The following is a 57450-nucleotide window of genomic DNA, read 5'->3' on the forward strand; positions in this document are numbered from 1 at the left end:
GCCAGCTTCATCCCCATCGTCGGCATCTTCTTCGCCGGCACCGTCGCCACCCTGGTCACGCTGGGCGCCAAGGGGCTCGTCTACGCGTTGATCTTCCTCGGCATCCTCATCGTGGAGCAGCAGCTGGAAAACCACGTCCTGCAGCCGCTGATCGTGGGCCGGGCGCTGCACTTCCACCCGCTGGCGATCATCCTCGTGCTGTCCGTGGGCGGCGTCCTGGCCGGCATCGCGGGCGCCGCCGTTGCGGTCCCGGTCGCGGCCGTCATCTACCGCGCCCTGCCCGAGCTCCGCCACAAACCGCCGGAGCTACCCCCGGGTCACGACGACCCCACGGCCCCACCAGGCTCGCGCCCACCCGACGACACCCCGGGCCGCCAGGGTGACGGCGGAGGCCGTATCGGCGACGACGACGGCCGGGGCGGCGCCGGTGGCGATGGGGGTCGTCTCGGCGATGACGGCGACGCTTGGAGCCGCTCCGGTGGCGAAGGGGGTCGCTTCGGGGACGACGGCGACGCCTGGGGCCGCCCTGATGACGGTGGCTATGGCGGTCGTGATCGTCACCGCGACGGGGACGGCGCTCGCGGTGGTGGCGACGCTCGTGGCGAGCATCGTGACGGCGGCGATGGCGACGACGGTCGCAGTCCCTGGGGTGACGGGGGCGGTGCTCGTGATGGTGGCGGCGACGCTCGCGACGGCCGTAATGAGGGCAGCCACGCTCAAAACGGCGGCCACGCTCGGGACGGTGGCCGGGCCGGAGATGGCGGGCCTGCTCGAGACGACGGTGGCGCCCAAGACGGTGGCCGGGCCCGAGGCGCAGCCCGCGCACGGGGCGACAACGCTTCGTCCTACGGCGACGACCGCAGCGAAGCAGGACACGACAGTGACCCTGCGCAGGCCGCTGGTGTTGTGCGGGCGGGCGGCCCTGTGTAGGTCGGCCCTGTGTAGGTCGGCCCTGTGTAGGTCGGCGCTGTTGTGCGGGTGGGCGGCCGTGCCCGAGACGCAGCCCGCGCACGGGGCGACAACGCTTCGTCCTACGGCGACGACCGCAGCGACGGTGACCAGGGGTGTGTGGGCTGCCGTGTGTGGTCACCCGTGGGTGGTGAGCGGGGGCTCGGGCGTGGGTGGGCCGGTCGCGTGGTTCGGGTGGTGGCGGTACGGAGTAACCTCATCACCCGTGACGCGTTCCTCCCTCACCACTCCGCCGCCCGGCGCCGAACGCCCGGAGGCGCCGCCGGGGGCGCCCGCGCCGGGCACCGTCCTGGGCTCCCACTACGGCCAGTGTTTCGGATGCGGCAGCGAGCACCCGACGGGCCTGCACCTGAAGGCCAGGACGCCGGACGGCGCGACCGTCGAGGCCGAGTTCACGGTGGGGGAGGCGCATCAGGGCGCGCCGAAGCTGGCGCACGGCGGTGTGCTGGCGGCCGCGATGGACGAGGTCATCGGTATGTCCGTCTACCTGTTCCGCAAGCCTTATGTGACGGGACGGCTGGAGACCGACTACCTCCTCCCCGTTCCCGTGGGCACGACACTCCACCTGCGTGCCTGGTGCAACGGCATCGTGGGCAGGAAGGCGTACCTTGAGGCTGAGGGGCGCATCGGCGCTCCAGACGGACCGGTCGCCGTCCGCGCGGCAGCGCTGTTCATCGAGGTGAACATGGAGCACTTCGCCAAGCACGGCGATCTGGCCGCCATCGAGGTCGAACATCCGGACTACGAGGTGAATCCTTGAGCAGCAGAGTAGAGGTCCTCATCCAGCGGCTCGACAGCGAGCTGCCGTTGCCGTCGTACGCGCACGCGGGCGACGCCGGCGCCGACCTCTACGCGGCCGAGGACGTGGAGCTGAAGCCCGGCGAGCGCGCCGTGGTCGGCACGGGCGTGGCGATCGCGCTGCCCGACGGCTATGCGGCGTTCGTCCATCCGCGGTCCGGCCTGGCGGCCAAGCACGGGGTCACGCTCGTCAACGCGCCCGGCACGGTCGACGCCGGCTACCGGGGCGAGATCAAGGTGACGTTGATCAACACTGACGCCAAGGAGCCGTTCCGGCTGCGCCGGGGCGACCGGGTGGCGCAGCTCGTCGTGCAGCGCGTGGAGCGGGCCGCCTTCTACGAGGTGGAGCGCCTGCCGGGGTCCGTGCGCGGCGCGAACGGGTTCGGGTCCACGGGGCGTTGACCGGTGCGCGCCCGGTGAAGGTCGTCAGACGTACAACGGGCCGTCCGGCCCGATGAACAGGGAGAGTGAGGAACGTGTTCCGACGTCGTCGTCGACGTGAGCAGCCGGAGCCGGTGGTCGAGCAGGAGCCCGCGCCGCCGATGCGCGAGTCCGGCCCGTGGGACGCCGACGAGCCACATCCGGACAACGACCGCATCGACCTGGGCGGTCTGCGGCTGCCGCACAACCCTGACTTCGACGTACGCCTGGCCTCCGTGGGGGACCAGCACGTCGGCGTGGTCGTCCTGTACGACGAGAGCTCGCTGCAGCTGCAGGCGCTGGCCGCGCCGCGCAGCATGACCCTGTGGGACGAGATCAGGATGAAGATCGCCGGCCAGGCGGGCCATCTGCAGGAGCAGGAGGGCCCGTTCGGCACGGAGCTGAGCGGCGAGATGCGGGTCGACGGCGGCAGCAGGCCGGCCCGCTACATCGGCATCGACGGGCCCCGCTGGTTCCTGCTCGCGGTCATCTCGGGCAAGGCGGCGGTCGATGACACGACCGCTGAGGCGTTCCACCAGTTCATCAAGGACGTGGTGGTGGTCAGAGGCGACGAGCCGATGGCGCGGGAGGAGCCGATCCCGCTGCGCCGCCCCAACGACCCGGTCCGGAAGGAGACGGCCGAGCCTTCGAGGTTCAACCCGTACAAGCGCGGGCCGGAAATCAGCGAGATTCGCTAGCGGCGGACCATCACATAGGCTGAGGCATCATGGGTACGGCAGAGCCCCCCAAACGCGGGGGATTGCGCGGGTTCTTCAGCCGGCTGGCCTCCCCCCAGTCAGAGATCGAGGCCCGCGAGCTGCGGGAGGACGCCGACGAGGTCGGCGCCACTCCGATCGTCTCGTGTGGCGGCCGCCGCCGCTTCTGCGTGGCGGGTACGCTACGTACGGTGACACTGCGTCCGAGAGGCGGTGCTCCTGCTCTCGAGGCCGAGCTCTACGACGGGTCCGACGTCATCGACCTGGTCTGGCTCGGCCGCCGCAAGATCGCGGGCATCGAGCCGGGCCGCACGGTCAAGGCCGAGGGCCTGGTCAGCATGCAGGACGGGCGCAAGGTGATGTTCAATCCGCGTTACGAGCTGCGGCCAGGGAGTTGATCAGGTGAGTGCCGAGGCGGAAGAGGTCGCCCACGACACGGTGGAAGCGGCGGTCCGAGCACAGCTGGCGAAGGCGCTCGGCGGTGTCCGGGGCATCGTGGAGGCGGCGGTGCCGACGATCGCGTTCACGCTGTCGTGGATCTTCAGCGAGGATCTGAAGCTGTCGCTGATCGTCAGCATCTCGCTGTCGGTGTTGTTGCTGCTCGTACGGGTGCTGCAGCGGTCCACGCCGCAGTTCGTGATCAACAGTTTGATCGGCATCGCGATCGGCGCGTTCTTCGCCAGCCGTACGGGTGACGCGAAGGACTACTTCCTGCCCGGCATCCTCTACAACGCCGGTTACGCCGTGGCGATGCTGATCTCCATCGTCACCCGCTGGCCGGTCGTGGGCTTCCTCATCGGCTCGGTCACGGGCGATCCGACGGGCTGGCACAAGGACCCGGGCATCGTGAAGCTGTGCACGCGGCTGACCTGGCTGCTGATGCTGCCGTGCGCGGTCCGGGTGGCCGTGCAGGGGCCGGTCTACCTGTTCGGCGGCGGTGACCAGGCGGTCGCCGCGCTCGGCTTCGCCAAGATCATCATGGGGTGGCCGTTGCAGGTGGCGGCGCTGGCGGCCATGGTGTGGGTGCTCGGCCGCGGCCGCACCCCGGTCAAGCCTCCGGTCGCCCCTGCCTGAACTCGCTTGAACTCGCCTGAACCCGTCAGAACTCGCCGGAACCGGGCTGCATCCGTTCGCGCCCGCCCGGTTCCGCCTGCGGCTGACGAGTGCGGCCCGTATCCCGCCCGAGTGGAGGACCGGCGGGGTGCGGGCCGCGCCCGTGCGTGCGGGGATGTGCCTGGGGTGGCTGGAGCGTGGCGAGGTCTCGTCGTCATCGGTGGCCGGCACGTTGCAGCGCGTGCCTCCGCCCCGCCCGCTCACAGGTAAAGATCTCCGGGCGGAACGCTGAACCAGTCGATCCACACGCAGGGGTACAAGCCTGGCGAACAATCACCTCTTACTTGTCGGGGGACCGCCATGTACAGATGCCTCATCGCCGCCGTCACCATGACCGCGACCGCGCTGCTCCTCTCCGCCACGCCCGCGATCGCGGACGGCTTCTGGGGACCGAGCCGCGTGTGCGGGAAGGAGGTCACGGGCGTTCTCGATCTGAAGCCGCTCACGATCTGGAGCACTGACGGCGGGTGCGCGAAGGTGGTGTTCAAGCGCAAGCACCACCACCACAAGCACTTCCGCCTGTTCTGAGCGGCGGGCCCTGATCGAGGGCCCGCGCGGCTCAGTGCTGCGACAGGAGGTGGGCCAGCTCCTGCTCCACCTCCTGGTTGGCGACGAACAGCAGCTCGTCTCCCGCCTCCAGCGGGTCGTCGGCGGTCGGCACCAGCACGCGGCCCTCGCGCAGGATCGCCACCAGCGCCGAGTCGGCGGGCCACGGCACCGCGCCCGCCCGCTGCCCCACCACCGGCGCGTCCTCGGCCAGCGTGAGCTCGACCAGGTTGGCCTGCCCCTGGCGGAACGTCATCAGCCGCACCAGGTCGCCGACGCTCACCGCCTCCTCCACCAGGGCGCTGAGCAGGCGCGGCGTCGAGACCGCGACGTCGACGCCCCACGACTCGTTGAACAGCCACTCGTTGTTGGGGTGGTTGATGCGGGCGACCACCCGCGGCACGCCGTACTCGGTCTTGGCCAGCAGCGACACCACGAGGTTGACCTTGTCGTCACCGGAGGCGGCCACCACGACGTGGCAGTTGTTGAGCCCCGCCTCGTCGAGCGAGGCGATCTCGCAGGCGTCGGCGAGCAGCCACTCCGCCCGCGGCACGCTGTCGATCTTGATGGCGTGGGGGTCGCTGTCGATGAGCAGCACCTCGTGGCCGTTCTCCAGCAGCTCGGCCGCGATGGAGCGGCCCACGGCGCCGGCTCCGGCGATGGCGACGCGCATCACTCATCCCCTTCCGGTGCGGCGGCGAGCACCTTGTTGATGCGATCCATGTCCGACTCGGCGGCGATCACGTGGAGCACGTCGCCCTCCTGCACCACGGTCTCGGGGGAGATGGTCACGGCCTCGCCCATGCGGTTGATGAACGCGGCGCGGGTGCGGGCGCGCTCCTCCAGGTCGGTGACGCGGGTGCCGATCCACGCGGGGTTGACGACGACCTCGGCCAGGACGACGGTGCCGGTCGGGTCGCGCCACAGCGGCTCGGCGCCCTCGGGCAGGATGCGGCGCATGATCTGGTCGGCCGTCCAGCGGACGGTGGCCACGGTCGGGATGCCGAGCCGCTGGTAGACCTCGGCGCGACGGGGGTCGTAGATGCGGGCCACGACGTTGTCGACGCCGAAGGTCTCGCGGGCGACACGCGCGGAGATGATGTTGGAGTTGTCTCCGCTGGAGACCGCGACGTACGCGGCGGCGGACTCGATGCCGGCCTCGGTGAGCACGCCGCGATCGAACCCGATGCCGGTCACCCGGCGCCCGCGGAACCCGGCACGCAGCCGCCGGAACGCCTGCGGGTCGCGATCGATGATGGCCACGGAATGCCCGCTGTCTTCGAGGATGTGGGCAAGGGTCGATCCGACCCGGCCACACCCCATGATCACAATATGCATGTCCCCCCGCATCTACGCGGTCGGCCGGTTGCTCGACACCAGTATGGCCCTCGGGGGGAGCACCTCGGGCCGGGCACCTGCCTAGGGCTAGCATCTCGTTACGTGGCGAAGGTAACGGATCTTGTCAAACGCTTGCTCGTGGGGCGCGCCCTGCGCAGCGGGCAGCTCCACGAGCAACTTCTCCCGAAACGGATCGCGCTACCCGTCTTCGCGAGCGACGCCCTTTCGTCGGTCGCCTACGCGCCACAAGAGATTCTCGTCATCCTCTCCCTGGCGGGGGTCTCGTTCTATTCCTACAGCCCGTGGGTCGCCGCCGCGGTCGTGGTCGTGATGATCACGGTGGTGGCGTCGTACCGGCAGAACGTCCACGCCTACCCCAGCGGCGGCGGCGACTACGAGGTGGCCACCACGAACCTCGGCAGGAACGCCGGGCTCACCGTGGCCAGCGCCCTCATGGTCGACTACGTGCTGACCGTCGCGGTGTCCGTCGCCAACGGCGTCGACTACGTCGGCGCGACCCTGCCGTTCGTGGCCCAGCACAAGCCCGCCGTCGCCATCGCCATCGTCGTCCTGCTCACCATGGTCAACCTGCGCGGCGTCCGCGAGTCCGGCGCCGCCTTCGCCATCCCCACGTACGCGTTCATGGCCGCCATCCTGCTCCTGCTCGTCTGGGGCGGGTTCCGCACGCTGCTGCTGCACGAGCAGCTCGAGGCTCCGAGCGCGCACTTCACGGTACGGCCCGAGCAGACCGAGCTGACCGCCTTCGCCGCCGCGTTCCTGGTGCTGCGCGCGTTCTCGACCGGATGCGCGGCGCTGACCGGCGTCGAGGCCATCAGCAACGGCGTGCCCGCCTTCCGCAAGCCCAAGAGCAAGAACGCGGCCTCCACGCTGCTGATGATGGGCCTCATCGCGATCACCATGTTCAGCGGCATCGTCGCGCTCGGCCTGGCCTCGGGGGTGAAGTTCGCCGAGCCGTCGGTCGTGGCCGAGGACCTGCTCAAGCCGGACGGCACGCCGGTCGGCCCCGGCTACCACCAGCAGCCGATCATCGCCCAGGTGGCCGACGCGGTGTTCGGCGGCGGGTCGCTGCCGTTCGTGGTGATCTCGGCGGTGACGGCGCTGATCCTGTTCTTCGCCGCCAACACCGCGTTCAACGGCTTCCCGGTGCTCGGCTCGATCCTGGCCCAGGATCGCTTCCTGCCGCGCCAGCTGCACACCCGCGGCGACCGGCTGGCCTTCTCCAACGGCATCATCATCCTGGCGCTGGGCGCCTGCCTGCTGCTGTGGGGTTTCCAGGCCGACGTCAGCCGGCTGCTGAACCTCTACATCGTCGGCGTGTTCGTCTCGTTCACGCTCAGCCAGACCGGCATGGTCGTCCACTGGACCCGCCATCTGAAGACCGAGACCGATCCGGGCGTCCGCCATCAGATGCACCGCTCGCGGGTGATCAACTTCGTCGGCGCGGTCATGACCGGCCTCGTGCTGATCGTCGTGCTGCTGACGAAGTTCCTGGTCGGCGCGTGGATCGTGGTGATCGCGATGCCGGTGCTCTTCCTCATGATGAAGGGCATCAGGCGCCACTACGACAACGTGGCGGCCGAGCTGGAGATCACCGAGGACTACGACGCGTCCATGCTGCCCGCGCGCAACCACGCGATCGTCCTCGTCTCCAAGATCCACAAGCCGACCATGCGCGCGCTCGCCTACGCCCGCGCCACCCGGCCGTCCACGCTGGAGGCGGTCACGGTCGGCGTCGAGGGGGAGGAGGCGCGCAAGCTGCAGGAGGAGTGGGAGCGGCGCGGCATCCCGGTGCCGCTGAAGATGCTCGACTCGCCGTACCGGGAGATCACCCAGCCCGTCCTCGACTACGTCAAGACTCTGCGCAGGCGCTCGCCGCGCGACGTGGTGACGGTCTTCATCCCCGAGTACGTCGTCGGCCACTGGTGGGAGCACCTGCTGCACAACCAGAGCGCGCTGCGGCTGAAGGCGCGCCTGCTGTTCAAGCCCGGCGTCATGGTGACCAGCGTGCCCTGGCAGCTCCACTCCTCCGACCGGCTCATCGGCAGGCCGGAGCAGTACGCGCCGGGCGCGGTGCGGCGGCCGGGGAGCAGGACGCGGGGGGACCGGGAGAAGAGCCCTAGCTGAGCAGGGCGCGCAGCCGCCGGGTGTCGCCCGCGTCCCAGCCGGGCGGCGGGGCGACGGCGGCCCAGGCGTCCGCGATGTTCGCGCCGTAGCGGTGGCCGTGGCCCGCGGGCACCTCGAGCGCGGTCGTCATGTCCACCAGCACCTGCCAGAACGTCACCAGCGGAAACCAGTTCATCTCCGGGTTGACGCCGGGACCGCGCCTGCCCTCCAGCCAGGCGGGACGGTCGTAGATGAGCTCCGGCGACCACCACACGACCGGGTCGGTGGCGTTCTGCAGGTAGACCACGCGCGGGTGGCGCCACGGGGCCGCCGGCGTGGACAGGTCGCCGGGCTGCTGGGCGAACCTGGCCGTCTCGCCGTCGTCGTAGACCGGCCGCCACACGGGGCTCCCCGGCTCGCGCTCGCTCGTCAGGCGGTGCCAGATGCGGTTGGCGTTGGGCGGGCCCACGAACATCGCGCCGTCCGCCTTCGCCACGAGGTCGTCCAGGTCGCGGAAGCTCTCCTCCATCTGGTACGAGCCCAGGCTCTCGCCCGACAGCAGCAGCTTGGGCCGCTTGCCCGCGGGCAGCAGCGCCCACCGCGCGCGCACCGCGTCGAACAGCGCCCGCCCCGCGGCCGCCGCCCGATCCCGGTCGAGCAGGAACGACGCCCAGCTCGGCAGGTACGAGTACTGCATCGCGACCATGGCCGAGCTGCCGTTGTACATGTACTCCAGCGCGTCGGGGATGCGCGGATCGACCCATCCGGTGCCGGTGGTGCCCAGCACGGCCAGCACCCTGCGGCCGAACGCGCCCGTGCGCTCCAGCTCGCGCACCGCCAGGTCCGCCTGCGCGGTCAGCGACGAGGCGCTCTCCAGGCCGACGTACACCCTGATCGGCTGGACGGCGGGCTTGCCCGAGAAGGCCGACAGCTGCGACGGGGTGGCGGCCGATGCGGTGAAGCGGCGTCCCTCGCGGCCCAGCGACTCCCACGAGACGAGCGAGCCGGGGCCGCCGGAGACGTAGGCGGAGGTGGGCCTGCGCACGCCCGGGTGGGTGCCCTCGTTCGCCACGGAGGAGATGTCGTTGATCCGCGCCACGAACGCGTTGAACAGCACGTCGTTGGCGAACAAGGTGACCGCGAGGCCGATCGCGATCGCGCCGGCGACGTGGCCGAGGTAGGGCGGGACGAAGCGGTCGAGCCAGGCGTTGAGCTTCCGCCCGGCCAGCCGGACGAGCCTGGCCAGCAGCAGGGCGAGGAGGAAGAGCACGACCGTGAGCGCGAAGATCACCGGCGGGAACCAGGTGATGCGGGTGTCCATGCCCATGAGCGCCCGCAGGTCGCGCTGCCAGTCGTAGCTGTACCAGAGCGTCACCGCCGACAGCGCGGCGCAGCCCGCCAGCATGACCCGCCAGATGATGCGCCGCGCCCGCTCGGGCGGCCGGTAGCGGATCAGCGCCCGGCCGAGCGCCCCCAGCGCGGCGCCCACGGCGTAGCCGAGTATCGCGGTGACCGCGCCCATCACGCCTTGGTAGAACCACGGCCTGGGCAGCAGTGACGGCGTCAGCGATGCGCAGGCGAACAGCGTGCCCAGCAGAGTGCCGCCGAAGCCGAGCCTCCGCCGTACCACTCTGTCCATGAGCATCTACAGTAGGCGCTCGCACCAGGTCGGGACGCTGCGGGCCTGGGCATAGGCTGTCCCCTGTGGAACAGGCAACTCTCGAGCTGACGGTAGGTCCGGTCGCCCACGGCGGCTGGTGTGTGGCGCGCCATGAGGGGCGCGTCGTGTTCGTACGGCACGCGCTGCCGGGCGAGCGGGTGATCGCCGCCGTCACCGAGGAGACCTCCCGCTTCCTGCGGGCCGACGCGATCGAGGTCATCGAGGCCTCGCCCGATCGCGTGGTGCCGCCCTGCCCCTACGCGGGTCCCGGGCGCTGCGGCGGCTGCGACTGGCAGCACGCCACCCTCGACGCGCAGCGCAGGCTCAAGGCCCAGGTCGTGGCCGAGCAGCTGCGCCGGCTCGCGGGCATCGAGCGCGAGGTCGTCGTCGAGGAGGTGCCGGGGGCCAAGGACGGGCTCGGCTGGCGCACGCGCGTGCAGTTCGCCGCCACCCCGTCCGGCGAGCTGGGCTTCCGCAAGCACCGCTCACACGACATCCAGGTGGTCGACGCCTGCCTGATCGCCCACCCCGAGGTGGAGGCCGTGGGCGCGCAGGACCACCGGTGGCCGGGCGCCGCCGTGGTCGAGGTCATCGCCTCGTCGGGCGGCCAGCGCGCCGTCGTGGTCGCGCCCAGGCCGCGCCGCAGCGTGCCCGTGCCCGAGCTCGACGCGCCCGCCTCCATCCTGCTCGACCAGGGCAGGGGCCGCACGGTCGCGCGGCGCGGCTCGGGGGTGCTGCACGAGCAGGTGGGCGACCGCGAGTTCCGGGTGGCGGGCAGCGGCTTCTGGCAGGTGCACCCGGGGGCGGCCGAGACGCTGCTCGACGCGGTGCTCGCCTACGCCGCGCCGGAGCCGGGGGAGTGGGCGCTCGACCTCTACTGCGGGGTGGGACTGTTCGCCGCGGGTCTCGCCGAGGCCGTGGGCCCCGAGGGCGCGGTGTTCGGGCTGGAGTCGGAGGCGGCCGCCGTCCGCGACGCCCGCGCCAACCTGCGCGACCTGCCGCAGGCGCGCGTCGAGCGCGGCCGGGTCGAGGAGGCGCTCGACCGTTTCCAGATCGAGCGGGCCGACGTCGTCGTGGTGGACCCGCCGCGCGCCGGGCTCGGCCGCGAGGTGGTCGAGCGGGTCAGCGCGCTGGAGCCCTCGCGCATCGTGTACGTCTCCTGCGACCCCGCCACGCTCGCCCGCGACCTGGCCTGGTTCCGCGACCGCGGCTATCCCCTGTCCGACCTGCGGGCCTTCGACGCCTTTCCGATGACCCACCACGTGGAGTGCGTGGCGCTGCTCGTGCGCGAGAGCTGATCGTTGGTACGAAGAGCGCCGCGTCGATGTGACGCAGATCTCAATGCACGATCTCACGGCCCTCGCGCCTTCTGGCGCGAGGGTCGATTCGTCCGTGCCCATAGGGGATTCGGTACGGCCGGATGGACCTGTACAGACGCCTCACGGTTCACTTTGGTTTACCGGTTTTCGTGCCGAATGTCTCCGTTCGGATGACAAATCGGTATCGGTCCCGACAGAATGCGGTGCCATCCAGCGTCTACCGCAACTGGAGGAAACCCCCTATGCGTAGACCCCTTGGGGTACTCGCCGCAGCCGTCAGCCTGGCAGCGATCGCCACGCCACTCAGCGCGGCGTCGGCTTCCGCGGCCACGGAGGCGGCACGGTGCCGCGTGAGCGTGGCCAAACCGCGCGTCACCGAGGCACTGAAGATCCAGTCCCGGGCGGTCCGCAGCGGCTGCTCCGACGACGCGCTCCTGCGCATCCGCATCAAGCGGGCCGTTCCCGGCCGTGACCCGGTCGTCAAGAGCGGCGCCACCAGGACCGGCCGCATCACGCTCGCGCTGCCCTGCAAGGCGGGTACGTATTACGCGGTCGCCACCGACTACCGGGGGCGCACCGCGAAGTCCAAGGCGGTCAAGCTCACCTGCACCCCCGCCACCGGCACCCCGGCTCCCGCGCCCACCAAGCCCGGCACCCCGCCGGCGAACCCCGGCACGCCGCCGCCCGCCAACGGCAGCGGCACCGTCGGCACCGCCGAGGAGAACGAGGTCGTCCGCCTGGTCAACGCCGAGCGCGCCAAGGGCGGCTGCAAGCCGCTCAAGCACGACGCGCAGCTCCACGCCGCCGCGTACGGCCACTCCGCCGACATGGCCGCGAAGAACTACTTCGACCACACCTCCAAGGACGGCCGCTCGTTCATGGACCGTATCCGGGCGGCCGGCTTCACCGGCGGCAACGCCTGGGCCGAGAACATCGCCATGGGCCAGCGCACGCCCGCCGAGGTGATGAAGTCCTGGATGAACAGCTCCGGGCACCGCGCCAACATCATGAACTGCCGGTACACGCTCATCGGCGTCGGCGCGGCCAAGAACTCCAAGGGCCAGATCTACTGGACCCAGGACTTCGCCGCCCGCTGATCCCCCGCACCACGGCCTCGCCAGGAGGGCCGGCGGCGCTCGTGGCGGGGAAGGGGAGGCCGCGCCTCCACCCTTCCCCGCCACGACGCGAAGCCCTCCGCCGGTCGGAGCGGGGCGCCCGTCCTGCGGGGAGGGCGCGGCTCAGCCCATCTCTTCGAGCTTGCGTCCCTTGGTCTCCTTGACCCACTTGCCGACGAACAGGAACGACAGGGCCGCGAACAGCGCGTACATGGCGTACGTGAGCGGCAGGTTCCACTCGGCGAGCGCCGGGAACGTCACCGTGATCGCCCAGTTGGCGATCCACTGGGCCGCGGCGGCGACGCCCAGGGCGGCGGCGCGGATGCGGTTCGGGAACATCTCGCCGAGCAGCACCCAGACCACGACACCCCACGACAGCGCGAAGAACAGCACGAACACGTTGGCCGCGACGAGCGCGATCGCACCCTGCGGATCCGGCAGCGAGACCGACTCGCCCTCGCCCTGCGCGAAGCTGAACGCCCACGCGGCCGTGGCCAGCGAGATCGCCATGCCGGCCGAGCCGATCAGCAGCAGCGGCTTGCGCCCGATCTTGTCCACCAGCGAGATCGCGATGAACGTGCCGATGATGTTGATGATCGAGCTGGAGAAGCTGATCAGCAGCGAGTCGCTCTGGTTGATGCCGACCGACTGCCACAGCACGGACGAGTAGTAGAAGATCACGTTGATGCCGACGAACTGCTGGAAGACGGAGAGCGCGATGCCGATCCAGACGATCGGCAGCAGTCCCAGCGCCTTGCCGCGCAGGTCCTTCAGCCCGGGAACGCGTTCTGTGCGCAGCACGTGCTGGATCTCCGCGATGCGCTCGTCGAGGTCGGTGTCCTCACTTTCGATCTCGGCCAGTACCTGGCGGGCCCGGGCCGTACGTCCCGACATGACGAGATAGCGCGGCGACTCGGGGATGGTCGAGGCGAACAGCAGGAACAGCAGCGCCGGCACCAGGCAGGCGCCCAGCATCCACTGCCATGCCTGCAGCATCCAGATGTGGTTGTTCACATCGTCGCCCGCCACCCGCGCGAACACGTAGTTGACCAGCTGCGAGACCGCGATGCCGAGCACGATGGCGAGCTGCTGGAACGAGCCCAGCCTGCCCCGGTAGGCGGGCGGGGCCACCTCCGCGATGTACGCGGGCCCCAGCACCGACGCCATGCCGATCGCAAAGCCCGCGACCACCCGCCAGAACGCCAGGTCGTACACCGAGAACGGCAGCATCTGCCCGATCGAGCTGACCGAGAACAGCAGCGCCGCGACCTGCATGGACCGCGTACGCCCCCACCTGTCGGCCAGCCCGCCGCCCGCCCAGGCGCCCATGGCGGACCCCAGCAGCGCGATCGCCACCACGAAGCCGATCTCGACCGGACCCACCTGGAAGTAGCGCTGGATCCCGACGACCGCGCCGTTGATGACGGAACTGTCGTAACCGAAGAGGAACCCACCGATGGCCGCCGCCGCGGTGATGAAGACCACGTGCCCCAAGTGCTCATGATGGGTGTATCGAGTAGCCATGCAGGTCCTTCCCCCTGAATGGTCCCGAACTACCCTCTGATCACCGACGTATTCGGAGCGCGATCAGAACGGGCCCGCGGCGGCGCGCGGCAGGGCCGGAGATGCCGTGCACGCCGGGCGGGCGGCCGCGCGGAAACGGACGCGTGCGTGCCCTGAGAGCGGAAGGACGCGGGGGCGGCTCCCGCACCCGCTCGGGGACGCGCGCGGGAGTGACACCACACCATGACGAGCGCCGGCGGCGCGCTCACGGGCACGGAAGACCGCCACGGGCAGCGGATCGATCACCGGGCACGTGAGGGGCGCCGGGCACGGGGAATCCGGCCGCCGGCCGTTACGAGACGTGCGGCAGCACCTCGGCGGCGATCAGCTCCAGGTGCTCCAGGTCATGCAGGTCGAGAATCTGCAGGTAGAGCCGCTCGGCACCCAGCTCGGCGAACGTGCCGATCTTCTCCAGCACCTCGCCAGGGGTGCCGCCGAGCCCGGCTTCACGCAGCTTGTCGGGGTTCTCGCCGATGGCCGCGCACCGGCGCTCGTACTCGGCCTTGTCGGCGCCGACGACGGTGGTCTGCGCCGCGGACAGCCGCACGCTGCGCCCGGTCGCCTCGCACGCCTTCCGCACGCGGTCGAACGCCTCGCCGGTCTCGGCCGGCGAGCGGAACGGCACGTTGTACTCGTCGGCGTACGCGGCCACCAGCCGCGGCGTGCGCTTGGCCCCGGTGCCGCCGATGATCACCGGCGGGCGCGGGCGCTGGGCCGGCTTGGGCAGCGCGGGAGAGTCGGCCAGGCGGTAGTAGCTCCCCTCGAAGGAGTACGACTTCTCCGCCGTCCACAGACCGGTGATGATCTCCAGCTGCTCCTCGAAGCGGCCGAACCGCTCGTTGACGGGCGGGAACGGGATGCCGTACGCCGAGTGCTCCTGGTCGTACCAGCCGGTGCCGAAGCCCAGCTCGACCCGGCCGCCGCTCATCTGATCGACCTGCGCCACGCTGATGGCGAGCGGGCCGGGCAGCCGGAACGTGGCCGGCGAGACCAGCGTGCCCAGCCGGATGGTGGAGGTCTCGCGGGCCAGGCCGGCAAGGGTGATCCAGGCGTCGGTGGAGCCGGGACCCGGGTCGCCGGGACCGATGCGCTGGTAATGGTCGGACCGGAAGAACGCGTCGAAGCCCAGCCGCTCGCTGGTCTGGGCCACGGAGAGCAGGTCGTCATAGGTGGCGCCCTGCTGGGGCTCGGTGAAGATCCGCAGCTTCATGACCACATTATCCGCACACAACGGACGTGAACCGGAAAAGGGCCGCGCCACGCCGTACGTGCTTGCTAACGTTCAGCGGCAGCGACGAATCGTAGCCGAACGACCACACGGGGTTGCCCATGTCTCGGCACAGGAGGGAGCCGGGCACGCTCCCGCGCCCGCTCGCCGTTCTCGGGGCGATCGCCCTGGCCGCCGGCACCGCCGCGGCGATCCGCATGCTCCCGGCGGACGCGGAGCCGCGGCCCGCCCGCCCGCCGGCCGCCAAGCCGGTCGCCACCCAGGTCGAGCGGCAGCCCCGGAAGGAGCCGTTCACGGGGTTCGTGGCCTTCGCCGACGCCGCCCGCTCGCCCGCGCTCGACCTGGCGGCCGGCTCCCGCCGCACCGGCGTCCGCTACTACGCGCTCGGCCACGTCGTGGCGGCCACCGGCGCCTGCGCCCCCGCCTGGGCGCCCGCTCCCACCGGCTCCGGCGCCACCCTGCCCCCGATCGCCATCCCGGACGCGCCGCGCGAGGCCGCCGGCTCGGCGGCGACTCCCGGCGGCGAGCCGGATGCGGCCTCCGGCGGCGCATCGCGGGCGGACTCCGGCGGGACGGCGGCGACCCCGACCGGGCGGGCCGGCGTGCCGGAGAGCGGCCGCACCGGGCGTCAGGGGAAGGGCTCGGGCGGCCTGGCGGAGCGCGTGCGCAGGCTGCGCGCGGCGGGCGGGGACGCGATGCCGGTGTTCGGCGGCCCGCGCGGCGTGGACCTGGCCGCCTCCTGCACACGGCCGGGCGCGCTCGCCGCCGCCTACCGCCGCGTCCTGCGGGCGTTCGACGCCACCGCCGCCGACTTCGAGATCCGCGACAGCGCCGACCGCGCCGCCGTGCTGCGCAGGGCCCGCGCCATCGCGGCCGTGCAGCGCGAGCGGCCGCTGCGGGTCAGCTTCACGCTCCCGCTGGGCCGCGACGGCCTGTCGGCGCAGGACGTCGCCATGCTGCGGGCCACCCGCAAGGCGGGCGCGCAGGTGAGCACGGTCAACCTGCTGGCCCCCATCGAGCCGCGCGCCACGTCGCCGGGCGGCCGGCTGGACCTGGTGGCGGTGCGGGTGCACAAGGCGGCGGGCCGGCTCGCCCAGGTCCACGGCCTGCCGGGCGCGGACGAGGCGTACCCGCTCCTCGCGCTCACCCCGTTGCCGGCGAGCGCGGACGACCTCACCGTCCAGGACGCGTGGCGGCTGGTCGCGTACGCCACCCGCCACCGCCTGGCCTGGCTGTCGGTGCGTGGAACCCCCCTGAAACCGGGCGTAGCGCGCGTTCTTTGGCATACACCGTCTAATAGATAAGATTTCGCTGACCTGGGAGGTTCCCGGGGGACTGTCGGGCAGCAGGGGAGGGACGTGATGAGCGCACGTCCCGAGACCGCGAAGAAGATCCTGCTGTACTGGATGGACGGCAGCATCGTGCTGCTCTGCCTGGCCTTCGCCGTTTCCACGGCGGCCGCCATGGCCGAAGGCTCGCTCGACGTCCTGCGCGGGGCGGCGACCTTGGTGCTCCTGGTGCCGTACGCCGTGCTCTTCGCCCTCGTCCTGCACGACGGCTTCGACGAGCCACGCAAGCCCACCCTCAAGCTGATGGTGTCGGCCCTGCTGGGCGTCGCGCTGCTCGTGCTCATCCCCCGCGAGGCCGTGAGCGGCGGCATGTGGGTGGACACCGCGACGCTCTGGCTGTCGCTGGCGGCGCTCTACCTCCGGCCGCGCAACACGTTCCTGCTGGCGGCGGTGGTCGTCGCGGCGATCACCGGCTACGTGGTGCTGGTCACCGGCAGTGCGTGGCCCGGCGTGCTGCTCGGCACGGCGCTGGCGGCCGCGGCGGTGATCGCGGCCATGCTGGTGTGGCGGTGGCTGTGGTGGGTGATCAGGGACGCCCACCGGGGCAGGGAGGCCAGGGCCAGGCTCGCGGTGGCCGAGGAGCGGCTGCGCTTCGCCCGCGACCTGCACGACCTGCTCGGCCACAGCCTGTCGGTCATCACGCTGAAGAGCGAGCTGGCCGCCAAACTCGCCACCAAGGACCCCGGCAGGGCCGAGACCGAGATGGCGGAGGTGCGCGCGCTCGCCGTCGATTCGCTGTTCGAGGTGCAGCAGGCCGTGCACGGCTACCAGACGCTCGACCTGGACGAGGAGCTGGCGGGCGTGCGGGCGGCGCTGGAGGCGGCCGGCGCCACCTGCGTGATCGAGGCCAGGACCGACAACCTGTCGCCGGCCGCGCGGACGCTGCTGGCCTGGGCCGTGCGCGAGGGCGGCACGAACGTCCTCAAGCACAGCGCGGCCACGCGCTGCGTGATCAAGATCGACGCGGGTGTGCTGGAGATGGTGAACGACGGAGTGACGGCATCTCCGGCGCAGGCCGGCAGCGGCCTGCGCGGCCTGTCGGAGCGGCTGGTCGCGGCGGGCGGCTCGTTCACCGCCCGGCCCACCCCTGACGGCGGGTTCGTGCTGCGGGCGGTGGTGCCGGCGTGAACGCCATCGGCCGCATCACGAACGTCATCGACCGCGTGAAGAACGCGGACCGGCTGACCAAGGTCCGCTGGCTGATCGTCTACTGCACCGACATCATCCTGATCATCCCCTGCATCGGCTACGTCGTCTTCTACCTGCTCCTGGACGAGGGCATGTGGTGGCCGCCGGTCGTGCTCGGCGCGGTGGCGCTGACGGTCTTCATCGCGCTCGGCACCCGGCCGTACCGGATCGCCGTCAGCGGCGGGCCGCGGCCCACCGCCATCCTGGTGGTGACCGGGGTGATCGCGGCCGGGCTGGCGCTGGGCTTCGTGCACGTGTGGGTCCTGGCCACGTGGCTGGCACTGATGACGCCGTTCGTCCGCAGGCGCACGCTGCTGATGTTGATCGCGGCGTCACTGGTGGCGATCCCCGCGTATGCCTGGCTGCGCGGCGTGGACGTGGGCACCGCGCTGCCGCTGATCCTGACGCAGATCCTCTTCACCGGGGTCTCGGTGGGCGGGGTGTGGGCCAACCTCTGGCTGTGGCGGCTCACCGAGGAGGCGTACGACGGGCAGGAGGCGATGGCCAGGCTGGCGGTTTCGGAGGAGCGGCTGCGCTTCGCCCGCGACCTCAACGACCTGCTCGGGCAGAGCCTCACCGACGTGGCCCGCAGGACCGAGCACGCCCAGCGGACGCTGCAGACGGACAAGGAGGCGGCGGCGGCCGAGATGTTCGAGGTGCGCGACCTGGCCAGGCGCTCGCTGCGCGAGGTGCGCACGGTCGTGCAGAACTACCGGGCCGTCGATCTCGACGAGGTGCTGGCCAGCGTGCGCGCGGTACTGGAGGCGGCCGACGTGCGCTGCACGGTGCGCGCCGACACCGCGAACCTGACGCCCGAGGCCCGCACGCTGCTCGCCAACGTCGTCCGCGAGGGCGCCACGAACGTGCTCAAGCACAGCAAAGCCGAACGTTGCACGATCACGATCCAGGATGGGGTGCTGGAGATGTCCAACGACGGGGTGACGGGGCCGGTCGGCGAGCACGCGCCGAACGGCCTGGCCGGGCTGGCGCAGCGGCTGCGCGCGGCGGGCGGCACCCTGGAGGCCGCGCCCGACCAGGGCGGCCGTTACCTGCTGCGGGCGGCGGTGCCGGCATGACCACGCGCGTGCTGCTCGCCGACGACGAGCATCTGATCCGCGGCGCCATCGCGGCCCTGCTCGACCTGGAGGACGGCATCGAGGTGGTGGCGCAGGTCGGCCGGGGCGACGAAGTGGTGGCGGCGGTCGAGAAGCACCGCCCCGACGTGGCGGTGCTCGACATCGAGATGCCCGGTATGGACGGTCTCACCGCGGCCGAGCAGATCAGCTCCCAGTGCAAGATCGTCATTCTGACCAGCCTGGGCAGGCCCGGCTACCTGCGCCGGGCGATGGCCGCGGGGGTGAGCGGCTTCCTCGGCAAGGACGCCTCGGCGGAGGAGCTGGCGATGGCCATCCGCAAGGTGCAGTCGGGCGGCCGCTACCTGGACGCCGAGCTGGCCGCCGCCGCGATGGCCGCGGGCGACAGCCCGCTGACCGAGCGGGAGCGGGACGCGCTGCGGCTGGCGGCCGACGGCGCCACGATCGCGCGTATCGCCGCCGAGCTGCACCTCACCGAGGGCACCGTGCGCAACTACCTGTCGAGCGCGATGACGAAGCTGAACGCCCAGAACCGGCTGGAGGCCATCCGCACCGCCCAGCGCATGGGCTGGCTCTGACGCCTCCATCGGGGAAGGCCGGCCGCGCCGGTGGGGAAGACCCGGCGCGGCTCAGCGGCCGGCGGGGCTCAGCAATCGACGGAGGCGGACCTGCTGTCGGCCCGGTAGGAGCAGGAGTCGATCTGCCGGCCCTTCCTGTCGAGCAGGTAGGCGGTGTCCTCGTCGTTGTTCCACACGTAGTGCTTGCGGTTCCAGTAGACGACGGCGGCGCCGTCGTCGCCCGGCCCGGTGCGCAGGGTGACGCGCTTCTTAGCGCGTAAGACGACCTTGCCGAAGGTGTACGTCGAGCCGCTCTTGTCGCGTACCTTCCACCCCTTGAGGTTGACGGCACGCCTGCCGGTGTTGAGCAGCGTGATGTACTCGGCGTTCAGCGACTCCTTGGTGCGCAGGTCGGGGCCGGGGGAGTCGTAGAAGATCTTCAGGATCCGTACGGGGCGCGGGGCGGTCTGCGCGGCGGCCGGCGGGGCGGCGCCGGCGGCCAGCGTGACGGCGGAGACGAGCGCGGCGACAGCGGGGGCGACTCTCACCAAACAGGTCCTCTCATCGTTGATCAGGATGAAGCGGCCGAGAGAGGACGGCGGAGCGGCGCCGGTGGTTGGCACGCTCGCGAGATTCGGTCGGCCCGACGGTATTGAACCGGTCAACCGGAAGGGGTCGTTCACACCTGATCCGGCGGCGTCTCCGGCGATGAGAGCGTTTGCGTCGGCACATCTCGAAACCGTCACGGCTATTGACGGAGCGGACACGCGGATTTTACGTTCGCGGTACTTATCCGGTTCAGCAGCCCCCTCCGGGGCCGCTTCTACTGAAGAGTGCACCGCTCCCGGGCTGTCCGACGGGAGCGATCTTTAGCACCCGGATGGGAGCGCTCCCAGACAGCGTTTCCTGACGGGCGACTCGGGGTCTCTGACAGGACGTGCATACCTTCGCGCCGCCGCGCGGAGTAAGGAGAGAGACGATGCGTAACCGGGCTCGGATGATGATCCCGCTCGTCGCGGCGGGACTGCTCGCCGCGGCCTGCACCGGAGGCGGAGGCACGCCCGCCCCCTCCGTCCCCCAGGAGCAGAGCCAGGGAGCGGTGGCCGACGCCAACCCCGACCAGCTCCCGCGCAACGAGACCCTCTACACCACGGGCACGCAGTGGGGACCGCCGGCCAACTACAACCCGATCAGGGAGTGGGACTCCGCGGTCGGCACCAAGGGCCTGGTCTACGAAACGCTCTTCCACTACGACACCAACGCCGCCAAGCTCGTCCCCTGGCTGGCCGAGAGCGGCTCGTGGACCGACGACACCACCTACGAGCTGAAGGTCCGCCAGGGCGTCAAGTGGTCCGACGGGCAGCCGTTCACCGCCAAGGACGTCGTCTTCTCCTTCGAGCTCGGCAAGATGGAGACGATCCCCTACCACCAGCTCTGGGACTGGCTGAAGTCGGCCGAGGCGGTGGACGACCAGACGGTGAAGTTCACCTTCTCCAAGGCCAACTACCAGCAGTGGGACTACATGCTCTACAGCCGGTCCATGGTCCCCGAGCACATCTGGAAGGACCGCTCCGAGGAGGAGGTGCTCGACGGCACCAACGACAACCCGGTCGCCACGGGCGCCTACACGTTCCTGAGCAAGGACCAGGACCGCGTGGTGCTGCAGCGGCGCGACGACTGGTGGGGCAAGACGGCGCTCAACATGGAGCCCAAGCCGCGCTACATCGTCGACATCGCCACCCCGAGCAACGAGGTCGCGATGGGCATGCTGCTGCAGAAGGGCCTCGACCTCAGCAACAACTTCCTGCCCGGCGTGGCCAACCTGGTCAAGGGCGACTTCGGGCTGACGACGTACTACAACGAGCCGCCGTACATGCTGTCGGCCAACACCGCCTGGCTGGTGCCCAACACCACCAAGAAGCCGATGGACGACCCCGCCTTCCGCAAAGCGCTGGCCACCTCCATCGACGTCGGCAAGATCGTCGAGAGCGTCTACGGCAACCTCGTCAACGCCGCCGATCCCACCGGCCTGCTGCCGCAGTGGGAGCAGTTCATCGACAAGGACGTGGTGGCGAAGTCGGGCTTCAGCTTCGACACCGGCAAGGCCAAGCAGCTCCTCGCCGACGCCGGATACAAGGACACCGACGGCGACGGCTTCGTGGAGAACAAGGACGGCTCCAAGATCGACCTGACCATCATCGTGCCGTCCGGCTGGACCGACTGGATGGAGGCGGCCCGGTCGATCTCCGCCAGCGCCAAGAGCGCGGGCATCCAGATCACGCCGGAGTTCCCCGACTTCAACGCGCTGGTCGAGCAGCGCGCCAAGGGCGACTTCGACCTGCTCATCAACAACGAGCGGGGGCTGTCCAACAGCCCGTACACCTACTACGAGTACATCTTCCAGCTCCCCATCAGGAAGCAGCAGAACACCGTCAACTTCGCCCGGTACGAGAACAAGAAGGCCTGGGACCTCGTCCAGCAGCTCGACCACGTGAAGACCGACGACATCCCCGGCATGCAGAAGATCATCTCCCAGCTCCAGCAGATCCACCTGGACGACCTGCCGGTGATCCCGCTCTGGTACAACGGCCTGTGGGCGCAGCACAGCACCGCCGTGTGGAAGAACTGGCCGTCGTCGGCCGAAGGCGCGCCCAAGACCGGCGCCGTGCTCTGGCGCAACTGGCTGGAGCTCGGCGGCTTCGAGACGCTCACCCAGCTCCAGCCCGCCGGCTCGTGACGAGCTGACCGACAGAACCTCCCCTGCTCCTCCGCCTCCGCCCCCTCCTCGCGGCGGCGGAGGGGCCGCTCTGGAGACACATACCTGTGCGTCGTTACTTCGGCAGGAAACTGCTCATCTACGGACTGACCTTCTTCGTCGCCGTCACGGTCAACTGGATGATCCCGCGCTTCATGCCGGGCGACCCGGTCGCGAGCATGGTCGCGCGGGCCAACGTCACCAAGCCCGAGGCCGTCGAGGCCATGCGGGCCTACTACACGAACCTCTTCGGTCTCGACCAGCCGCTCTGGCAGCAGTACGTCAACTTCTGGGGCACGCTGCTGCGCGGCGACTTCGGGGTGAGCATCTGGCTGTTCCCCACCCCGGTCGCCGACGTCATCACCCAGGCGGTGCCGTACACGCTGGGACTGATCGTCCCGTCGGTGCTGCTCAGCTGGGTGGCAGGCAACCGGTTCGGCGCGTACGCCGCCCGCCGCAAGCTGCTCGACAACACCGTGCTCCCCGTCGGCTACGTGCTGACCGCCATGCCCTACATGTGGCTGGCGGTGCTGCTGGCCTGGGGCTTCGGCGTGCTGCTCGGCTGGTTCCCGGTGGCCGGCGGCTACAGCTTCTCGATGCGGCCCACCTGGTCGTGGGCGTTCGTGGTCGATCTGCTGCACCACTGGGCGCTGCCGTTCCTGTCGCTGTTCCTGGTGGCGCTGGGCGGCTGGGCCATCGGCATGCGCAACATGATCATCTACGAACTCGAATCCGACTACTCCAACTACCTCGCGGCGCTCGGCGCGCCCAGCAGGCTCATCCGCCGCTACGCCTTCCGCAACGCGGTGCTGCCCCAGGTCACCGGCCTGGCCCTGCAGCTCGGCACGCTGGTGGCGGGCGCGCTCGTCACCGAGATCGTCTTCGCGTATCCGGGGCTCGGCAGCCTCATTCTCAAGGCGATCCAGAACAAGGACTTCTTCCTGCTGCAGGGCACGTTCCTGTTCATCGTGCTCGGCGTGCTGATCGCCAACTTCATCATCGACATCGTCTACGTCGTGGTCGATCCGCGGACCAGGGCGGGAATGGCGGGTGCCCAGGCATGAGCGTGATCCAGGACGTCGCGCCGCACGAACCGGCCGGCGTGCGGCGCGAGGCGCTGCACTTCGCGGTGCGCAACGCCAAGCTCGTGGCCGGCTTCGGCATCGTGGCCGCGCTGCTGCTGCTCGGCCTGCTGGGGCCGCTGCTGGTGAGCGGCAATCCCAACGACTACGGCCCGCAGCCGATGAGCCCGCCGAGCGGCGAGCACTGGCTCGGCACCACCACGTTCGGGCAGGACGTGTTCCTGCAGTTCGTGCACGGTCTGCGGGCCACCTTCGTGGTGGGGGTGATCGGCGGCGGCATCGCCGCGGTCATCGGCATGGCCGTCGGGTTCGCGGCCGGCTACCGCGGCGGCGTCATCGACGAGGTCCTCAACATGCTGACCAACGTCGTGCTGGTCATCCCCACCCTCGCCGTGCTGCTCATCATCAACGCCTACCTGGGCATCCGCAGCGTGGCCGTGCAGGGCCTGTTCATCGGGCTCACGCAGTGGCCGTGGGCGGCGCGGGCGATCAGGGCGCAGACGTTCTCGCTGCGCACCAGGGAGTTCGTGGATCTGGCCAGGATGAGCGGCGCGGGCACCTGGCGGATCATCGCCAGGGAGATCGCGCCGAACATGAGCTCCTACCTGTTCATGACGTTCATCCTGCTGTTCGGCGGCTCGGTGCTGATCGGCTCCTCGCTCGACTTCATCGGGCTCGGCCCCACGGAGGGCGTCTCGCTCGGGCTGATGCTGCAGAACGCCCACCAATGGAGCGCGCTGCAACTCGGCATGTGGTGGTGGTTCGTGCCGCCGGGAGCGGCCATCACCGCCATCGTGGGCGCCCTGTACGTGGCCAACGTCGGCCTCGACGAGGTCTTCAACCCGAAGCTGAGGGAGACATGAGCCTGCAGGTCAGCGAGCTGAAGGTGTACTACAGGACGCTCAGGGGCGACGTGCGCGCGCTCGACGGCATGACCTTCGAGCTGCGCGACGGCGAGATCCTCGGCCTGGTCGGCGAGTCCGGCTGCGGCAAGAGCACGCTCGGCAAGTCGCTCATCCGCATGGACGGCCGCATGCGCCGCGTCGGCGGCACGGTCGTGCTCGACGGCCGCGAGCTGCCCATCGACGACGACCGCAGGATGAACGAGTTCCGCTTCCACGAGGTCTCGCTCATCCCGCAGTACGCCATGAGCGCGCTCAACCCCACCCGCAAGATCCGCAAGATGGTCACCGAGCTGCTCGCCTCGCGCGGCGTCACCCTCGACCTGGCCGAGCTGGAACGCCGCATGGACCAGGTGGGGCTGCCCCGCGAGGTGCTCGACCGCTACCCGATCGAGCTGTCGGGCGGCATGAAGCAGCGCATGGTGATGGTCATCTCGACGCTGCTGGACCCGTCCCTGCTGATCGCCGACGAGGTCACCTCCGCGCTCGACGTCTCCACGCAGAAGGCCGTCACGCGCGCCCTGCTCGGCTTCCGGGACAGCGGCTACGTCAAGAGCATGATCTTCGTCACGCACGACCTCGCGCTCACCCACCACCTCGCCGACACGATCATGGTCATGTACGCCGGCCGCCTGGCCGAGAAGGCGCCGTCCGACGTGATCGTGAAGTCGCCGCGGCACCCGTACACGAAGCTGCTGCTCGAATCGCTGCCCGAGGTCGGCGTGCGCTACGCCGACCGGCGGCTGGAAGGCATCGCCGGCGCACCGCCGTCGCTGCTCGATCCGCCCGCGGGCTGCCGGTTCCGCGACCGGTGCCCGATCGCGGGCGAGGAGTGCGCCGAGGATCCGCCGGTGGCCGAGCTCGCCCCGAACCACCACGTAGCCTGCTGGAAGGCCTGATGCTGACACTGCGCGAGGTCACCAAGGAGTACAAGGTCGGCGCGTTCGGCGGTAAGACCGTCGCGGCCGTCAAGGGCGTGAGCTTCGACGTCGTGCCCGGCGAGGTCGTCTCCCTGATCGGGGAGAGCGGCAGCGGCAAGAGCACGATCGGCCGGATGATCCTCGGGCTCCACCCCGTCACCAGCGGCACGATCACCTTCGACGGGCGGCCGGTGCGGGCGGGCAAGGATTACTACCGGCACGTGCAGGGGATCTTCCAGGACCCGTTCAGCTCGTTCAACCCGGTGTTCAAGGCGGACCGGGTGTTCGCGATGATCAAGGAGGCGTACTACCCGGACGTGCCCGCCGCCGAGTGGGCCGAGCGGGTCGAGACGTCGCTGCGCGACGTGCGGCTCAACCCCGCCCAGGTGCTGGGGAAGTACCCGCACCAGCTCAGCGGCGGGCAGCTGCAGCGGCTGCTCATCGCCCGCGCGCTGCTGCTCGACATCAAGCTGCTGGTCGCCGACGAGATCACCAGCATGCTCGACGCCTCCACCCGCATCGACGTGCTCAACCTGCTGGCCGAGCTCAAGACCAGGGGACTCGGCGTGCTCTACATCACCCACGACCTGTCGCTCGGCACTTATCTGGCCGAGCGGACGGTGGTGCTGCGCCGGGGCCGGGTGGCCGAGATGGGGCCGACCGACGAGGTGTTCGGCGACCCGCTGCATCCGTACACGCGCGAGCTGCTGTCGGCGGTGCCGCGCCTGCACGAGTCGTGGGACGACGCGGCGCCGGTCGAGTCCTGCCTTTACCACGACAAGGGCGGCACGGGCGGCCTGCTTGAGGCCGCGCCGGGGCACTTCGTGGCCTGCTCCGCCCTTCCGTCCTGCCCCTCCGGGGAGGTGTAGGCGGGCCTCCCGCCGGCGGGGCCGTGTCAGCCGCGGTGGTGGAAGCGCCGGTGCGCCAGGCTGAAGACCAGCGCGCCCAGCCAGATCACGAGCAGCACCTTGAAGACGCCGAAGCCGCCGAAGATCAGGCTGAGGAACAGCAGCACGGTCAGCATCGGCACCAGCGGGTGCGGCCCGCGCCGGTGGCGGCGCATGTGCCCGTGCCAGCCCCGCATGTGGTGGCGCATGTCCCGGTGGGCGTGGCGCATGGCCTCCATCTGCCGCCGGTGCGCGTGCATGGCGGCCTGCCAGTCGCCCATCGCGTACGGGCTCGGCTCCTGGTAGGCGGGCTCGTGGGCCGACGGCCGGCCGCCTGGCAGGTCGGCCGTCACCTCGGCGAGCTCGCGGGCGGTCTTGGCGGCCAGTGTGCGGTCGAGGCGCTCGTCGAGCTCCTCGCGGGTGAGCCTGCCCTGCGCGAAGTGCTCGCGCAGGTCGGCCATGGTCCGCTCGCGTTCGGCGTCGCCGATGCGGAGATCTCTGGGGTCCATGACGGTTGCCTCGCTCTCTCCGTACCGGCTGTCCTGCGCGGCGCCGGCCATCGTTCTCACTCCTCGCCCGGGTCGTCCGCCAGGATCTGGTAGAGCTTGCGCCGGGTCTCAACCAGAGTCTTACGCGCTTCCCGGATTTGTGCGTCGTTTCCGGTCTGGAGAATCTGCATCATCGCGAACGCCGACTGCCGGGCGATGTGCCACAGATCGGCGGTGTTGTCGTCGATGTCGGGGCGCATTTCGTCCCACGGCGCGCGGACCTCGTCGGCGTGCGCCTCGATGTAGTCGCGCCCTTCCTGGGTGAGCCGGAAGGTCTTGCGGCCCTCGTTCTCCTCCGAGATCACCAGGCCCTCGTCGGTGAGCTGCTGCAGCGCCGGGTAGACGGCGCCGGGGCTGGGCTTCCAGCCGCCCTCGCTGCGCTCGGCGATCTCCTGGATGATCTGGTAGCCGTTGCGCGGCTCTTCGGCGAGCAGGGCCAGGATCGCGGCGCGCACGTCGCCCCGCTTGGCCTTGCGGCCGCGGCCGCCGCTCCAGCCGCGCCCGCCCCACGGGGGTCCGCCCCAGGGGCCGCGCCCGAAGTCGAACGGGAACGGGCCGCCCCTGCCGCGGTGCCGGTGCTCGCGCGGCCCCCCGTGGGGCGGGCCGTGGTGGGGGCCGTGGTGCGGACCGCCCTTGTGCCTGCCGAGCTGCTCGAACGCGTCGGCCATCGCCTGCAACGCCTCGCGGGCCGCGCGCTTGTAGTCGTGACCGCCGAACCAGGCCTCGCCTGCCGCCATGTGGTGAGTCATCGTTCCTCCATCTATCGTGACTCAGTCTCGATGCGTCAAAGATATATCGAGAACATGTCGATGAACAAGTCACGGAGAGGTGTGAGCCACATCACGAAAAAGTTGCGGAATCCGGGAACAGGATCCGGGGAGCCGTCGTTGAACCCAGCAGACGAGGTCGTTCCGCGTCGGCAGGGCTGGGGGGTGCTGTCGCCGCGGAGACGACCTCGTCTGCGTTTTCCGGGCATTTCAGGCCGGTTTTCCCGGCGTCGAGGACGCCTCCGCGTCACCCTCCGCTTACCGCTCGGCATGGGCGGACGCGTAAAGAACGGCTTTGCCGTACAGTCCCGGATCATGATGGGGCACACGCACGCGATGACCGGGGCCATCGCATGGCTGGGGCTGGCGCCGCCGCTCGCCGCGCTCCCGCTGCTGAACGAGTCCACCCGGTGGGTCGAGACCGGCATCATGGCCACCGCGCTCACCCCCGCCGAGCTGATCGCCGGCGCCATCATCTGCGCCGGGGCGGCCATGCTGCCCGACCTCGACCATCCCAGCGCGACCATCGCGCAGACGTTCGGGCCGATCACATGGGCGCTCAGCAAGCTCGTCAACTGGATCAGCGGCGGGCACCGAGGGGCCACCCACTCGCTGCTGTTCGCGGTCGGGCTCGGATTCGGGGCGCACTGGCTGGCCAACACCTATCCGCTCGGGCGCGACATCATGGTCATCCTGCTCATCGGGCTCTCCCTGCGGGCCATCGGCGTCGGCATCCCGGGCAACAAACTCGGCTCCGCGATGATCAACATCGGCATGACCGCCGGCCTGTACGCGGTCTTCCTCTCGCTCGACGTCGAATACGCCTGGCTGGGCCTGGCCGTCGGCGTCGGCTGCTTCATCCACGTCGTGGGCGACTGCCTGACGGAACGGGGCTGCCCGGTGCTCTGGCCGCTGGGGGTCACGTTCGTGCTGCCGTGGAAGATCGGCATCAAGACCGGCAGGAAGTTCGAGCAGAAGATCCTGGCTCCGGTCCTGTCCGTCGTCATCGTCGGCCTGCTCTTCTGGCGGCTTGCACCTGTTTAACTTGATGTCGAGATATTCTGTAGATATCTTGATGTCGAGACATCCGCCGCGGCCTGCGAGTAAGGCGCACCTAACGTGCTGTCCGCTTCCGCAGTGCGGCAGGATTCTGTCTGAACACCTGTCTATGGAGGAGGCGAATCATCGTGTCCGCGAACAGCTTCGGCAGCCGTGACACGCTCCGCGTCGGCGACGCGTCATATGAGATCTTCCGGCTGGATGCCGTCGAGGGCGCCGCACGTCTCCCGTACAGCCTGAAGATCCTGCTGGAGAACCTCCTCCGCACCGAGGACGGCGCCAACATCACCGCCGACCACATCCGGGCGCTGGGCAACTGGGACCCGAACGCGGCCCCGAGCGTGGAGATCCAGTTCACGCCCGCCCGCGTCATCATGCAGGACTTCACCGGCGTGCCCTGCGTCGTCGACCTCGCCACCATGCGCGAGGCCGTACGCGACCTCGGCGGCGACCCGTCGCGCATCAACCCGCTGGCGCCCGCCGAGATGGTCATCGACCACTCCGTCATCGTCGACTACTTCGGCCACCCCGACGCCTTCCAGCGCAACGTCGAGCGCGAGTACGAGCGCAACCGCGAGCGTTACCAGTTCCTGCGCTGGGGCCAGACCGCCTTCGACGAGTTCAAGGTCGTGCCGCCCGGCACCGGCATCGTCCACCAGGTCAACATCGAGCACCTCGCGCGCGTCGTCATGACCCGCGACGGCAAGGCCTACCCCGACACCTGCGTCGGCACCGACTCCCACACCACGATGGAGAACGGCATCGGCGTGCTCGGCTGGGGCGTCGGCGGCATCGAGGCCGAGGCCGCCATGCTCGGCCAGCCGATCTCCATGCTCATCCCGCGCGTCGTCGGCTTCAAGCTCAGCGGCAAGCTGCCCGCCGGCGCCACCGCCACCGACCTCGTGCTGACGATCACCGAGATCCTGCGCAAGCACGGCGTCGTCGGCAAGTTCGTCGAGTTCTACGGCGAGGGCGTCTCCTCGGTGCCGGTGGCCGACCGCGCCACCATCGGCAACATGAGCCCCGAGTTCGGCTCCACCTGCGCCATCTTCCCGATCGACGGCCAGACCATCGACTACCTGCGCCTGACCGGCCGCTCCGAGGAGCAGATCGCCCTCGTCGAGGCGTACGCCAAGGCTCAGGGCCTGTGGCTCGACCCGTCCGCGCCCGAGCCGGTCTTCTCCGAGTACATCGAGCTCGACCTGAGCACCGTCGTGCCGTCCATCGCCGGCCCCAAGCGCCCGCAGGACCGCATCGAGCTGTCGGCCGCCAAGGAGGCCTGGCGCCGCGACGTCCGCAACTACGTCACCGACGACGTCGACGAGGCCGTCGAGGAGAGCTTCCCCGCCTCCGACGCGCCCGCCTCCAACGCCACCGCCAACGCCCGGCCCCACAAGCCGGTCCCGGTGACGCTCGCCGACGGCACGTCGTTCGAGATCGACCACGGCATCGTCTCCATCGCCGCGATCACCTCCTGCACCAACACCTCCAACCCGTACGTCATGCTCGGTGCGGCCCTGCTGGCCCGCAACGCCGTGGAGAAGGGCCTCACCCGCAAGCCGTGGGTCAAGACCTCCCTGGCTCCCGGCTCGCAGGTCGTCACCGGCTACTTCGAGCGCTCCGGGCTCCAGCCGTACCTCGACAAGATCGGCTTCAACCTCGTCGGCTACGGCTGCACCACCTGCATCGGCAACTCCGGGCCGCTGCTCCCCGAGATCAGCGAGGCCATCCAGGCCAACGACCTGGCCGTCACCGCCGTGCTGTCGGGCAACCGGAACTTCGAAGGCCGCATCAACCCCGACGTCAAGATGAACTACCTGGCCTCGCCGCCGCTCGTCGTGGCGTACGCGCTGGCCGGTACCATGGACATCGACCTCAACACCGAGCCGCTCGGCATCGGCAACGACGGCGAGCCGGTCTACCTGCGCGACATCTGGCCGTCGCCGGAAGAGGTCGCCGCCGTGGTCAACTCCTCGATCGGCCGCGACATGTTCGAGCGCGACTACGCCGACGTGTTCAAGGGCGACGACCACTGGCGCTCGCTGCCGGTCCCGACCGGCGACACCTTCGAGTGGGACCCCGACTCCACCTACGTCCGCAAGGCCCCGTACTTCGACGGCATGCCGGAGAAGCCGGAGCCCGTGCGCGACATCCACGGCGCCCGCGTGCTCGTCAAGGTCGGCGACTCCGTCACCACCGACCACATCTCGCCCGCCGGCGCCATCAAGGTCGGCACCCCCGCCGCCCAGTACCTCCAGGCCAACGGCGTCGAGGTGAAGGACTTCAACTCCTACGGCTCGCGGCGCGGCAACCACGAGGTGATGATCCGCGGCACGTTCGCCAACATCCGCCTGCGCAACCAGATCGCGCCCGGCACCGAAGGCGGCTACACCCGCGACTTCACCCAGCCCGACGGGCCCGTGACGTTCATCTACGACGCCTCGGTCAACTACGCCGCCGCCGGCATCCCGCTGGTCGTCCTGGCCGGCAAGGAGTACGGCTCCGGCTCCTCCCGCGACTGGGCCGCCAAGGGCACCGCGCTGCTCGGCGTCCGCGCCGTCATCGCCGAGTCGTACGAGCGCATCCACCGCTCCAACCTCATCGGCATGGGCGTGCTGCCGCTGCAGTTCCCCGAGGGCGCCTCGGCCGCCTCGCTCGGCCTGACCGGCGAGGAGACCTTCGACATCACCGGCGTCGAGGAGCTCAACAAGGGCGGCATCCCGCGCACCGTGCACGTCAAGGCCGGCGACGTCGAGTTCGACGCGATCGTCCGCATCGACACGCCGGGCGAGGCCGACTACTACCGGCACGGCGGCATCATGCAGTACGTCCTGCGCTCCCTGCTCGCCAAGTGACCCGGCCGGGTGCGGCCCGCGGCCGGTTGACCACCGTGCCCGCGGGCCGCACTCGCCTGCCTTCCCTCTTTCCGGGCTCGCTGCTCTTTCCAGCGCTCGTCGCTCTTCGCGGGCCGCGCGCTGCCACGAGGCCGCTTCGCGGTGGCTTGCGCCTTCGTGATGACCTCTTGATGAGGGCTTCTTCGTGGGGCGCTTCGTGAGAGCACTTGCTGGGGGCTCCTTCGTGGGGGCCGCTTGGTGAGGCAGACCCTCTGGTGAGGCCCCCTTCGATTAGGCCTCCTTCGTGGGGGCCGCTCGGTGGGGCGAGCGCCTGCGCCGGAGGCCGCGTGCTCTCGCGGGCCGAGGTGACGAAGGCCACGAGAGCCGGCGGAATGCGGCGGCGCGGACGTGGTGTTATCCGAGCCGGGCTCACCGCTGGCCGGTGAGAACGCACAGCTTCCCGTGTTCCCGCTTCGGTCACGAGCCGGGGCGGGGGACGGGGGCCCTTGGCCGACGTGCCGGGGGTTGGGCGCGATCCTGACGCGCCCGTCTCGGGGGAACCACCCGAACACATCAAGAGCCGCCCTGCGGGACAACCCCCGCCGGGCGGCTCTTGTGTTCCCCGCGTCCTGCGGTGTCATCCGCACCCGGCGGTGCCGGTCGTGTCACCCGCGCCGGGACGGTTGCGTTGTCAGGAGACCTTCCGGGCCGGGGCCGACCACGTGTCGCAGGCGGACGGGTCGAGGGTCCGCTTGCCGCGCTCCAGCCAGCTCACCCGGCCGGCGCCCGTGCCGTGGCTGGAGCCGCCGTCCTCGTCTCCCGTCGCTCGCACGGCGTCCTTCAGCGCCTGCCAGTCCTCGCCCGTACGCGCGAGCGAACCGTACACGCTGCCGATGAACACCCCGGCCAGGCAGTCGGCCTGCAGCTCGAACCGCCGCCGGAGCTCCGCCCTGCGCGCGGGCTCGGCGCGGTGGCGGGCCTCGTACGAGCGGCGCACCCCGGTGAGGGTCTGCACGTGGTGGGCGTACTCGTGGGCGGCGACCTTGAACGGGTAGAGGTCGGTACGCCCGTCGATCCAGCGGCCGGTCAGGGTGAACACGAGGGTGCGGGTGGGGTGGCAGTAGAGGGCGTCGACGTCGTCGAGGGGGACGCCGCATGCCGTGCCGTGCGGGTCGCCGGCGTACCGGACGGCGGGCGGGCTGAAGCGCAGCCCGGCCTTGCGGAAGTACGCCCGCCACGACGTGTTCAGGCACCGCACGACCGCTCCGAGGTACTGCCGGCTCCGCGGGATACCGCCGTCCGTGAGCGCCTGCTCCGGGCACGAGCCGGTCGCGAGCTTCCCGCCCTTCGCGGGGAGGCCGGGCTGCGGGACGGTGAACGCGAGGAGCGCGGCGAGCGCGGGCGCGAGCGACGAGATCGGCACGGCGGAAGCTTAGAGCAGGCCTGAGCCGCCGAGAACGGGGGCAGGGCGGCCCCGGGGGTGGCGGCACGGGAGACACCGGCCGGTGGCCGGCGAAACGACGATCTTGTCCGGAGCGCTGGAGCCGAACGTGCCAGTACCGGCGACCAGCGCCGAGGGGAGGGATGATTGACTCGCCCGCATGGCGAATGTGGCATTGGTGCTGATGGTTGGTGGTGTGGCGGTCTTCGTGGGGGCGATCGTCCAAGGGGCCGTGGGGTTCGGCCTGGGGCTGGTCGCCGCGCCGCTGCTCACGCTGCTCGCCCCCGACCTCATGCCCGGTGCCGTGCAGGTCGTGAACATGACGTTGCCGCTGGCCACGCTGGCCGTGGAGTGGCGGCGGGTGGACTGGCGGGGGCTCGGTTTCGCGGTGCTCGGGAGGCTACCGGGCAGTGCGCTGGGCGCCGTCATCATCGTCTACGTTTCCGTCTATGCCCGCAGCATCTTCGTCGCGGTCATGGTGCTCGTCGCGGTGGCGCTGACGGCGCGGGCCATGAGCGTGCCGCGCAACGCGCTCACCGTCACCTCGGCCGGGTTCGTGTCGGGGATCACCGGCACCGCGACCGGCATCGGCGGCCCGCCCATCGCGCTCGTCTACCAGAACGCCAAGGGACCGCAGATCCGGGCCACGCTGGCGATGTTCTTCTTCCTGAGCGCCGTGCAGTCGCTGGCCATCCTCGCGCTCGTGGACGAGCTTCCGTCCGGGTCGCTGCTGGTGGGCGGGGCGCTGATCGTGCCGATGCTGCTCGGGTTCCTGGCCTCGGGGCCGCTGCGGCGTTACCTCGACGGCGGCAAGGTGCGCACGGCCGTCCTCATCGTGGCGGCGACCTCCGCGGTGGGGCTGATCGTGCAGAACGTGCTCGGCCAGGTGTTCGCCTGACCCTCCGCGAAGCCCTCGCGGGCACTGACCTGAGCTCCGCAGTCCCTGCGGGCGCGTCCTCGCCCTTCAGGGCCGCGGGCCCGCGCGTCCGGTCACTCGCCGCGGCCGGCGACCATCCCGTAGTACGAGCCGATCACCTGGACCTGGGCGGGGGAGGCGCTCTTGGGCGGGATGTGCGCCGCCACCTGCAGCAGCTCGCCCACCTTCATGTACTTGTAGTACTTGCCGGGCAGCAGGCCGCTGTTCTTCCGGTAGACGTAGAAGCGCTGCGTGCTCTGGTGCACGTCGTACACCGTGGTGCGCGCGAACGTGGTGAAGACGAGCGCGCCGCCGTCGGCCGTGCGCAGCGCGTACGTCGGGTACTCCTTGGCCTGCGCGGCGTGCTCGGTCACCCGGGCGAACTGCCGCATGTTGGCGCGGCTCTTGGCGGCCTCTGTGGTGAGGGGGTCGGAGGCGAAGCGGCTCTTGGCGGCGTTCGAGCCCTTGCCCGTCAGGTGGACCGCGTAGTTCTTGGCGAACTGGGCGGGCGACATGAGCAGGCCGGTGCCGTCGGCCTGGTCCACCTCGGTGGCCGCGCCGGAGGCGTCCGTCTTGATCGTGGGCAGGTCGCCGGCGCCGAGCGCCTCGGAGATGTCGGGGGAGTAGACCTGCTTCCACGCCCCGTCCTGGTGCGCGAAGAGCAGATACGTGGGGTCCTTGGCGGTCTTGTTCTCGCGCTTCGAGTACGCGGTCGCGAGGAACCACCGCTTGGAGGCCGGCGCGACGAACGTGGCCTTGACGTACTCGAACGGCTTGTAGTCGCCCGCCTTGGCGCCCAGCTTGCGCGCCGAGAGGTAGTCGGCCTTGTCGATGTCGAAGCTGGAGCCGCCCTCGTACGTGGCGAGCAGCTTCTCGTCGAGCGCCTTGTTGGCCTTGTTGTTGCGGTCGATGTACTCGTCGATCACCGCTTGGGCCGTCAACGGCTGCTCGGTCGCGGACGGCGAGGGCTGCGGTGTCCGGGACGCCGTGGGCGACGGGGGCGCGGGCTCGGTCACCCACCACGCCGCGGGGTCGAGTCCCGGCAGGCCGGAACAGCCTGCCACCAGGCATCCGGCGAGCACGCCACCGGCCACGCGTCCGTACCGCTGCACCTTTTCGCACCTTCCGTAAAGGGTCACAAAGTGGCCCAAACCTACCAACAACCCCAGCAGTTCAAGCCCGGAACTCCGTGATCGGGTCCCGTGGGGCCTCACGGCGGGCGACCGGCAGGCGTCGGGAAGGTTGAGGCGACGTTTCTGGATTGTTACCCGAAACAACAAACTCGCGCCTTCAACCCCCTTCACAACTGGTTCGTGGCGGAATACGTTGCCGCAAACAACATTCATCCGGGCCCCTTCCGGAAGAAAGGACCCTGCACCATGCGCAAGGGGATCCTCAGCCTGACCGCTTCGGCAGCAGCGCTCGCCCTCGGTCTCACCGCCTGCGGGGGCGACAGCGGTCAGACCTCGACCACGACGACCGACTCGGCCTCGGCCTCGGCCTCGGGTGCGGCGGGCAAGATCGGCGTGATCCTGCCGGACAGCAAGTCCTCCGCCCGATGGGAGACGGCGGACCGCAAGTACCTTGAAGAGGCGTTCAAGGCCGCGGGTGTCGAGTACGACATCCAGAACGCGCAGAACGACAAGACACAGTTCCAGACCATCGCCGACCAGATGATCACGAACGGCGCCACCGTTCTGATGATCGTGAACCTGGACAGCGGCACCGGTAAGACCGTCATCGAGAAGGCCAAGTCCCAGGGCGTGGCCACGATCGACTACGACCGGCTGACGCTCGGCGGCGGCGCCGCGTACTACGTCAGCTTCGACAACACCAAGGTCGGCCAGCTCCAGGGCGAAGGCCTGGTCAAATGCCTGACCGACAAGAAGGCGGAAAAGCCCATCGTCGCCTACCTGAACGGCTCGCCGACCGACAACAACGCGACGCTGTTCAAGGAGGGCTACGACAGCGTGCTCAAGCCGAAGTTCGACTCCGGCGAGTACGTCAAGGGCCCCGACCAGTCCGTGCCCGACTGGGACAACACCCAGGCCGGGACGATCTTCGAGCAGATGCTGACCCAGGAGCCGAAGATCGCCGGTGTGCTGGCCGCCAACGACGGCCTCGGCAACGCCGCCATCACCGTGCTGAAGAAGAACAACCTCAACGGCAGGGTGCCGGTGACCGGCCAGGACGCCACCGTCCAGGGCCTGCAGAACATCCTCGCGGGCGACCAGTGCATGACCGTGTACAAGGCCGTCAAGAAGGAGGCCGACGCCGCCGCCAAGCTCGCGGTCGCGCTGGCCAAGGGCGAAAAGCCCGCGGCGAGCGGCAGCGTCAAGGACCCGGAGACGGGCCAGGACGTGCCATCGGAGCTGATGGAGCCGCAGGCCATCTACTTCGACAACGTCAAGGACGTGGTGGCCGACGGCTACGTCACCAAGGAGGAACTGTGCACCGGCGAGTTCGCCGAGAAGTGCACTGAAGCTGGCATTCAATGACGCGGCGGGGTACGGCCGGCGTCACCGGCCCGGCCGTACCCCCGTTTAGGGAGATCCATGACCCCCCTCCTTGAAGTGCGCGGGATCGACAAGAGCTTCGGCCCGGTGCAGGTCCTGCACGAGGTCGAGTTCGCCGCGTACGCCGGCCAGGTCACAGCCCTCGTCGGCGACAACGGCGCAGGCAAGTCCACCCTGGTCAAGTGCATCGGCGGCATCCACCCCATCGACGCCGGCCAGATGCTCTTCGACGGCAAAGAGGTGCAGATCAACAGCCCGCGCGACGCGGCCGAGCTGGGCATCGAGATCGTCTACCAGGACCTCGCCCTGTGCGACAACCTGGACATCGTCCAGAACATGTTCCTCGGCCGCGAGCGCAAGAACGGCATCCTCCTGGACGAGGAGTCCATGGAGGAACTGGCCGAGCGGACGCTCAGCGACCTGTCCGTCCGTACCGTCAAGTCCATCAGGCAGCAGGTCTCCAGCCTGTCCGGCGGGCAGCGGCAGACCGTGGCCATCGCCAAGGCCGTGCTGTGGAACAGCAAGGTCGTCATCCTCGACGAGCCGACGGCGGCGCTGGGCGTGGCCCAGACGGCGCAGGTGCTCGAGCTGGTGCGCAGGCTCGCCGACACCGGCCTGGCCGTCGTGCTCATCTCCCACAACATGAACGACGTGTTCGCCGTCTCGGACCGGATCGCGGCGCTCTACCTCGGCAGGATGGCCGCCCAGGTCAAGACCGCCGACGTGACGCACGCGCAGGTCGTCGAACTGATCACATCAGGCCGCAGCGGCGATCTGGGCCTCAAGAACGGGGTCACCTCATGAACAAGGTCAAAGAACTACCCGGCGAGGCCATCGTCGAGGCGGCGCAGACTCCGTCCATCAAGAACAGCTTCCTCGCCTACATGCAGCGGGTGCGCGGCGGTGACATGGGCGCGCTGCCCGCCGTGCTCGGCCTGGTCGTGCTCTGCGCGGTCTTCGCCGTGGCGCGGCCGTCCTTCCTCACCGCGATCAACTTCGCCAACCTGTTCACCCAGGGCGCGGCCATCACGCTCATCGCGATGGGCCTGGTGTTCGTGCTGCTGCTCGGCGAGATCGACCTGTCGGCGGGGTTCGCGAGCGGCGTCTGCGCGGCCGTGCTCGCCGTCACGCTGACCCAGCACGGCCTGCCGTGGTACGTCTGCATGCTGGCGGCCATCCTCACCGGCGTCGTCATCGGCACCGTGCTCGGCACGCTGGTCGCCAAGGTCGGCATCCCGTCGTTCGTCGTCACGCTCGCCGCCTTCCTCGCCTTCCAGGGCCTGGTCCTGGTGCTGGTCGACGAGGGCACCAACATCTCCATCCGCGACGAGGTCGTCGTCGCCATCGCCAACAAGAACCTGCCCCCGTGGCTCGGCTGGGCGCTCTACGTGGTCTGCGTGGCCGTCTTCGCGGTCGTCCAGCTGCGCAGGGCCAGGTCCCGCACCAAGCGGGGCCTGACCGCCGACCCGCTGTCGCTGATCGCCTTCCGCGTCGCCGTGCTGGCGCTGTTCGCCGGCCTCGCGGTCGCCGCGCTCAACCTGGAGCGCAGCCGCAACCCCGCGCTCGTCTCGCTCACCGGCGTGCCGATCGTGGTGCCGGTCATCCTCGCGCTGCTGGTCTTCTGGACGGTGGTGCTGCGCCGCACCTCGTTCGGCCGCCACCTGTACGCGGTCGGCGGCAACGCCGAGGCCGCCCGCAGGGCCGGCATCCCCGTCGACCGGATCAAGATCAGCGCGTTCGTGATCTGCTCGTCGATGGCCGCCATCGGCGGCATCGTGGCCGCCTCGCGCGCCAGCTCCGTCGACCCCAACACCGGCGGCAGCTCCGTCCTGCTGTACGCGGTCGGCGCCGCCGTCATCGGCGGCACCAGCCTCTTCGGCGGCAAGGGCCGGGTGCTCGACGCCGTGCTCGGCGGCGCGGTGGTCGCGGTGATCGAAAACGGCATGGGGCTCATGGGGTACGGTTCCAGCGTGAAGTACCTGGTCACGGGGTCGGTCCTGCTGCTCGCGGCGGGTGTCGACGCGCTGGCCCGCAAGCGGGCGTCGGCCGCTGGTTTAAGGTGATCAGCGATCCGCAGCCCCTGAAGGAACCCCAGACCATGCGTGCCGGCCCGTCACAAGAGGACATCAGGCGCCACAACCTCGGCGCACTGCTGCGCCATGTCCATCTGGGCGGGCCGATCTCGCGGGCCGAGCTGACCTCGAAGATGGGGCTCAACCGCAGCACGATCATGGCGCTGACCTCCGACCTCACCGCCGCCGGGCTGGTGCGCGAGGAGCTGCCGCGCGAGACCGGCCGTGCCGGGCGGCCCTCACTGGTGGTGCGGCCGGAGTCGTCGCGGGTCTACGTCTTCGCCTTCGACGTGGGCCCCGATCGCATCGCCGCGGCCCGCGTCGGCCTGGGCGGGGTCATACTCGACCGGCGCGAGGCCGCACGCGACCGCGACCGCTTCGACCTGGACGAGCTGACCGGCACGCTGGCCGGGTTCGCCCGCCAGATGCGTCGCAAGACCAGGAGCGACACCGTCTGCGTCGGTGCCGCCGCGGCGGTGTCGGGCGGCGTGCGCAAGGCCGACGGCGTCGTCAGCTTCGGGCCCAACCTCCAGGCCGACGAGGTGCCGTTCGGCGAGGAGCTGGCGCGGCGGCTCGGCCTCGGCCTGCCCGTCAGCGTGGGCAACGACGCCAACCTGGCCGCGCTCGCCGAGCACAGCCGCGGGGTCGGCGTCGCCGTACGCGACCTCATCTACCTGCACGGCGACGTCGGCATCGGCGGCGGCATCATCTCCGGCGGTCACCTGGTCGGCGGGCACGACGGCTACGGCGGCGAGATCGGCCACATGGTCGTCAACCCCGGCGGCCGGGCCTGCGGCTGCGGCTCGCACGGCTGCCTGGAGGCCGAGGTGGGGGAGCGGACCCTGCTGGAGTCGGCCGGGCGGGTCGCGGACGGACGCCGGGGGCCCGACGCCGTACGCGAGGTCGTCGAGGCGGCCGACCGGGGGGACATCGTGGCCCAGGAGGCGCTCAGCCGGGTCGGCGACTGGCTCGGGCTCGGCGTCGCGAACCTCGTGAACATCTTCAACCCCGAACTGGTGATCTTCGGGGGGATCCTGCGGGAGATCTACCTCGGCTCCGCCGCGCAGGTGCGCTCGCAGCTCGCCCTGCACGCCATGGCGCACCAGCGCGAACGCGTCCGCCTGCGCACCTCCGCGCTCGGCGACTCGGCTCCGCTCGTCGGCGCCGCCGAGCTCGCCTTCGCCCACGTACTCTCCGACCCCCTGGAAGTCCTCGCCCGCGCCAACGCCTGACCCGCCGCCCCTTCGGGAGCCCACCGGCCCCGGCGGCCTCCCCTTCACTCGGATGGACGTCGGCTCTCCTTCCTCTTTCGACGCCCGCTGTCTCTCACCGGGGAGGAGAAGTGGCGTCCGAGTCCCGGTCTTCGAGGGAGCCGCAGCGAGCCGACCCGCCCCGCCCCTGCCCGACCTCCCGGGCTGCTGTCCTTTGAGGGGTGAGAAGAAGGGCCCCAGCGGACAGCAGCTCCACGGCTTTCTCCTCAAAGGATGACAAGTCGGACAGCGGGAGAGCGGCGGGCGGCGGCTCGATCGCCGCGGTCCCCTCGGAGGAGGGACGGTGGGCGGCCCTTTTCTCCCCTGAGGACAAGTGGCTCCACGGTGGGGAGGCGGCGGGCGGCAGGGCGGTTCCCACGGTCCCCGCGGCTGGCGGGGAGGGTCAGGTGACGCGGTCGGTGGCGGCCGTCCAGGTGTTGCAGAAGCCGGTCGCGCCACCCCGAAACCCGCGATCCTGCCACCACGCCAGGTTCCGCGGCTTGCCGTGGACGTCGCTCTCGTCGGCCATCCGTACGGCCGCCACCCAGTCACGCCACGAGATCCCGGGCTTGATGCTCTTGAGTGCGGCGCTGTAGAAGACCCCGGCGAAGCACTCGGCCTGCATCTCCAGCCGGTGGCTGAGCAGCCGCCGGGCCTTGGCGGATGCGGGGGCGTGCAGGGCGGCGTGGGCGTCGAGCACGCCGATGAGGTGCTGGACGTGGTGCCCCCACTCGTGGGCGACCGAGTGGGCGATGTTCATCCTGAACGGGTCGCGCAGGTCGGCCTTGCTGATGCGGATCGCGATCGTGCTCTGGTCGGGGCAGTACTGCGCCCCGCTGCTGGTGATCGTCCCGCACACGGAGTCCCGGCCGGTGGTGACGGTGACGGCGGGCGGCGTGTACGCAAGGCCGGCGGCGGCGAACCTGGCCGCCCAGAAGCGGTCGGCGCAGGCGGCCATCGCCTGGTGGAAGGACGTGAGCGAGGCCACGCTGCCCACTTTGATGCGCGGGATCGAGCAGGACAGCCGCACCGCGTCCCCGCCCATCACGCCGAGCAGCCCCGGCTGCGGGACGCCTGCGGCGGCGTTCGCGGGCGGCGGCGTGAGGAGCCCCGCGGCCAGGAACGCCGCCGACGCGAAGGCCGCCGGCGCTAAGAGTGAAAGGCGCATGATCGCGGATCATAAGCCTTTATAGGGCGATTTACCGCACCTGGGCTGCCGAGCTCGTCCAGGTGTTGCAGGATCCGGCGGACTGCGACGTGAAGCCGCGCTGCAGCCAGTAGGCGTTGGCCTTGTCGCTGCCGTGCGTCCGGTCGGAGCCGCTGCGCACGCCGATGGCGTCGAGCGCGACCGCGTTGTGCGTGCCCTTGGTGAGGATGGACCAGTCGGAGTCGGGCCGTCCGAGCGAGTCCCAGACGCGGCCGACGAACGCGCCGGACATGCACTGCGCCTGCAGCTCGAGGCGGCGCAGCGCGGCGAGCGAACGGTCCTCGCTCCCCTTGGACATGACGCGGTCGGCGGCCTTCATGATGCCGGTGAGCTGCTGGACGTGGTGCCCGTACTCGTGGGCGAGCACCTGCATCAGCGCGAGGTCGGTCGGCTCCTCGACGATGTTCGGGCTGAGCAGGAACGTGATGGAGCGGTCGAGCGGGCAGTAGGCGGCCTGCGCGCCCCCGGGGAAGCGCCCGCACCTGTTCTTCACACCCGGCTTGGTGATGATCTTGAATGCGGGCTTGGTGAAGCGATGCCCGGCCTTGCGCACGACCGGGGCCCAGGCGCGGTCGAGGCAGTCCTTGACGGTCTCGAAGTACAGCTCCGCCTCCTCCACGGAGCCGGTGCGCACCTCGGGCTCCGCGCAGGTCCGCACGCCGGGCTTGCCCGCCTTGTAGAGGGCGTTCTTCGTCAGAACGGAGGTGTAAGGGGACGGGGCCGCGTGCGCGGTGCCGGTGAACAGCACGGCCGCCAGCGCGCCTGCCATGACCGCGGAAAGCGGGGCTAAGAGGGGGATACGCATGGCACGGCACCCTAATGAAAAACCGGCCCGAAGCGAAGGAACCGGTGGTGAAGGGCCCTGCGGCTAAGGAACCGGTGGCTAAGGAAGCGGTGGCTAGGGAACCGGTGGCGAGGGAACTCGCCGTCAGGTGACGCTCCGGGCGCTCGCCGCCCAGGTGTTGCAGGCGCCGGGGGTGCCGCGGTTGAAGCCCCGCGTCATCCACGCGGCCTGCGTCGGGCCCTTGCCGTGGTCGTTCTGCGGCCAGCCCTTGGCGCCGTTCTTCCTGAACCAGCCCACCGTGTACGCCCAGTCGGCGTCGGTGACCAGCGGTGTGTCTTTCATCGTGCTCATGAACACCGCGGACAGGCACTCGGCCTGCAGCTCGGACCTGCGTGACAGCTCCAGCCGCTTGGCCTTGCCGGCGACCGTGCGCGCCGCCCAGTAGTAGTCCCAGATGCCGGAGACCTGCTGCACATGGTGGCCGTACTCGTGGGCGATCAGCCGGGTGATGCCCAGCGGGAAGGGGTTGCGCAGCTGGTCCTTGCTGATCATCAGGTACATCGTGCGGTCGGTCGAGCAGTAGACGCCGTCGGCGCCGGTGTTCCACGTGCCGCACGGCGTCTTGACCTTGCGGGTGATGATGCGCAGCCGCGGCTTGCTGAACGGCATCCCCGCCTTGCGGAACTGCGCCGCCCACGCCTTGTTCAGGCAGGCCGTCACGCGGGTCAGGAAGCGCCGGTAGGCCGAGATGCTGCCCGGGGGCAGCGACCCGGGACGGCAGTTCACGTCGGTGAGCCGGCCGGTCTCGTACAGCGGGTTGGCGGTGGCCGTCGCCCGCCCGGCGATCGTGGCGCCGCCGTTGTGGGCCTGGCCCGCGCTGGCGGGCGGCGCGGCGACCTGCCGTCCTCCGCTGCCGGGTGCGGCCGAGGTCGTCGCCACGTCGGCGAGCACGATGGTCAGCGCGGCCGCGGCCAGGGCGAGCGCCACGCCTGCCGCGACGAGCGCGACGATCCTGCTTGCGGAGAGGGAGTTCATATGGACCGCAAGACTAGGTCAAGATCGGTCATACATGGGTGGATTTGACTTCATGGAGTCAGCGGGTGCTTCGCGAACTAGACTCGGGGGATCGGCGCAAAAAAGCAGAGGGGAGTCGCCTCCGTGAGCGGGTTGCTGGGCTCGATCAAGGGACCGCAGGACGTCAAAAGGCTTGCCGTCGAGGAGCTGCCAGGGCTCGCAGGAGAGATCCGTGACCTGCTGGTCGACGCGTGCGCCAGGTTCGGCGGTCACCTCGGCCCCAACCTCGGCGTGGTCGAGCTGACCATCGCCGTCCACCGCGTCTTCGACTCGCCCAGCGACCCCATCATCTGGGACACCGGCCACCAGGCGTACGTGCACAAGCTGCTCACCGGCCGCGCGGCCGGTTTCGAGGCGCTCAAGCAGGAGGGCGGCCTGTCGGGCTACCCGAGCCAGGCCGAGTCCGAGCACGACTTCGTGGAGAACTCCCACGCCTCCACCGCGCTGTCGTACGCCGACGGCATGGCCAAGGCGTTCAAGCTGCGCGGCGCCCACGACCGCACGGTGGTCGCGGTCATCGGCGACGGCGCGCTGACCGGCGGGATGGCCTGGGAGGCGCTCAACAACATCGCGGCCAACAAGGACCTGCCGATCGTCATCGTGGTCAACGACAACGGCCGCTCCTACTCGCCGACGATCGGCGGCCTGGCCTCCCACCTGTCCTCGCTGCGCGTCAACCGCCGCTACGAGGACATGCTGGAGTACGTCAAGGACAAGCTGGGCCACGTCCCGGTCCTCTACGACGCCCTGCACGGCTTCAAGAAGGGCGTGAAGGACGTCCTCGCGCCGCAGGTGATGTTCGAGGACCTCGGGCTCAAGTACGTCGGCCCCATCGACGGCCACGACGAGCAGGCCATGGAGGCGGCGCTGCGCAAGGCCCGCGACTTCCGCGGCCCGGTCATCGTGCACGCCGTCACCCAGAAGGGCCGCGGCTACAGCCCGGCGGAGAACCACGACGAGGACCAGTTCCACTCTCCTGGCGCCTTCGACCGCGCCACCGGCGCGGAGAAGCCCAAGGGCCGCATCTGGACCAACGTCTTCAGCGAGGAGCTGGTCAGGCTCGGCAAGGAGCGCGACGACCTGGTCGCGATCACCGCCGCCATGCTCCACCCGACGGGGCTCAACGCCTTCGCGGAGGCGTTCCCCGACCGCATCTACGACGTCGGCATCGCCGAGCAGCACGCGCTCACCAGCGCGGCCGGGCTCGCGCTCGGCGGCCTGCACCCGGTGGTCGCCGTCTACGCCACGTTCCTCAACCGCGCCTTCGACCAGCTCCTCATGGACGTCGCCCTGCACCGCCTGCCGGTCACGGTGGTGCTCGACCGCGCGGGCGTCACAGGCGACGACGGTGCCAGCCACAACGGCATGTGGGACCTGTCGATCCTCCAGGTCGTCCCCGGGCTGAAGATCGCGGTGCCGCGCGACGGCGACCGGCTGACCGAGCTGCTGCGCGAGGCCGTGGAGGTCTCCGACGGCCCGACCGTGCTGCGCTTCCCCAAGGGCCCGGTGGCCGAGCCCGTCGAGGCGGTCGGCAAGCTCGGCGAGATGGACCTGCTGCGCGCCCCTGAGAGCGAGCCCGACGTGCTGCTGGTGGGTGTGGGCCCGATGGCGCAGGTCTGCCTCGACGCCGCGAAGCTGCTCGACGCGCAGGGCATCGCGACCACCGTGGTCGATCCGCGCTGGGTCAAGCCGCTCGACGAGGCGCTCGTCACGGCCGCGGCCGCGCACAAGCTGGTGGCGGTCGTGGAGGACAACGGCCGCGTGGGCGCGGTGGGCGACGCCGTGGCCCGGCTGCTGCGCGACTCCGACGTGGACGTGCCCGTCCGCACGTACGGCATTCCGCAGGAGTTCCTCGACCACGCCAAGCGGGCCGCCATCCTCGGCAGGATCGGCCTGACCGGGCAGGATCTCGCCCGCCAGATCACCGAGGCGGTCGCGCGGCGCACCTCCTCGGTCGAGCCCGTCCGCCGCTGACCTGACGCCCCCGTCGCGGCGGTGATCATGCCTGGTCACCGCCGCGAACCAGGTGCTCCGACGGGCCCGCCACACGAGAGAATGATCACTGTGGGTGTGGGAAGGATCACCCAGTGGACATCTTTCGCACGAAGAGCGTGGAACAGTCGATCCGCGACACCGAAGCCCCCGAGCATCAGCTGCGCAAGCGCCTGACCGCCGTCGACCTCACCGTCTTCGGCATCGGCGTGATCGTCGGCACCGGGATCTTCGTGCTGACGGGCCAGGTCGCCAGGGACGTGGCGGGGCCGGCGGTGGCGATCTCGTTCGTCGTCGCCGGCATCGTGTGCGGGCTCGCCGCGCTGTGCTACGCCGAGTTCGCCTCCACGATCCCGGTCGCCGGGTCCGCCTACACCTTCTCCTTCGCGACGCTGGGCGAGTTCCCCGCCTGGGTGATCGGCTGGGACCTGATCCTGGAGCTGGCGCTGGCCGCGGCCGTGGTGTCGGTCGGCTGGTCGGGCTACTTCGCCTCGCTGCTCGCCTCACTCGGCTTCGAGCTGCCCGCTTCGATCGCGGGCGAGGACCCGGTGGTGAACGTGCCCGCCGTGGTGATCGTGGCCCTGCTCACGGCGGTCCTGGTGGCCGGGATCAAGCTGTCCTCCCAGGTCAACCTCATCCTGGTGATCACCAAGATCGCCGTGGTGCTGCTGGTGATCTTCGCCGGCCTGTTCTTCATCGACAGCGCCAACTACACGCCGTTCATCCCCGACCCGATCTCCACACCCCGCGTCGAGGGCCTTCAGGCGCCGCTCGTGCAGGTGCTGTTCGGCATCCAGCCGGTGGCCTTCGGCGTGATCGGCATCTTCTCCGCCGCCGCCATCGTGTTCTTCGCCTTCATCGGCTTCGACATCGTCGCCACCGCCGCGGAGGAGACCATCGAGCCGCAGCGCGACGTGCCGCGCGGCATCATCGGCTCGCTGGCCATCTGCACGCTGCTGTACGTCGGGGTCTCGCTCGTCGTGGTCGGCATGCAGAAGTACAGCAGCCTCAGCGAGGCGGCGCCGCTGTCGGACGCGTTCATCTCGGTCGGCCAGGCGTGGCTGGCCACGATCATCAGCGTGGGCGCGATCGCGGGCCTGACGACCGTGGTGCTGGTGCTGCTGCTCGGCCAGGCCCGGGTGCTGTTCGCGATGTGCCGCGACGGGCTGCTGCCGCGCCGGCTGGCCGTGGTGCACCCGAGGTTCGGCACCCCGGCGCGGCTGACCGTCCTCATCGGCGTGGTCACGATGGCGCTGGCCGGGTTCGTCTCGTTCGGGGAGCTGGCCGAGCTGGTGAACATCGGCACGCTGTTCGCGTTCGTGCTGGTGTCGGTGGGGGTGATCATCCTGCGGCGCACCCGGCCCGACCTGCCGCGCGGCTTCCGTACCCCGCTGATGCCGGTGCTGCCGATCCTGTCGGTGCTGGCCTGCCTCTACCTGATGCTCAACCTGCCGGTGCAGACCTGGCTGCGCTTCCTGGTCTGGATGCTCATCGGCATCGTGCTCTACTTCGCCTACGGCTACCGGCACAGCAGGACCGCGGCCCCCTGGCAGGCGTCAGAGGAGTGAGGACGCCGCCAGAGGGCCGGGGAACGGTCAGAGCGCGAGGACCGCTCCGGCGGTGGCGCGCATGTAACAGCCGTTGACGAAGACCTTGCCCCAGCGGACGTTCTTGCCGTACCACTTGCCGACGATCACGGCCGCGTGCGGCTGGACCTCACGGGTGCAGGTGGGGTTGGGCTTGACGTTCAGCTTGTTCGGGTCGCCGCCGGCCTTCTTGAGCAGGCGGCAGGCGGCCGCCGCGTTGGGGTGGGTGCCGCCGGTGGGCGCGCAGTTGAGGTACGCCGACTTGGCGCCGCCGCCCTTGACCCCGTAGACGACCTTGAGACGAGCCTTGGGGGCTGCCGCGGCCAGCACCGGGGAGGACGACGTGGCCAGGAGGGCGGCGCAGAGCATGAGGGTGCCTGCTGCTCTCATCATGGTTACTCTCCGTTCGTAGGACGGCACCAAACGCTACGACGGAAAGGGTGAAGAGGAGAGGAGGTCCGCGTACGGACCTCCTCAAGGGCGGTTAAAACTCAGGCCCGGCCAGGTTTCGGCACCGATGCGACGCCGGGCGGCAGGAAGCGCGGCTCGGCGAAGCCGGTCCTGTCGAGGTACGGCGTGATGCCGCCGAGGTGGAACGGCCAGCCCGCGCCGAGGATCATGCACAGGTCGATGTCCTGCGGCGCGGCGACCACGCCCTCGTCGAGCATGATGCGGATCTCCTCGGCCAGGGCCCGCAGCACCCGCTCGCGCACCTGCTCGGCGGTGGACGGCGAGGTGCCGCCGGAGAACAGCGCGACCGCCTCGGGGTCGAGCGTGAAGTCCGGCCGGTAGACGCCCGGCTTGCCGGACTCGACGAGTTTCGCGAGGTTCTCCGAGACGCCGAAGCGGTCAGGGAAGGCCTCGTGCAACGTCTCGGCCACATGCAGGCCCACGGCGGGGCCGACGAGCTGCAGCAGCGCGAAGGGCGTCATCGGCAGCCCCAGGCCGTCGAGCGCGTGCTCGGCGGTCTCCAGCGGCGTGCCCTCGTCCACGGCCGCGACGACCTCGCCCATGAAGCGGGTGAGCAGCCGGTTGACGACGAACGCGGGGGCGTCCTTGACCAGCACCGACGACTTCTTCAGCGTCTTGCCGACGGAGAAGGCGGTGGCCAGCGTGGCGTCGTCGGTGGCCGCGCCCCTGATGATCTCCAGCAGCGGCATGACGGCGACCGGGTTGAAGAAGTGGAAGCCGACCAGCCGCTCCGGGTGCTTCAGGTCGGCGCCCATGGCGGTCAGCGACAGCGACGAGGTGTTGGTGGCGAGCACGCACTCGGCCGAGACGACCTCCTCGACCTCGGCGAACACCTGCTTCTTGACCGCCAGGTCCTCGAAGACGGCCTCGATGACGAAGTCGGCGTCGGCGAAGGCGTCCTTCGTCAGCGAGCCGGTGACCAGCGACTTGATCCGGTTGGCCTGGTCAGGCGAGATGCGGCCCTTGGCGAGCAGCTTGTCCACCTCGCCGTGCACGTACCCGACGCCCTTGTCGAGGCGGGCCTGGTCGAGGTCGGTCAGCACGACCGGCACCTCGAGGCGGCGGGCGAACAGCAGCGCCATCTGCGAGGCCATCAGCCCCGCGCCCACCACGCCGACCTTGGTGACCTTGCGGGCCAGCGACGGGTCGGGCGCGCCGGCGGGCCGCTTGGCGCGGCGCTGCACCAGGTCGAAGGAGTAGAGGCCGGCCCGCAGCTCGTCGCTCATGAGCAGGTCGGCCAGCGCCTCGTCCTCGGCGGCGAAGCCCTCGTCCCTGGAGGCGGTCTCGGCCAGCGCGATGAGGTCGAGCGCCCGGTACGGCGCGGGCGAGGCGCCCCGCAGCTTCATGTCCACCAGGAAGCGCGCGTCGTTCACGGCCTTCTCCCAGCCCTCGTGGGCCGGCCGCTCCACCGTCACCTCGCCCTTGACGACCCGCGCCGCCCAGCGCAGCGACTCCTCGAGGAAGTCGGCGGGCTCGAACATGGCGTCGGCGACGCCCAGCTCGTACGCCTCCCTGCCCTTGATCATCCGGTTGTTGGAGAGCGGGTTCTCGATGATGATCTTGACCGCCTTCTCCGGCCCGATGAGGCGCGGCAGGAGCTGCGTGCCGCCCCAGCCCGGCACCAGCCCGAGGAAGCACTCCGGCAGCGCCACCGCGGTCACCCCGGAGGAGATCGTCCGGTACGTGCAGTGCAGCGCGATCTCCAGGCCGCCGCCCATGGCCGCGCCGTTGACGAACGCGAACGACGGGATGCCCAGCTCGCCGAGCCGCCGGAACACGTAGTGGCCGAGAGCGCCGATGGCCTGCGCCTCCTCCCGGGTGGCCAGCGCGGCCGCGCCCTTGAGGTCGGCGCCCACGGCGAAGATGAACGGTTTGCCGGTCACGCCGACGGCCGCGAGGTCGCTGCGCTGGGCGATCTCCGACAGGGCGCCGTTGAGCGCGAACAGGCCGTGCGGGCCGAAGGTGTTGGGCTTGGTGTGGTCGAAGCCGTTGTCCAGCGTGATGAGCGCCATCGTGCCCGCGCCGTACGGCAGCTGCACGTCGCGCACCAGCGCCTTGGTGACCACTTCGTCGGTGTTGCGCTCGCTCAGCAGCGACCGCCAGGTCTCGAACTCGCTCATGCCAGGTTCTCCCAGATCACGGTGCCGCCCATGCCCATGCCGACGCACATGGTGGTGATGCCGTAACGCACGTCGGGACGCTCGCCGAACTGCCGGGCGAGCTGCGTCATCAGCCGCACGCCCGAGGAGGCGAGCGGGTGGCCGTAGGCGATCGCGCCGCCGTACGGGTTGACGCGGGGGTCGTCGTCGGCGATGCCGAAGTGCTCCAGGAAGGCCAGCACCTGCACGGCGAACGCCTCGTTGATCTCGAACAGCCCGATGTCGGAGATGTCGAGCCCGGCCAGGCGCAGCGCCCGCTCCGTGGACGGGATCGGCCCCACGCCCATGACCTCGGGGTCCACGCCCGCGAACGCGTACGACACCAGCCGCATCTTCGCCGTCAGGCCCAGCTCTTCCGCGACCTCGCGGGCGGCCACCACGCAGCCGGTGGCGCCGTCGTTGATGCCCGACGAGTTGCCCGCCGTGACGCGGCCGTGCGGCCGGAACGGCGTCTTGAGCCCGCTCAGGCCCTCCATGGTCGTGCCCGGCCTGGGCGCCTCGTCCTCGACGGCCAGGCCCCAGCCCTTCTCGGCGCTCCTGATCGCCATGGGCACGAGGTCGGGCTGGATCTTGCCGTCGGCGTACGCCTTGGCGGCCCGCTCCTGCGACAGCACCGCGAAGGCGTCGGCGCGCTCCTTGGTGATGGAGGGGTAGCGGTCGTGCAGGTTCTCCGCGGTCATGCCCATGACCAGCGCGCTCGGGTCGACCAGCCGCTCCGACAGGAAGCGCGGGTTGGGGTCGACGCCCTCGCCCATGGGGTGGCGGCCCATGTGCTCGACGCCGCCGGCGATCGCCACGTCGTACGCGCCGAACGCGATGCCGCCCGCGACCGTGGTCACGGCGGTCATCGCGCCCGCGCACATGCGGTCGATCGCGTAGCCGGGCACGCTCTTGGGCAGCCCGGCCAGCACGGCGGCGGCGCGGCCGATGGTCAGGCCCTGGTCGCCGGTCTGGGTGGTCGCGGCGATGGCGACCTCGTCGACGCGCTCGGGCGGCAGGGCGGGGTTGCGGCGCATCAGTTCGCGGATGACGCGGACGACCAGGTCGTCGGCGCGGGTCTCCGCGTACATCCCTTTCGGCCCGCCCTTGCCGAAAGGTGTGCGCACGCCGTCGACGAACACGACGTCACGAGAGGAAGGCACGGATTCGCTCCTCGTAGTCAGCTGAGGTTCCGTGCCCAATGCTACTCGTCAGTAACTACTCCGCAGACGAGGGCGGCGGTGAGCAGGCCGTAGACGATGCCGGTGGCCGGCTCCCACAGGTGGGCACGGGCGCCGAGCAGGGCGGCGATGGCCACGGCCGCGCCCGTCCACAGCAGCGTGCCCTCGCGCCTGCGCATCCCGCGGCCGGGATCCCAGGGGTCGCCCGGCGCGCCGCCGCCCGAGCGCAGGGCGCGGGCCACGGTCAATGCGACGTCGCGGCCCCACCACAGCAGGAACAGCGCGCCGGCGGCGACGGCGACCGGGGCCGTCGCCTCGATGACGGCGCTCAGGGTGCCGGCCACGCCGTACTGGGCGGCCTGGTCGAACAGCCGCGGAACGGTCCAGCCGAGTAACAGCGTCACCGCCCAGCAGCCGGCCACCGCGAGCCTGGCCAGGGCGCGGGCGCGGCCGGAGAAGGCGGTGGCGTACAGCTCGCGCTCGCGGTCGCGGACGCGGCGGGCGCGGGCGCCCCAGACGTACTGGGTGATCGCCATGGCGGGCAGGGCGGCGGTGAAGACCGCCAGCGACAGCACCGCGAGCGGGAGCGTCTGCTCCCTTGTCGCGGCCCTGTCGGCGAGCAACTGCGCGGTGGTCAGCAGCGCGATCGAGGCGGTGAGCGCCACGAGGGCGCCGCGCCTTGCGGACCTGGCCTGGGCGCGCAGCCCGGCCAGCTCCTGGGCGCCGGGAGGAGGTGCCATCTCGGTCAGAAGCATGACGTCATGATGGCGTCACCCTGCGTGGTCACGTGCGGTGTTCGCGCGCTTTGGATGGAGCTCTCGCTCGGGTAAGGCAGGAGTACCCCTGGGGCCACCCTCCGGCCGGCGCTCCCTAACGAACCTTGACGTGATGGGAGGAGTCATCCTCCTAGAGCGTCGTTTATGACTATGCTTCGCGATCATGGCGCGAGGGGTGAACCGCATGAGGGAACGGCACGACGAAGCGGTTCTGGGCCGGCGCGTCGCTCCACGGTCACCGTCTCACGCGCCGCCGCCCATGGCGCCGCCGCAGCGGCCGCGCGAGCGGCCGCGCCACGAGCCGCATGAGGAGCTGCGTGAAGAGCCGCCGTGGTCCGGAGGCAGGGGCGGGCCGCGGTCCGGCAAGAGCCGCCTGACGCTAGGCGGCTGGATCAGCGTGGGGCTGACGGTCGTGCTCGTGGCCGTCACGATCGGCGGGTACGCCTACTACCGCTATCTCGACAGCGGCATCACCCGCCAGCCGTTCAACGTGGGCGCGAGCCGCCCGCCCGAGACCGGCGCGCTCAACGTGCTGCTGGTGGGCTCCGACTCGCGGGCGGGGAACAACAAGAAGTACGGCCCGCAGTCGCAGCACCTCGGCGAGCGCACCGACACGATCATGCTGCTGCACATCTCCCCGAACCGGGACAACGCCACCATGATCAGCTTCCCTCGCGACTCCATGGTGCTGGTCCCGGAGTGCACGGGCCGCAACGGCCAGGTGGTGCCCGCCGGACTCCGGCAGATCAACTCCGCCTTCAACGACGGCGGCATCGAGTGCACGGCCAAGACGCTCGAATCCCTCACCAACATCAAGATCAACCACTTCGTGAAGGTGGACTTCACCGGCTTCAAGGGCATCGTCGACGCGCTCGGCGGCATCGAGATCTGCCTCCCCAAGCCGGTCAACGACCCCAAGGCCAAGCTGGTGCTCGGCGCCGGCAAGCACGTGGTGAAGGGCGAGCAGGCGCTGGGATACGTACGGACCCGGTACGCGCTCGGCGACGGCAGCGACCTCGGCCGCATCCAGCGCCAGCAGGTCTTCCTCCAGCAGGTCATGAAGAAGGTCACCGACGGCGGCCTGCTCACCGACCCCGGCAGGCTGAACGCCTTCCTGCGCGCCGCCACCCGGTCGGTGACCGTGGACGAAGGGCTCACGCTCGAGCGCATGCTGGAGATCGCCAACAGCGTGCGCGGCATGACCGCCAAGGAGCTCAAGGGCATCACGGTGCCGGTGGAGCCGTACCCGGCGGACAAGAACCGCGTGCAGTTCGCCCAGCCGGCCGCCCGCGACTTCTTCGAGAACGTGCGCAACGACGTCGAGGTCACCAAGTCGCCCGCGCCGGGCAAGTCCACCGCGCCCGCGGTCAAGCGGGAGCAGGTGCGGCTGCAGGTGCTCAACGCCTCCGGCGAGGAGGGCAGGGCCGTGCAGGTGGCCGACGCGCTCGCCGCCCAGGGGTTCGTGGTGACGCAGGTCGGCAACGCCGCACCCGCCGACGTCACGACCATCCGGTACGCCAAGAAGGACGCCAAGGACGGCCCCGCCTACGGCGACGCGGTGGCCGCCCGGCTGTCGAAGGACAAGCGCACCCCCGTCGAGGGCAAGGTCAAGGCGCTGATCTCGCAGCCGTACACGCTGAAGAGCCCGCCCGCCAAGATGCCGGACGGCCCGATCATCCAGCTCGTCATCGGCAAGGACTGGCCGGGTGTGCGGGTGCTGTCGGCGATCCCCGACTCGCTCAAGGACAAGGTGATCGACACCAGCACCAACCCCTGCCTCTGACCAGGCCGGCGGCGCTGGACGCACCCGGAGATCAGGTGGTCGTACCCGGGTGGTGTGACGGCGAAACACCTTTGGGACGAAAGTTACGGGGAGTAGTTTCAGCGAAACATGTGAAATTTCCGGACAAGTAGTGGTAGGAAGGGGCGCGGTCCGTATACGCACTAGAGAGGTTCCACCGTGGCGCGCGACGATAACGACAGGCCATACGACGACGGGCAAGGTAGGTCGTTGAACCCGGAGCTGATGACGGGTGACGTGCTGTCTCCGCGGTGGAGCACCGAAGACACCGACGAGCAGCCCGCGATCCAGGTCGTCGGCAACGAGACCTACATCATGCCGGACGGGCGCGGGCGTGACGTGCTCGACGACCCCGCACCGCCCCGCGACGTGCTCGACGACCCGCACGACGTGCTCGGCTCGGCGGGTGACCGGCATGACGTGCTCGGCTCGGCGGGCGACCGGCACGACGTCCTCGGCGGGCGCGAGACCTCCTCGGCCCACGACGTGCTCGGCGGCTACGACCAGGGCTATGACCACGGCTACGACCAGGACGCGCGCGAGTACGGCGGGCGCGACCGGGGCGGCCGCGGCGTGGACGACGTGCTCGGCGCGCGCGAGTACGGCGGGTCGAACGGACCGCACGACCTGCCCGCCGACGACTACAGCGGGCCGCACGCGCTCGACGACTACAGCGGGCCGCAGCGGGTGGACGACTACGACCGCGCCGATGATTACAGCGGGCCGCACCGGGTCGAGGACGACAACGCGTACCTGCCGCTCGACCGCGGCTACGACGCGAGCCGCGACGACGACCTGGACGACGACCGGCCCAAGCGCGGCTTCCTCGGCTCCGGCTGGACCGACGACAGCGACGACGACCGTGACGACCGCGGCTCCCGCGGCTCGCGGAGCTCGCGTGGCTACGACGACGATGGCGGTGACGGCGAGGGCGAGGTGCGCCGCCGTACCCGGGTGCTGCTCGTGGCGGCGGCCGCCGTGGTGCTGATCGGCGTCGGTGTCGGCTGGGTGCTCACCGGTACGTCCTCCGACGACCCCTGCGCCGGAGCCCAGTGCGCGAGCGCCGGCGAGGTGTCCTCCCCGTCCGACGACGCCGTTTCCGAGGAAGAGGAGGAGGCGCCGGCCGAGGACGAGGAGACCGATCCCGCGGACGAGGTCACCGACGACACGGCCGACGAGACCGCCGACGACACCGCCGACGACACCGCCACGAACAACACCGACACCACCGCCAACCGGCCGAACCGGCCCACCTCGACCACCCCGGCCGAGCCCGTGCAGCAGCAGCCGCGGCAGCGGCCGACCCGCGAGCCCTCGACCGAGCCGACCCGGAAGCCGCAGCGCCAGGAGCAGCAGGACACCACCCAGGAGAACGAGCAGCCCAGCGAGCGGCCCGAGCGTCAGACGAACAACAACAACCGGACGAACGACATCGAGGACAACCGCACCGCCACGAACGACTCCAGCTCGCAGGACAGCGCGCAGGAGACGGACACCGGCAACCCGGTCGAGACGGCCCCCGATGCCCCGGTGGAGAGCGACAAGGGCGGCGGCCTCCTCGACATCCTGTTCCCCTGGCTCTGACCCGACGCCGGCCGGGGCGAGGGGGACGGCCTCCGGCGCGAGCTCAGGGGCCGCACGGCACCTCCCGGTGTGGTAGATCGTGTTTCCGGTAGGGCATCCTGTTGCCGCCGGGCGTGGACATGGCAGGATGCGGGTCCAGGCGCCGGCAGGCTGCTGTGGAAACCGCTTTCCGGGAGGTCTCGTGGTCACGCTTGAGGACGTCGCCAGGCAGGCGGGCGTCTCGCTCGCGACCGCCTCGCGGGTGCTCAACGGCAGCACCCGCCAGGTGGGCGCGACACTCCGGGCACGCGTCGAGCGGGCCGCGGACGAGCTCGGCTACCGGGCCAACATCGCCGCCCAGACCCTCGCCAAGGGGGCGAGCAACGTCATCGGCATCGTCGTGCACGACCTGACCGACCCCTACTTCGCGGCCCTGGCCGACGGCGCGATGCGGGCGGCGGCCACCCACGGCCTGCTGGTCATGGTCGGCACCACGCACCGCGACCCCGAGCAGGAGATCGCCTACGTCTCCACGCTCAACGCCCAGCGCGTGCGCGCGGTGCTGCTGGCCGGCTCCCGGGTCGCCGACCCCGCCGTCACCGGCAGGCTCCGCGACGAGCTGGCCCGCTACCGGGAGGGCGGCGGCCGGGCGGCCTGCGTCGGCCAGGACCTCCTGGGCGTCGACACCGTCGCGCCCGCCAACCGCCGCGGCGCCGCCCAGCTGGCCAGGGCGCTCGCCGAGCTCGGCCACACCAGGTTCGCGGTGCTCGCCGGGCCGCCGCATCTGGTGACCGCCGCCGACCGCTGCGCCGGGTTCGCCGCGGCGCTCGCCGAGCTCGGCCTGCCCGAGCCGCAGATCATTCATGGGCCCTTCGACCGCGACGGCGGATACGCGGCGGCCCAGCAGGTCCGCGACGCCACCTGCGTGTTCGCGGTCAACGACGTGATGGCGGTGGGCGCGCTCGCCGCCTACAGAGAGCGCGGCGTGCGGGTGCCCGACGACGTGTCGGTGGCCGGGTTCGACGACATCGTCACCCTGCGCGATCACGTGCCGGCGCTGACCACCGTACGGCTGCCGCTGCAGGACATGGGAGCGCGCGCGCTCGAGCTCGCGCTGAACGAGACCGACCAAGTGGTGGTCGAGGAGGTCGCGGGCGAGGTCGTGCTCCGCGAGAGCGTCAGGAGGATCGCGTGAGGCTGGCCGTCAGCACCCTGGGCATGCCGGGCGAGGACCTGGACCGCGCGATCGCGATCGCGACCGGTCACGGGTGCCAGGGGCTCGAGCTGCGGCTGCATCCGGATACCGGGGTGCACGCCGGGCTGGACTCGCGCGAGCGGGCCTCCGTCCGGGAGCGGATCGAGGCGGCCGGGCTGAAGATCTCCGCCCTAGCCGGATATGTCGGCATCTGTCAGCCGGGGCCCGACGAACCGGTGATCGACGCGCTCATCGCCGACCTGCGCCTCGCCGCCGACCTCGGCGCGCCCGGCGTCCGCGTCTTCCCGCGCGGCGGCGACCCGTCCGTGGGCGCGCGCCGGCTCAAGGCGGTCTCCGGCCCGGCCGCCGACCTCGGCCGTCGCGTGCTGGTCGAGACGCACGACGAGATGGCCACCGGCGCCGCCGTGGCCGCGCTGCTCGCCGAGGCCGGCTGCCCCGGCACCACCGGCGCCATCTGGGACCTCCTGCACCCGTGGCGGCACGGCGAGCCGCCCGCCCGCACGCTCGCCGAGCTGCGCCCGTACCTCCACTACGTTCAGGTCAAGGACGCGGTCTCCGAGCAGGACACCACCCCGGTGCCCATGGGCAGCGGCACGGTGCCGTTGCAGGAGTCGGGCGAACTGCTGCGCGCGGCCGGCTACGACGGGTGGGTGTCGCTCGAGTGGGAGCGCACCTGGTACCCGCAGGTGCCGCCGGTCGAGGAGATCCTCCCGGGCGCGGCCGCCTGGGTCCGCCGCTTCTCTACCTGACCCCGCCCCGCCCCCCAGCGCCTGGCCCTGCCCGTTTCCTTCCGCCCTCCGGCGGCGTTGCGGGTCCCTCACGCCCTGGGGACGCTTGCGCGCCCTACACGTTGGCGGCGCGTGCGCGCCCGCGTACGTGCGCCTGCTCGCGCCTGGGCTGCGCTTACGCTCCGGGTAATGCCGCCGGCTGGCGCTTGTGCGCCCGGTGGTGCCGCCGGCCTGGCCGGCGCTTGAGCCGGTTGCGCGCTTGCTCGCGCTCAGGCTCGCCTCCCCGCCGGCGGTTGCATGCCCCGCCTCTCGCTCGCCCTGGGGCTCCCGCTTGTCCGTTCGTGGTGTTGAGTTGGGGCATGTCCCCTTCGCAGAACAAGGTGCTCGTCGTCGGGATGGACGGGCTCCGCTTCGACCGGCTCCTCGCGCTCGACGCCCCCGTCCTGGCCGGCCTGATGTCCTCCGGCGCGTACGGCACCAGCAAGCTCCCGTACGGCGAGGCCGGCACGCCGCGTACGGAGTCGCCCGGCGAGGTCGTCCCCACGAGCCCCGAACAGCCCGGGGACGGCGGCCGGGTGATCAGGTCGCGTACGGACTCGGGCCCGGGCTGGTCGTCGATCGCCACCGGCGTCTGGCCGGACAAACACGGTGTCGTGGACAACGCGTTCACCGACCCCCGCTTCCTGAAATATCCGGACTTCTTGACGCGGGCCGCCACCGCAGACCCCGCCCTGGACACCGCCGCCTTCTTCTCCTGGGCCGCGCTCGCCGAGCACGGCGCGTTCGGCCCGGACATCGGCCACCGCTTCGTGCTCGACGGCTACGCCGTCGGCTGGGCGAACGCCGACGCCCAGGTCACGGCCGCGGCCGAGCGCCACCTGGCCGGCGGCGACCCCGGCGCCGTCTTCGTCTACCTGGGCGACACCGACGAGGTGGCCCACGCGCTCGGCCCCCACTGCCCGGAGTACGCCGCCGCCCTGCGCACCCAGGACGCCCAGCTCGGCCGCCTGCTCGACGCCGTACGCGCCCGCCCGGGCTTCTCCCGGGAGAGCTGGACGGTGCTGGTCACCACCGACCACGGCCACGTGGACGCGGGCGGCCACGGCGGCGTCTCCGACGAGGAGCGCACGGTCTTCGTGATCGTCAACCGGCTGGGCGACGACCTGGGCGGACGCTCACTGCGGGCGCCCCGGCTGGTGGACGTCGCCCCCACGGCGCTGGCCGCGCTCGGCGTGGCCGTGGACCCGGCGTGGGACCTGGACGGGGCGCCGCTGGAGATCTGATTCATCGCGTGTTGAATTCCTGTCGGGGAAGCGCCACACTGGAGGGCGAAACGCCCGATGGCAGGGGAAACACGCGATGAACACCATCTTGAGCTTCGCCGAGATCGACGCGGGGATGCTCGCCGAGGTGGGCGGCAAGGCGGCCAACCTCGGCGAGCTGACCAGGGCGGGCCTGCCGGTGCCGCCCGGGTGGGTGCTCACCACGGAGGCCTACCGCCAGGTCGCGGCGGGGCTCGACACGAGCGGCCCGCAGGTGGCGGAGCGGGCCAGGAAGCACCTGCTCGACGCGCCGATGCCGGACGAGGTGCGCGAGGCGATCGTGGAGGCGTACCGGGGGCTCGGCGACGAGGTGCCGGTCGCGGTGCGCTCGTCGGCCACCGCCGAGGATCTGCCGTCCGCCAGCTTCGCGGGCCAGCAGGACACTTTCCTCAACGTGGTGGGGGAGGAGGCCGTGCTGGCGGCCGTACGCCGCTGCTGGGCCTCGCTGTGGACCGATCGCGCGGTCGCCTACCGCGAGTCCAACGGGATCGACCACGCCGCCGTGCGGCTCGCCGTGGTCGTGCAGGAGATGGTGGACGCCCGCACGGCCGGCGTCATGTTCACC

General features: G+C 70.8%; 51 protein-coding genes (2 of these 51 cut by a window edge). 34 read left to right on the forward strand and 17 right to left on the reverse strand.

What is annotated here, in order from left to right:
• The 7 genes from ACGFIM_RS26705 to ACGFIM_RS26735 all read left to right on the forward strand — a co-directional run.
• On the forward strand, positions 1–930 hold the 3' portion of the coding sequence (locus ACGFIM_RS26705; protein WP_393204961.1) for an AI-2E family transporter. 750 nt of this gene lie to the left of the window's left edge; only the last 930 of its 1680 coding nucleotides appear in the window; the start codon falls outside the window, past its left edge; it ends in the stop codon at positions 928–930.
• A gap of 244 nt (positions 931–1174) precedes the next feature.
• A complete protein-coding gene (locus ACGFIM_RS26710; protein ID WP_393204964.1) occupies positions 1175–1729 on the forward strand; it encodes a PaaI family thioesterase in 555 nt (184 codons plus the stop codon).
• Entirely contained in the window at positions 1726–2169 is a 444-nt protein-coding gene (gene dut, locus ACGFIM_RS26715) for a dUTP diphosphatase (protein ID WP_393204967.1), read from the forward strand. The genes ACGFIM_RS26710 and dut overlap by 4 nt, the downstream gene beginning before the upstream one ends.
• A gap of 74 nt (positions 2170–2243) precedes the next feature.
• Positions 2244–2885 (forward strand): DUF3710 domain-containing protein, encoded by a 642-nt coding sequence (locus tag ACGFIM_RS26720; protein ID WP_393204970.1) that lies wholly within the window; start codon positions 2244–2246, stop codon positions 2883–2885.
• Positions 2886–2914: 29 nt separating this feature from the next.
• Positions 2915–3301 (forward strand): OB-fold nucleic acid binding domain-containing protein, encoded by a 387-nt coding sequence (locus tag ACGFIM_RS26725; protein ID WP_364067284.1) that lies wholly within the window; start codon positions 2915–2917, stop codon positions 3299–3301.
• A gap of 4 nt (positions 3302–3305) precedes the next feature.
• Entirely contained in the window at positions 3306–3977 is a 672-nt protein-coding gene (locus tag ACGFIM_RS26730; RefSeq protein ID WP_393204973.1) for a DUF3159 domain-containing protein, read from the forward strand.
• A 339-nt stretch (positions 3978–4316) separates the two neighbouring features.
• Entirely contained in the window at positions 4317–4544 is a 228-nt protein-coding gene (locus ACGFIM_RS26735) for a hypothetical protein (RefSeq protein WP_393204976.1), read from the forward strand.
• 31 nt (positions 4545–4575) lie between these two features.
• Here the strand turns inward: ACGFIM_RS26735 and ACGFIM_RS26740 are convergent, their stop codons facing one another.
• Both ACGFIM_RS26740 and ACGFIM_RS26745 read right to left on the reverse strand, forming a co-directional pair.
• Positions 4576–5235: a potassium channel family protein gene (locus ACGFIM_RS26740; protein ID WP_393204978.1), complete on the reverse strand. Its 660-nt coding sequence runs from the start codon at positions 5233–5235 to the stop codon at positions 4576–4578.
• The gene (locus ACGFIM_RS26745) at positions 5235–5900 is read right to left on the reverse strand and encodes a potassium channel family protein (protein WP_393204981.1); all 666 of its coding nucleotides are present in this window, start codon (positions 5898–5900) and stop codon (positions 5235–5237) included. The genes ACGFIM_RS26740 and ACGFIM_RS26745 overlap by 1 nt, the downstream gene beginning before the upstream one ends.
• Before the next feature lie 138 nt (positions 5901–6038).
• Here ACGFIM_RS26745 and ACGFIM_RS26750 point away from each other — a divergent pair, with 138 nt between their 5' ends.
• Positions 6039–8045: an APC family permease gene (locus ACGFIM_RS26750; protein WP_393205902.1), complete on the forward strand. Its 2007-nt coding sequence runs from the start codon at positions 6039–6041 to the stop codon at positions 8043–8045.
• Here the strand turns inward: ACGFIM_RS26750 and ACGFIM_RS26755 are convergent.
• Positions 8038–9663, reverse strand: a complete 1626-nt coding sequence (locus ACGFIM_RS26755; RefSeq protein ID WP_393204984.1) for an alpha/beta hydrolase — start codon at positions 9661–9663, stop codon at positions 8038–8040. The two genes, ACGFIM_RS26750 and ACGFIM_RS26755, sit on opposite strands and share 8 nt — an antisense overlap.
• Positions 9664–9728: 65 nt before the next feature.
• Between ACGFIM_RS26755 and ACGFIM_RS26760 the strand changes: the two genes are divergently transcribed.
• Together ACGFIM_RS26760 and ACGFIM_RS26765 are read left to right on the forward strand one after the other, a co-directional pair.
• Positions 9729–10982: a class I SAM-dependent RNA methyltransferase gene (locus ACGFIM_RS26760; RefSeq protein ID WP_393204987.1), complete on the forward strand. Its 1254-nt coding sequence runs from the start codon at positions 9729–9731 to the stop codon at positions 10980–10982.
• A 371-nt stretch (positions 10983–11353) separates the two neighbouring features.
• Positions 11354–12100 (forward strand): CAP domain-containing protein, encoded by a 747-nt coding sequence (locus ACGFIM_RS26765; RefSeq protein ID WP_393204990.1) that lies wholly within the window; start codon positions 11354–11356, stop codon positions 12098–12100.
• A gap of 141 nt (positions 12101–12241) precedes the next feature.
• On the opposite strand, the gene ACGFIM_RS26770 is transcribed toward ACGFIM_RS26765, so the two are convergent.
• Entirely contained in the window at positions 12242–13642 is a 1401-nt protein-coding gene (locus ACGFIM_RS26770) for a sugar porter family MFS transporter (protein ID WP_393204993.1), read from the reverse strand.
• 331 nt (positions 13643–13973) lie between these two features.
• Positions 13974–14891, reverse strand: coding sequence for an LLM class F420-dependent oxidoreductase (locus ACGFIM_RS26775; RefSeq protein WP_393204996.1), 918 nt, complete (start codon positions 14889–14891; stop codon positions 13974–13976).
• 119 nt (positions 14892–15010) lie between these two features.
• Here ACGFIM_RS26775 and ACGFIM_RS26780 point away from each other — a divergent pair, with 119 nt between their 5' ends.
• The 4 genes from ACGFIM_RS26780 to ACGFIM_RS26795 are packed head-to-tail and all read left to right on the forward strand — an operon-like array spanning position 15011 to position 19118.
• Positions 15011–16213, forward strand: coding sequence for a hypothetical protein (locus tag ACGFIM_RS26780; RefSeq protein WP_393204999.1), 1203 nt, complete (start codon positions 15011–15013; stop codon positions 16211–16213).
• A gap of 57 nt (positions 16214–16270) precedes the next feature.
• The gene (locus tag ACGFIM_RS26785; protein WP_393205002.1) at positions 16271–17386 is read left to right on the forward strand and encodes a sensor histidine kinase; all 1116 of its coding nucleotides are present in this window, start codon (positions 16271–16273) and stop codon (positions 17384–17386) included.
• Positions 17383–18522 carry a sensor histidine kinase gene (locus tag ACGFIM_RS26790; protein WP_393205005.1) on the forward strand — a complete coding sequence of 380 codons (1140 nt, stop codon included), beginning with the start codon at positions 17383–17385 and terminating at the stop codon, positions 18520–18522. The genes ACGFIM_RS26785 and ACGFIM_RS26790 overlap by 4 nt, the downstream gene beginning before the upstream one ends.
• Positions 18519–19118, forward strand: coding sequence for a response regulator transcription factor (locus ACGFIM_RS26795; RefSeq protein WP_393205008.1), 600 nt, complete (start codon positions 18519–18521; stop codon positions 19116–19118). The genes ACGFIM_RS26790 and ACGFIM_RS26795 overlap by 4 nt, the downstream gene beginning before the upstream one ends.
• A gap of 68 nt (positions 19119–19186) precedes the next feature.
• Here the strand turns inward: ACGFIM_RS26795 and ACGFIM_RS26800 are convergent, their stop codons facing one another.
• Positions 19187–19645: a lamin tail domain-containing protein gene (locus tag ACGFIM_RS26800; protein ID WP_393205011.1), complete on the reverse strand. Its 459-nt coding sequence runs from the start codon at positions 19643–19645 to the stop codon at positions 19187–19189.
• 431 nt (positions 19646–20076) lie between these two features.
• Between ACGFIM_RS26800 and ACGFIM_RS26805 the strand changes: the two genes are divergently transcribed.
• From ACGFIM_RS26805 to ACGFIM_RS26825, 5 genes are all read left to right on the forward strand, one after another.
• The gene (locus ACGFIM_RS26805) at positions 20077–21834 is read left to right on the forward strand and encodes an ABC transporter substrate-binding protein (protein ID WP_393205015.1); all 1758 of its coding nucleotides are present in this window, start codon (positions 20077–20079) and stop codon (positions 21832–21834) included.
• A gap of 86 nt (positions 21835–21920) precedes the next feature.
• The gene (locus ACGFIM_RS26810; protein ID WP_393205018.1) at positions 21921–22916 is read left to right on the forward strand and encodes an ABC transporter permease; all 996 of its coding nucleotides are present in this window, start codon (positions 21921–21923) and stop codon (positions 22914–22916) included.
• Positions 22913–23797: an ABC transporter permease gene (locus tag ACGFIM_RS26815; RefSeq protein ID WP_393205021.1), complete on the forward strand. Its 885-nt coding sequence runs from the start codon at positions 22913–22915 to the stop codon at positions 23795–23797. The genes ACGFIM_RS26810 and ACGFIM_RS26815 overlap by 4 nt, the downstream gene beginning before the upstream one ends.
• Positions 23794–24735: an ABC transporter ATP-binding protein gene (locus ACGFIM_RS26820; protein ID WP_393205024.1), complete on the forward strand. Its 942-nt coding sequence runs from the start codon at positions 23794–23796 to the stop codon at positions 24733–24735. Before ACGFIM_RS26815 ends, ACGFIM_RS26820 begins: the two co-directional genes overlap by 4 nt.
• The gene (locus ACGFIM_RS26825) at positions 24735–25625 is read left to right on the forward strand and encodes an ABC transporter ATP-binding protein (RefSeq protein WP_393205027.1); all 891 of its coding nucleotides are present in this window, start codon (positions 24735–24737) and stop codon (positions 25623–25625) included. The genes ACGFIM_RS26820 and ACGFIM_RS26825 overlap by 1 nt, the downstream gene beginning before the upstream one ends.
• 26 nt (positions 25626–25651) lie before the next feature.
• Here ACGFIM_RS26825 and ACGFIM_RS26830 read toward each other — a convergent pair whose 3' ends face one another.
• Together ACGFIM_RS26830 and ACGFIM_RS26835 are read right to left on the reverse strand one after the other, a co-directional pair.
• Positions 25652–26203 (reverse strand): DUF1707 domain-containing protein, encoded by a 552-nt coding sequence (locus tag ACGFIM_RS26830; RefSeq protein WP_393205030.1) that lies wholly within the window; start codon positions 26201–26203, stop codon positions 25652–25654.
• 5 nt (positions 26204–26208) lie between these two features.
• Positions 26209–26940: a PadR family transcriptional regulator gene (locus tag ACGFIM_RS26835; RefSeq protein WP_393205033.1), complete on the reverse strand. Its 732-nt coding sequence runs from the start codon at positions 26938–26940 to the stop codon at positions 26209–26211.
• 333 nt (positions 26941–27273) lie between these two features.
• Between ACGFIM_RS26835 and ACGFIM_RS26840 the strand changes: the two genes are divergently transcribed.
• Entirely contained in the window at positions 27274–28002 is a 729-nt protein-coding gene (locus tag ACGFIM_RS26840; RefSeq protein ID WP_393205036.1) for a metal-dependent hydrolase, read from the forward strand.
• Between the two features lie 143 nt (positions 28003–28145).
• Positions 28146–30872 (forward strand): aconitate hydratase AcnA, encoded by a 2727-nt coding sequence (acnA, locus tag ACGFIM_RS26845; RefSeq protein WP_393205039.1) that lies wholly within the window; start codon positions 28146–28148, stop codon positions 30870–30872.
• A 670-nt stretch (positions 30873–31542) separates the two neighbouring features.
• Here the strand turns inward: acnA and ACGFIM_RS26850 are convergent.
• On the reverse strand, positions 31543–32274 hold the full coding sequence (locus ACGFIM_RS26850) for a neutral zinc metallopeptidase (protein WP_393205041.1): 732 nt from the start codon (positions 32272–32274) through the stop codon (positions 31543–31545).
• A 178-nt stretch (positions 32275–32452) separates the two neighbouring features.
• Here ACGFIM_RS26850 and ACGFIM_RS26855 point away from each other — a divergent pair, with 178 nt between their 5' ends.
• On the forward strand, positions 32453–33190 hold the full coding sequence (locus ACGFIM_RS26855) for a sulfite exporter TauE/SafE family protein (protein WP_393205044.1): 738 nt from the start codon (positions 32453–32455) through the stop codon (positions 33188–33190).
• A gap of 92 nt (positions 33191–33282) precedes the next feature.
• Here ACGFIM_RS26855 and ACGFIM_RS26860 read toward each other — a convergent pair whose 3' ends face one another.
• A complete protein-coding gene (locus ACGFIM_RS26860; RefSeq protein ID WP_393205047.1) occupies positions 33283–34320 on the reverse strand; it encodes a hypothetical protein in 1038 nt (345 codons plus the stop codon).
• A gap of 267 nt (positions 34321–34587) precedes the next feature.
• On the opposite strand from ACGFIM_RS26860, the gene ACGFIM_RS26865 reads away from it, so the two are divergent.
• The 4 genes from ACGFIM_RS26865 to ACGFIM_RS26880 are packed head-to-tail and all read left to right on the forward strand — an operon-like array spanning position 34588 to position 39028.
• On the forward strand, positions 34588–35706 hold the full coding sequence (locus tag ACGFIM_RS26865) for a sugar ABC transporter substrate-binding protein (RefSeq protein WP_393205050.1): 1119 nt from the start codon (positions 34588–34590) through the stop codon (positions 35704–35706).
• 57 nt (positions 35707–35763) lie between these two features.
• Positions 35764–36528 carry an ATP-binding cassette domain-containing protein gene (locus ACGFIM_RS26870; protein ID WP_393205052.1) on the forward strand — a complete coding sequence of 255 codons (765 nt, stop codon included), beginning with the start codon at positions 35764–35766 and terminating at the stop codon, positions 36526–36528.
• A complete protein-coding gene (locus tag ACGFIM_RS26875; RefSeq protein WP_393205055.1) occupies positions 36525–37787 on the forward strand; it encodes a sugar ABC transporter permease in 1263 nt (420 codons plus the stop codon). Before ACGFIM_RS26870 ends, ACGFIM_RS26875 begins: the two co-directional genes overlap by 4 nt.
• 35 nt (positions 37788–37822) lie before the next feature.
• Positions 37823–39028: an ROK family protein gene (locus ACGFIM_RS26880; RefSeq protein WP_393205058.1), complete on the forward strand. Its 1206-nt coding sequence runs from the start codon at positions 37823–37825 to the stop codon at positions 39026–39028.
• Positions 39029–39449: 421 nt separating this feature from the next.
• Here ACGFIM_RS26880 and ACGFIM_RS26885 read toward each other — a convergent pair whose 3' ends face one another.
• The 3 genes from ACGFIM_RS26885 to ACGFIM_RS26895 form a co-directional block, all read right to left on the reverse strand.
• Complete coding sequence (locus ACGFIM_RS26885) at positions 39450–40214, reverse strand: neutral zinc metallopeptidase (RefSeq protein WP_393205060.1); 765 nt, start codon at positions 40212–40214, stop codon at positions 39450–39452.
• Between the two features lie 31 nt (positions 40215–40245).
• Positions 40246–41058 carry a neutral zinc metallopeptidase gene (locus ACGFIM_RS26890; RefSeq protein WP_393205063.1) on the reverse strand — a complete coding sequence of 271 codons (813 nt, stop codon included), beginning with the start codon at positions 41056–41058 and terminating at the stop codon, positions 40246–40248.
• A 123-nt stretch (positions 41059–41181) separates the two neighbouring features.
• Positions 41182–42072 (reverse strand): neutral zinc metallopeptidase, encoded by an 891-nt coding sequence (locus ACGFIM_RS26895; RefSeq protein WP_393205066.1) that lies wholly within the window; start codon positions 42070–42072, stop codon positions 41182–41184.
• A 132-nt stretch (positions 42073–42204) separates the two neighbouring features.
• Here ACGFIM_RS26895 and dxs point away from each other — a divergent pair, with 132 nt between their 5' ends.
• Together dxs and ACGFIM_RS26905 are read left to right on the forward strand one after the other, a co-directional pair.
• Positions 42205–44085 (forward strand): 1-deoxy-D-xylulose-5-phosphate synthase, encoded by a 1881-nt coding sequence (dxs, locus tag ACGFIM_RS26900; protein ID WP_393205905.1) that lies wholly within the window; start codon positions 42205–42207, stop codon positions 44083–44085.
• 113 nt (positions 44086–44198) lie between these two features.
• Positions 44199–45671 carry an amino acid permease gene (locus ACGFIM_RS26905; RefSeq protein WP_393205069.1) on the forward strand — a complete coding sequence of 491 codons (1473 nt, stop codon included), beginning with the start codon at positions 44199–44201 and terminating at the stop codon, positions 45669–45671.
• 27 nt (positions 45672–45698) lie between these two features.
• Here the strand turns inward: ACGFIM_RS26905 and ACGFIM_RS26910 are convergent, their stop codons facing one another.
• The 4 genes from ACGFIM_RS26910 to ACGFIM_RS26925 form a co-directional block, all read right to left on the reverse strand.
• A complete protein-coding gene (locus ACGFIM_RS26910; RefSeq protein WP_393205072.1) occupies positions 45699–46082 on the reverse strand; it encodes an SSI family serine proteinase inhibitor in 384 nt (127 codons plus the stop codon).
• A gap of 98 nt (positions 46083–46180) precedes the next feature.
• Positions 46181–48280 carry a 3-hydroxyacyl-CoA dehydrogenase NAD-binding domain-containing protein gene (locus tag ACGFIM_RS26915; RefSeq protein WP_393205075.1) on the reverse strand — a complete coding sequence of 700 codons (2100 nt, stop codon included), beginning with the start codon at positions 48278–48280 and terminating at the stop codon, positions 46181–46183.
• Entirely contained in the window at positions 48277–49440 is a 1164-nt protein-coding gene (locus tag ACGFIM_RS26920; RefSeq protein WP_393205908.1) for a thiolase family protein, read from the reverse strand. The genes ACGFIM_RS26915 and ACGFIM_RS26920 overlap by 4 nt, the downstream gene beginning before the upstream one ends.
• 62 nt (positions 49441–49502) lie before the next feature.
• Entirely contained in the window at positions 49503–50234 is a 732-nt protein-coding gene (locus ACGFIM_RS26925) for a hypothetical protein (protein ID WP_393205078.1), read from the reverse strand.
• A 280-nt stretch (positions 50235–50514) separates the two neighbouring features.
• On the opposite strand from ACGFIM_RS26925, the gene ACGFIM_RS26930 reads away from it, so the two are divergent.
• From ACGFIM_RS26930 to ACGFIM_RS26955, 6 genes are all read left to right on the forward strand, one after another.
• The gene (locus tag ACGFIM_RS26930) at positions 50515–52038 is read left to right on the forward strand and encodes an LCP family protein (RefSeq protein ID WP_393205081.1); all 1524 of its coding nucleotides are present in this window, start codon (positions 50515–50517) and stop codon (positions 52036–52038) included.
• Positions 52039–52266: 228 nt separating this feature from the next.
• On the forward strand, positions 52267–53640 hold the full coding sequence (locus tag ACGFIM_RS26935) for a hypothetical protein (protein ID WP_393205084.1): 1374 nt from the start codon (positions 52267–52269) through the stop codon (positions 53638–53640).
• Positions 53641–53821: 181 nt separating this feature from the next.
• Positions 53822–54814 carry a LacI family DNA-binding transcriptional regulator gene (locus ACGFIM_RS26940; RefSeq protein ID WP_393205087.1) on the forward strand — a complete coding sequence of 331 codons (993 nt, stop codon included), beginning with the start codon at positions 53822–53824 and terminating at the stop codon, positions 54812–54814.
• Positions 54811–55584, forward strand: coding sequence for a sugar phosphate isomerase/epimerase family protein (locus tag ACGFIM_RS26945; protein ID WP_393205090.1), 774 nt, complete (start codon positions 54811–54813; stop codon positions 55582–55584). The genes ACGFIM_RS26940 and ACGFIM_RS26945 overlap by 4 nt, the downstream gene beginning before the upstream one ends.
• 338 nt (positions 55585–55922) lie before the next feature.
• The gene (locus tag ACGFIM_RS26950; RefSeq protein ID WP_393205093.1) at positions 55923–56846 is read left to right on the forward strand and encodes an alkaline phosphatase family protein; all 924 of its coding nucleotides are present in this window, start codon (positions 55923–55925) and stop codon (positions 56844–56846) included.
• Between the two features lie 76 nt (positions 56847–56922).
• Positions 56923–57450: the beginning of a PEP/pyruvate-binding domain-containing protein gene (locus ACGFIM_RS26955; protein WP_393205096.1), read on the forward strand. 2043 nt of this gene lie beyond the right edge of the window; the window shows 528 of its 2571 coding nt (coding positions 1–528); its start codon is at positions 56923–56925; its stop codon lies beyond the right edge, outside the window.

Origin of the sequence: Nonomuraea sp. NPDC049309, from assembly GCF_043196965.1 — a bacterium.
GTDB lineage: Bacteria > Actinomycetota > Actinomycetes > Streptosporangiales > Streptosporangiaceae > Nonomuraea > Nonomuraea fastidiosa.

Bases quoted from the DNA above. Each gene is read 5' to 3' on its own strand.
- ACGFIM_RS26725 (WP_364067284.1), top strand. From the start codon at position 2,915: ATGGGTACGGCAGAGCCCCCCAAACGCGGGGGATTGCGCGGGTTCTTC.
- ACGFIM_RS26735 (WP_393204976.1), top strand. From the start codon at position 4,317: ATGTACAGATGCCTCATCGCCGCCGTCACCATGACCGCGACCGCGCTG.
- ACGFIM_RS26740 (WP_393204978.1), bottom strand. From the start codon at position 5,235: ATGCGCGTCGCCATCGCCGGAGCCGGCGCCGTGGGCCGCTCCATCGCG.
- ACGFIM_RS26745 (WP_393204981.1), bottom strand. From the start codon at position 5,900: ATGCATATTGTGATCATGGGGTGTGGCCGGGTCGGATCGACCCTTGCC.
- ACGFIM_RS26755 (WP_393204984.1), bottom strand. From the start codon at position 9,663: ATGGACAGAGTGGTACGGCGGAGGCTCGGCTTCGGCGGCACTCTGCTG.
- ACGFIM_RS26770 (WP_393204993.1), bottom strand. From the start codon at position 13,642: ATGGCTACTCGATACACCCATCATGAGCACTTGGGGCACGTGGTCTTC.
- ACGFIM_RS26775 (WP_393204996.1), bottom strand. From the start codon at position 14,891: ATGAAGCTGCGGATCTTCACCGAGCCCCAGCAGGGCGCCACCTATGAC.
- ACGFIM_RS26780 (WP_393204999.1), top strand. From the start codon at position 15,011: ATGTCTCGGCACAGGAGGGAGCCGGGCACGCTCCCGCGCCCGCTCGCC.
- ACGFIM_RS26785 (WP_393205002.1), top strand. From the start codon at position 16,271: ATGAGCGCACGTCCCGAGACCGCGAAGAAGATCCTGCTGTACTGGATG.
- ACGFIM_RS26795 (WP_393205008.1), top strand. From the start codon at position 18,519: ATGACCACGCGCGTGCTGCTCGCCGACGACGAGCATCTGATCCGCGGC.
- ACGFIM_RS26805 (WP_393205015.1), top strand. From the start codon at position 20,077: ATGCGTAACCGGGCTCGGATGATGATCCCGCTCGTCGCGGCGGGACTG.
- ACGFIM_RS26815 (WP_393205021.1), top strand. From the start codon at position 22,913: ATGAGCGTGATCCAGGACGTCGCGCCGCACGAACCGGCCGGCGTGCGG.
- ACGFIM_RS26820 (WP_393205024.1), top strand. From the start codon at position 23,794: ATGAGCCTGCAGGTCAGCGAGCTGAAGGTGTACTACAGGACGCTCAGG.
- ACGFIM_RS26825 (WP_393205027.1), top strand. From the start codon at position 24,735: ATGCTGACACTGCGCGAGGTCACCAAGGAGTACAAGGTCGGCGCGTTC.
- ACGFIM_RS26830 (WP_393205030.1), bottom strand. From the start codon at position 26,203: ATGGCCGGCGCCGCGCAGGACAGCCGGTACGGAGAGAGCGAGGCAACC.
- ACGFIM_RS26835 (WP_393205033.1), bottom strand. From the start codon at position 26,940: ATGACTCACCACATGGCGGCAGGCGAGGCCTGGTTCGGCGGTCACGAC.
- ACGFIM_RS26840 (WP_393205036.1), top strand. From the start codon at position 27,274: ATGATGGGGCACACGCACGCGATGACCGGGGCCATCGCATGGCTGGGG.
- ACGFIM_RS26855 (WP_393205044.1), top strand. From the start codon at position 32,453: ATGGCGAATGTGGCATTGGTGCTGATGGTTGGTGGTGTGGCGGTCTTC.
- ACGFIM_RS26865 (WP_393205050.1), top strand. From the start codon at position 34,588: ATGCGCAAGGGGATCCTCAGCCTGACCGCTTCGGCAGCAGCGCTCGCC.
- ACGFIM_RS26870 (WP_393205052.1), top strand. From the start codon at position 35,764: ATGACCCCCCTCCTTGAAGTGCGCGGGATCGACAAGAGCTTCGGCCCG.
- ACGFIM_RS26875 (WP_393205055.1), top strand. From the start codon at position 36,525: ATGAACAAGGTCAAAGAACTACCCGGCGAGGCCATCGTCGAGGCGGCG.
- ACGFIM_RS26880 (WP_393205058.1), top strand. From the start codon at position 37,823: ATGCGTGCCGGCCCGTCACAAGAGGACATCAGGCGCCACAACCTCGGC.
- ACGFIM_RS26885 (WP_393205060.1), bottom strand. From the start codon at position 40,214: ATGCGCCTTTCACTCTTAGCGCCGGCGGCCTTCGCGTCGGCGGCGTTC.
- ACGFIM_RS26890 (WP_393205063.1), bottom strand. From the start codon at position 41,058: ATGCGTATCCCCCTCTTAGCCCCGCTTTCCGCGGTCATGGCAGGCGCG.
- ACGFIM_RS26895 (WP_393205066.1), bottom strand. From the start codon at position 42,072: ATGAACTCCCTCTCCGCAAGCAGGATCGTCGCGCTCGTCGCGGCAGGC.
- ACGFIM_RS26910 (WP_393205072.1), bottom strand. From the start codon at position 46,082: ATGATGAGAGCAGCAGGCACCCTCATGCTCTGCGCCGCCCTCCTGGCC.
- ACGFIM_RS26915 (WP_393205075.1), bottom strand. From the start codon at position 48,280: ATGAGCGAGTTCGAGACCTGGCGGTCGCTGCTGAGCGAGCGCAACACC.
- ACGFIM_RS26925 (WP_393205078.1), bottom strand. From the start codon at position 50,234: ATGCTTCTGACCGAGATGGCACCTCCTCCCGGCGCCCAGGAGCTGGCC.
- ACGFIM_RS26930 (WP_393205081.1), top strand. From the start codon at position 50,515: ATGGCGCCGCCGCAGCGGCCGCGCGAGCGGCCGCGCCACGAGCCGCAT.
- ACGFIM_RS26950 (WP_393205093.1), top strand. From the start codon at position 55,923: ATGTCCCCTTCGCAGAACAAGGTGCTCGTCGTCGGGATGGACGGGCTC.